Raw genomic sequence first — 56321 nt, 5'->3', positions numbered from 1 at the left:
TAGATGTTTTCGCCGTCGAAAGCAGTCCCGGCATGAGCGACCATGTCGATCGTACGGACAGGCTCGCCGCTTTTGGGATCGAGCGCATTCAGCTTGTCGCCGGTGGCGAACCACACATTCTCGCCATCGAAGGTCACACCATGAACGTCGTTCGAAAAGGGACCATACTCGCGAAGGATCTCGGCTGGAGTGGGTTTCATGGGTCTATCCTTGCTTGGGGTTGAGCCACACGCGCAATGCGGCGCAGCTGTTGTCATCGGCAAAGAGCCTAACCGCTTGGCAGAGGTCCGGGGAGTAACAAGGTTGTCGGGAAGCCCGGGACCGATGGCGTCACCCAGCGCAGCGCTCGCCCGCGCCCGAACGACTGCACCTTGCCGGCGGCCGAAAGCTGTTCCAACGCCCGCTGCACCGTACGCGGGCTGGCATCCAATGCTATGGCCAGTGCCGAACTCGACCACGCCTCCCCATCAGCCAGGAAAGCAAGTACCGCCGCATGTTCTTCCTCGACCAAGGGCGCCAGCACCACAGCATCACTCCTGCGACGCGGCTCCAGCTTGAACCCCCCGCTCGTGGCGCTGATGTCCGCAAGTCCACGCAGTTCCGCGCGCAGCCGGCCAATTTCAACCCTCAGCCGCGCCCTGTGCGATTCGTCCGCATGTTTGGCGCCGAAGGCCCGGGAGAGTAGCTTTTCCCGCGAGACGTCGCCGGGCCATGCTTCTGCCAGCGTGCGGGCAAGTGCGAGCAGCACCGGCCGTGTCGCCAGAGAAACCACCGTGTTTCCGCCCCGCACCACATTGCGACAGGCATCCACCACGAATGTCCCCGTCGTGAACAGCTCCTCGACTTCCTCGAGCAGCAGCGGGCGCGCCTTGCCTTTCATGATGAGACGCGCGGCAGGGGTGTCGATCACCAGCGCAGCACTTTCCACTTCTGTTCCCAACGCCGGGATCCCAGCTTGTTGAGCAGCCTGCCACGCCCGCATCAGCGCCCTGCGCGCTTCCTTGATGTGCAGGCGCCGGATCGCAATCCCGGCAACGGCAAGCTGAAGCGTGCTCCGCAGGGGCGGCGGCAAGAGCGTAGGAGCAAGGTCTGCGATGAAGCTTTCAGCTTCGTCGAGGCGACCGATCAGCAGGAGACGTCGAATTTGAAGCGTACGCGCATGCGCGGCGTTCGCGTGATCGCCATGCGCTTCCAGCGTCACGCGGGCACTGTCAAGCGCCTTGACCGGCCAGGTGAGATCGCGCGAGACGAGCGCGATTTCGGCTTCAGCGACAATGCAGCGAGCGCGCGCCACGGCTTCTTTCGGGCCGAACGCACGCGCTGCGCTCTTTAGAAGCGCCTTGGCGCGAACGAGGTCGCCGAGTTGCGCCATCGCGATACCGCGCAACGCGAGTGCGGCCGCATCGTCGCGCAAGGCGACCCGCTTCAGCGCGCCGAGGGGATCACCGCGCGCAAGCGCCTGTCCTGCAGCCGTGATCAGTGAGTCCATCGGAATCCCGTCACACTTGTCACTCTCGCCCTTCGGCTCCCGCCACTACGGTCTGCAATGACATCAACGCACGAGGAATACCACAATGACCAACGGCTACATCACCGCCACGATCCTGGTGGATCAGTCCACGAACGAAGCCTTCGAAGCGATCAACCGGCCACGTGACTGGTGGGGCAAGAACATCGAAGGTTCAACCGACATCCTCAACGGCGAGTGGACCTATCGCTACGGTGATATCCACTACAGCAGGCATAGAACGACGGAACTCGTCCCGGGCCGTAAGGTCGTCTGGCATGTACTCGATTCCGAGATCACGATCCTCGAGGACCAAGAGGAGTGGAAGGACACGGAGATCGTATTCGACATCTCCAGAAAAGGCGACAAGACGGAAATCCGCTTCACCCATGTCGGCCTGGTTCCGGGAGCCGAATGTTACGATCTTTGCAACGAAGCCTGGACCAGCCTCATCAACAACCATCTGCGCGAGTTGATCGAAACAGGCAAAGCGCGATCCTACACCGCTGAATAGGCACGCAGAAGTTCAAGCGCGGCTCGGCGTCTCCATTCACGCGGCCGGCTGTCCCCGCATTCCCTGTAGGAAATTTCAATGTCTACACCCGAGACACAAAATGCATATCGATGGTTCATCGTTGCAATCGGTGCACTGATGACCTGCGTGACCATCGGCGCTATGTTTTCGCTGGCCGTGTTCATGCCGCACATCTCCTCCGCAACCGGATGGTCCCGTACCGGCATTTCCAGCGCGATGACGCTCAATTTCCTGGTGATGGGGGCTTCCAGCTTCGGCTGGGGCACGCTCTCCGACCGTTTCGGTGCTCGCCCCGTGGTACTGATCGGCTCCGTCCTGCTCGGCGTCGTCCTGGTCCTAGCCAGCCGCACAACGAGCCTGCTCGCGTTCCAGCTTGCTTACGGCATCGGCGTCGGTTTGGCAGGAGGCGCCTTCTTCGCGCCTATGATGGCGGCGGTGACCGGCTGGTTCGACAAACATCGCGGTCTCGCGGTTTCCTTGGTTTCCGCGGGTGTCGGCGTAGCGCCCGCCACCATATCGCCTTTCGCGGCATGGCTGCTCTCCAACTACGATTGGCGAACCGCAATGATGACGATCGGGTTGCTCGCTAGCGTGATCCTTCTTCCTGCAGCGCTCTTTGTCAGAAATGCCAAGCCAGCACCGTCCAGCAAATCGGTCTCGGCAGGTGGCGCGTCGGTTTCTGTCGGCCTGAGTGAAAACCAGCTGTCGAAGGCCTTTCGATCACCGCAGTTCGCACTTCTGGCCGGCGCCTATTTCTTATGCTGCGCAGCGCATTCGGGCCCGATCTTCCACATCATGAGCTACGCCATTACCTGTGGAATTTCCGCGATGGCCGCCGTCAGCATCTATAGCGTCGAAGGCATCGCAGGCCTCGGCGGTCGTCTCTTGTTTGGCGTCGCGGCCGACCGTTTCGGTGCGAAACGCGCATTGGTCGTGGGCCTGCTCGTCCAGGCTCTCGTGATTGCGGCTTACCTCTCCGCCAATGCACTCACCACCTTCTATATGCTCGCCGTCATCTTCGGCGCAGCCTATGGCGGGGTGATGCCGCTCTATGCAGTTCTGGCGCGGGAATATTTCGGCCAGCAGGTCATGGGATCCGTACTAGGCGCCCTCACCATGGCTTCCAGCTTCGGCATGGCGCTCGGTCCAATGGCTGGCGGCTGGATCTTTGACCGTTTCGACGTCTATGACTGGCTCTTCATCGGCTCGTCGATCATCGGTATCGCGGCGTTCCTGATCGCACTTGCTTTCCCACCCTTCACGTCGGCACAGCGCCAACAGCCGGTGGCGACTTAGGCTGCGAATGCTTCAACGAAAAAGCGAATGCTTCAACGAAGAAAGGCCGGGGCTTGCCCCGGCCTTTCCGATTCATGGACTGACGCCGCAGCCCTAGTGCAGCCGTGTTATTGCGCCGGCGCCGTGGAATTCGGCTGTGCCGGCTTCGTGGTATCGGCCGGCGGCTGTGCCTCAGGCGTAGCCGGTTTCATCGGCTCAGAGGCTGGCGGTGTCGCTTGCGTCGTGGTGTTGTCGGTGCCTCCGGTACCCCCGCCTTTATTTTCACTGCAGGCAGCAACGCCAAGCAAAAGCAGCGCGGAAACCGAGGCCAGAACGAGTTTTTTCATCGCTATTCTCCTTCGCAACTTCACCCCCTGTGAAGGGCGGCACAAAGGAAATGCAGCAACCGGACAACAGTTTCGTCACATTGCGTGTCGGCCTGTAACAGCGTTCCGACCGCATTGAGCCGTTGCCGGCCTCGACCTTCGGCACTAACAGGAAAGACACCGCATCGAAAGGATGATCGATGAGCATGAAATGGGATTTCTGGATCGACCGCGGCGGTACCTTTACCGACATCATCGGGCGCTCTCCCGACGGCACACTGACGCCGTTGAAGCTGCTGTCCGAAAATCCGGAGGCTTATCCGGATGCCGCCATCCACGGCATCCGAACCCTGCTCGGCACCAGAGCCGGCGAACCGATCACTTCAGGTTTGGTCGGGGAAGTTCGCATGGGCACCACGGTCGCCACCAACGCGCTTTTGGAGCGCAAGGGTGACAGGGTTTTGCTGTTGATCACCAAAGGTTTCCGCGACGCGCTTCGCATCGCCTATCAGGCCCGACCCGATATCTTCGCGAAGGAAATCCTGCTGCCTGAACAGCTCTACGAGCGCGTCGTGGAAGTGCCCGAGCGCGTGCGCGCCGACGGTTGCGCAGAACGATTGCTGGACATTGCGGCCATCAAGCCGGAGATCGAACAAGCAAAAGCAGACGGCATTGACGCCGTCGCCATCGTCTTCATGCATGCATGGAAATATCCCGAACATGAAAAGGCTGTGGCAAACGTCTGCCGGAAGGCGGGCTTTTCGCAAGTCTCTGTGAGCCATGAAGTGTCGCCGCTGATCAAGCTGGTCGGCCGCGGCGACACCACCGTCGTCGACGCCTATCTCTCGCCGATCCTGTCGCGATACGTGCAACACGTGGCTGCAGAATTAGGCTCCGTTCCGCCCGATGGCGATGAGCATTTGGCCGAAGGTCCGAGACTGATGTTCATGATGTCGTCTGGTGGCCTCACGGCTGCCGACAAGTTCCAGGGCAAGGACGCGCTGCTGTCCGGCCCTGCCGGAGGCGTCGTCGGCATGGTCGAGACGGCGAAGCTGGCCGGTTTCGACAAGGTCATCGGCTTCGACATGGGCGGCACCTCGACCGACGTTGCTCACTATGACGGTGACTATGAGCGCGCCTTCGACACCGAAGTGGCCGGTGTTCGGGTACGCGCACCGATGATGCGCATCCACACCGTTGCCGCCGGCGGCGGTTCGGTGCTGCAATTCGAAGCCGGCCGTTTTCGCGTCGGCCCGGATTCGGCCGGCGCCAACCCCGGTCCTGCCTGCTATCGTCGTGGCGGTCCACTTGCCGTCACCGACGCCAATGTCATGCTTGGCAAGCTGCAGCCGGATTTCTTCCCCTCTATCTTCGGTCCGAACCACGATCAGCCGCTCGATACGGCAACGGTGCACACGAAATTCGAAGCTCTGGCTGCCGAAACCGGCGACGGTCGCTCGCCTGAGGCGGTGGCCGAAGGTTTCGTCACCATTGCCGTCGAGAACATGGCCAACGCCATCAAGAAGATCTCAGTCCAGCGCGGCTACGACGTGACAGGCTATCTGCTGAACTGCTTCGGCGGTGCCGGAGGCCAACACGCCTGCCTCGTCGCCGACGCGCTTGGCATGGAGGCAGTGCTCATCCACCCCTATTCCGGCCTGCTTTCCGCCTACGGCATTGGGCTCGCGGCAATCTTCGCGACACGACAGCAAGCCCTTCTGGAGCCTTTGGCCGATCGATCTTTGCCTGCGATCGAAGAGATTATCGCCACACTTTCCAAAGACGTGCGCGACGAATTGACGATGCAAGGCGTCGCCGAGAAGGACATCGCGACGCGCCCTGTGCTTCATGTGCGCTACGACGGCTCCGACACGACACTACCCGTTCCCTTTGACGATCATTCGGTTGCAGCCGTCAAAGCGGCTTTCGAGACCGCGCATAAATCGCAGTTCGGCTTCGTCTACGACAACAAGCAACTTGTCGTGGAAACCGTAGCGGTGGAAGGCAGCAATGAGAGCGCTGGCCGGTATGAAGAAGCCTTTGCTCCTTCCGCTCCCCCTCGCAACAGCACAGACGCACCGGAAAAGCGGCGCATCTTTTCGGAAGGGCAATGGCACGAAGCCAATGTCTGGCGTCGCGAATCGCTACATCCGTCGGACAGTGTTTCCGGGCCGGCACTCATCGTCGAGCCAAACCAGACCATCGTCATCGAAAACGGCTGGCAGGCCGAGATTACGATGCGCAACCACGTGCTCTTGCGCCGAACCGCGAAGAAGCAGCGCAAGGCAGCCCTTGGTACGGCGGCCGATCCGGTCATGCTCGAAGTGTTCAACAACCTGTTCATGTCGATTGCCGAGCAGATGGGCGTGACGCTGCAGAACACTGCCTATTCGGTCAACATCAAGGAACGGCTCGACTTTTCCTGCGCCGTTTTTGACAGCGACGGTGCGCTGGTGGCCAACGCCCCGCATATGCCGGTGCATTTGGGATCCATGGATCGCTCCGTCGAGACCGTCATCCGCCTCAACGCCGGCGATATCAGTCCCGGCGACGTCTTCGCCCTTAACGCTCCCTACAATGGCGGGACCCACCTGCCCGATATCACCGTCGTCACACCGGTGTTCGACGATGCCCAGGAGAACATCCTGTTCTGGGTCGCCTCGCGCGGTCACCATGCAGATGTTGGCGGCACGGCGCCCGGCTCGATGACGCCGCTTGCCACGACTGTGGACGAAGAAGGTGTCCTGTTCGACAATTTCCGCCTCGTCGAACGTGGTCGCTTCAGGGATGTCGAGCTTGTGCGTCTGCTGACAGACCATCCCTATCCGGCACGCAACCCGTCTCAGAACGTTGCCGACCTCAAGGCACAGATCGCCGCCAACGAAAAGGGCGTCGCCGAACTGCGCAAGATGGTAGCGCATTTCGGCCTGCCGGTTGTCGAAGCCTATATGGGACACGTCCAGGACAACGCCGCCGAAAGCGTGCGCCGCGTACTCGAGCGTTTGCCCGACACGTCGGCTTATGAATATCCGACCGACACAGGCCAGATGATCAGGGTGAAGATCAGCGTCGACCGTGCGCAGCGGGAGGCAACCGTCGATTTCACCGGCACGTCGCCGGTCATGAAGAACAACTTCAATGCACCGGAACCGGTCGCACGCGCAGCTGTGCTCTATGCCTTCCGTGTGATGGTCGAAGACAATATTCCGATGAATGCCGGTTGCCTGAGGCCCATAAACATCATCATCCCCGAAGGCTCGATGCTGAAGCCGTCCTACCCTGCTGCCGTTGTTGCCGGCAATGTTGAGACCTCGCAGCATGTGACCAATGCGCTGTTCGGCGCCATGGGCGCGATGGCCAATGCACAAGGGACGATGAACAACCTCACCTTCGGCAACGACCGTCACCAATATTACGAGACGATCTGTTCGGGCTCGCCTGCGGGGCGCATGAATGATGGGCGCGGTTTTTCCGGCACCTCGGGCGTGCATACCCATATGACCAACTCGCGCCTGACTGACCCGGAAATTCTGGAACTGCGCTTTCCAGTGCTCTTGGAGGACTTTCGCATCCGCGAAAACTCCGGCGGCAAAGGACGCTGGAACGCCGGCGACGGCACGCGCCGCTCGATCCGCTTCCTGGAAAAGATGGAATGCGCGATCCTGTCGTCTCACCGTGCCCGCCCACCGCAAGGCCTAGAGAGCGGCGGGGACGGCGAGGTGGGCAGCACCAAGGTGCGCCGCCTCGACGGCAGCGTCGATGTGCTCAAGGCTTGTGATCAGACGGTTCTGCAAGCCGGCGAAGTGGTGATTGTCACCACGCCGACGCCGGGCGGTTTCGGCAAGGCCTAGCTCCTTCATCAACCGCTGCTGTCACCGCACTGTCATGACGCTGCGCTACGCGCTTCGCCCAACGTAAACGGGGAATCGCCTTGCCATGTCGGACGTCTCTGCGGAACTGGTTTTCAGGCGCGGCAAGGAAGTGGGAAAAGCGGTCTACCAGAACCGAGCTTTCTCCAAGGCAGGCATCTCGGAACGGCTGTTCGCCCTGCTTTTTTCGGGTCTCGTCTATCCGCAGATCTGGGAAGATCCTGAGATCGACATGGAAGCGATGCAGCTGGGTGAAGATCACCGCGTCGTCACCATCGCATCCGGCGGCTGCAATATCCTCGCCTATCTCACCCGCTCTCCGGCAAGGATCGACGCTGTCGACCTCAACGCCGCCCATATCGCGCTGAACCGTATGAAACTTGCGGCCGTACGCCATCTGCCGAGCCAGGCCGATCTGTTCCGCTTCTTTGGCGCAGCCGGCGTCGAGCACAATTCAGCCGCCTACGATCGCTTCATCGCCCCCAATCTCGATCCGGTCAGCCGCCACTACTGGGAAAAGCGCAACTGGCGCGGCCGCCGTCGCATCGAGGTGTTCGATCGCAACTTCTATCGTACCGGCCTGCTTGGCCTGTTCATCGCCGCCGGGCATCGGACCGGACGCCTTTTCGGCGTCAACCCGACCGGCATCATGGCTGCCAGGGATCTCGCCGAGCAGCGGCGTTTTTTCGACGAGAAACTGGCGCCGGTGTTCGACCGCAAGCTCCTGCGTTGGGCCACGTCGCGGAAGGCTTCGCTGTTCGGGCTGGGCATCCCGCCGGCGCAATATGATTCACTGATCACCTCCGGTGACGGTTCGATGGCCAGCGTGCTGAAGGCCCGTCTTGAGAAGCTCGCCTGCGACTTTCCGTTGAAAGACAACTACTTCGCCTGGCAGGCTTTTGCGCGGCGTTACCCCAATCCGGGTGAAGCCGCCCTTCCCGCCTATCTAGAGAAAGATAACCACCCGGTCCTCAAGGCCAATGTCGATCGCGTCACCATCAACCACGCCAACATGATCGAATTCCTGGCCGGCAAGGATGCCGGCACCGTAGACCGTTTCATCCTACTCGATGCACAGGACTGGATGACCGACGATCAGTTGAACGCGCTTTGGACGGAGATCACACGCAGCGCAGCACCCGGTGCACGTGTTATTTTCCGCACCGCCGCCGAGCCGAGCTTGTTACCGGGCCGTGTCTCGCCTTCGCTGCTCGACCAGTGGCTCTACGAGAAAGACGCTTCACGCGACTATTCTGCACGCGACCGTTCGGCGATCTATGGCGGCTTCCACCTTTATGTGAAGCGCGGCTGATGAGTGCCCAGGGCCTGCCGGCAAATCATGCCGCTTTGATGGACGGCGTTTACCGCTGGCAGCGGCACGTCTACGACCTGACCCGCAAATATTACCTGCTCGGTCGCGACAAGCTGATTTCAGGCCTCGATATCCCGGCCGGCGGCTCTGTTCTGGAACTCGGCTGCGGCACCGGCCGCAATCTGGCGCTGACCGCGCGGCGCTACCCCGATGCCCGCCTCTATGGCCTCGACATCTCTGCCGAGATGCTTGTGAGCGCTCGGGCCGCGATCGCTCGCGAAGGCATTGCCGGCAGGACCAGCCTCGCCCGCGCAGACGCAACCGACTTTGACGCCCTGGCACTCTTCGGTGTCGCTCACTTCGACCGCATCTTCGTTTCCTATTCCCTTTCGATGATCCCGGGCTGGGAAAAGACTGTGGCTGCCGGCCTCGCCGCGCTGGCGCCGGGCGGCTCGCTTCATGTCGTCGACTTTGGCCAGCAAGAGCGCCTGCCGAACTGGTTCCGCTCGCTGCTGAGCGCTTGGCTGAGAAAATTCCACGTCAGTCCGCGTGAATCGTTGCGCGAAGTGCTTGAATCGGAATCCGCCAGATCCGGCGCAAGCCTCTCATTCGAAAGGCTTTATCGCGGCTACGCCTGGCTGGCCGTGGTACGCCGTTAGAGCGTTTCCGTGTTCCACGGAAACGCTCTAACTCCGGTCTCACGCAATTCCGGACGGGAACCGTTGCACAATTTCCCGGAATTGCTTTAGCTCGCCCTACTTCAATGCCTTCGCCAATGCCGCAACCAGATTCTGCGGACGATAGCCGAGTTTGAAAGGTGTCAGCCCCAGTCGCACGATAACGAGTTTCTGCGATGGGATGATAGCAACCGTCTGGCCGTCATGCCCTTCCAGCCAATAGGCGTCCGTCGGCACGCCAGCCTTGGCTGTGGCACCGGGATCGTGCTCATTGCCGGGAGCCTCGATCCAAAGTTGCCCGCGGGTATAGACGTTGTTGGACGCCGGCGCAGGCTCTCGCATCCAGGATACGAACCCTGCCGGCAGGATTTCCTGGCCGTTCCACGCTCCGTCCTGCAACAGGAACTGGCCGAAGCGGGCCCAGTCACGCGCAGTGGCATAGAGGTAGGACGAGCCGACGAAGGTGCCCTGTTCGTCGGTCTCCATTACGGCGCTGGTCATGCCGACCGGTTCGAACAGTTTCAGCCGCGGCCAGGTCAACGCCTGCTTGGGATCGGCGAAAGTGTTCTGCCAGATGCGCGACAGCATCACCGCCGTGCCGCTGGAGTAGGAGTAAGCCTTGCCGGGTTCGCCCGACAGCTGCTTTGCCGAGGCAAAGGCGGCCATATCAGGCTCCAGGTAAAGCATGCGGGTGACGTCAGTGACGTCGCCATAATCCTCGTTGAATTCCAACCCGCTCGACATCGCCATCATGTCGGCCAGCGTGATGGCCGAGCGCTTGTCGGCCTTCCAGTCCGGGAATAGCCCTTGATCGGCGATGGCAAGCTTGCCTTCCTTGACCAATGTACCGACGATCGCGGCATTGACCGATTTGGTCATCGACCAGCCGAGCAACGGCGTCTTGTCCGAGAAACCCTCGCCGTAGCGTTCGCCCACGATGCGGCCATTCTGTACCACCACCACGGCACGCATGCCGGGACCGGTCAGCAAGGCATCGTCGAGTATCTTGACGATTTCAGGATCCTGCGAGGGCTCGGCGCGGCTCCCTTCTGGCCACAGCACATCCGGCACCACAGGCGGAACGAAAAGGTCGGTCGAAATCGTCTTGGCCGCGGTCACATCGCCATCTGGCACATTTGCACAGCCGAGTCCCGGTCGCAGCACTGCCGTACCCTTGCCGAAGATGCCGAACAAACCCGCACTTACGGTACCGGCGTCCTTGTCGACATCGAGCGTCATCAGCTTCAAGATCGGATGACCTGGAGCCTGCACGTCCACTGCCAGCACCTGCTCCGCCTCTCGCCCCGCCAGGAAAACATTCGAACACACGATCTTGGCTGTGTAGTTGGCGGCAACGCGGATGAGAGCCGGCGGCGCCATCCATAGCCAGATCATGACGCCGACAACAGCGACGACGATCAGCCCCAGCAGCCATTTCAGGATTTTGCCTATGACGCGCATGCACAGCCTCCCCGCCGCACTGTCTGCGCCCAATCTGCCGCGAGTGCCGGCTCCGCTGCAACTGGATATGTTGCGGCGCCAACAGCTTACCTCGTCTTCACAGAACCGTGAGCCCGGCCCTCCGCGATTGCGTCTGCCCTTTGTATAAGCCATCACAACCTTGCGTATTCGCCCGTATCAACGGATTATCAACCATGTTGGATGATTGAGTGGGATGCGTGGCGCAGTGGGGGCACCGCAACCGGCGAACAACCGGACAGAACGACCCATCCGCGACCGGCGGTCACCGGTCTGGACTTGAATTCCGGATGCGTCGTCTCGCGATCCTGCTCTCTTTGGCTGTCCTGTCTGCCTGCTCGACCGTCGACGCCCTCTCGCCTGTCTCACCAGGCGATAGTGGTTCAGCCGTCGCCGTCCGCGCGCCACGCTTTGCCGACTCCGATCCGCATGAATGGGACAGCGGCGCGCCCTGGACATATGCCGTGCATGGCACGGATGTTTCCAAATACCAGACGTCGGTGGACTGGCAGAAGGCGAAGGCCAGCGGAGTTTCCTTCGCTTTCATCAAGGCGACCGAAGGCGGCGACCGCGTCGACGACATGTTCGCCAATCATTGGCGCGGCACCAACGCCGCAGGCATCCCGCGCGCAGCCTATCATTTCTACTATTTCTGCCGCCCCGCAGCGGAACAGGCACGCTGGTTCATCGAAAACGTGCCGAATGAGCGCTCCTCCATGCCGCCGGTGCTCGACATGGAGTGGAATCCGCAATCACCGACTTGCAAGCTCAGACCGCCGGCTGAAACAGTGCGTCGGGAAATGGCCATCTTCCTCAAGATGGTCGAAAAACATTACGGCAAGAAGCCGATCATCTACACCTCGGTCGACTTCTTCGACGACAACAACTTGTCGACCTTCCGCGGTTACCCCTATTGGCTGCGGTCGGTGGCCGGGCACCCAACGCAGAAATACGGCAGCCACCCCTTCACCTTCTGGCAATACACCGGAACCGGCGTCATTCCCGGCATGAAGGGCAACGCCGATATCAACGTCTTCAATGGCTCCGAGGCCGCGTGGAACAAGTGGCTGCGGCAGAACACCCGTTGACAGGGCGGCCCCAGCCTGCTTTTCGACACTGACTTTCGCCGGTCTTTGTACCGCGCCATGAAATCAGTCCGAAAGGAAGACCATGCGACTGCGCTCCAGCCTCATCGCGGCGCTGCTGCCGGTATTGGTGGCGACCTCTGCCATGGCGCAGCAATCCGCGCCCGCAGATCAACAACCCGCCGCTACACCGGCGCTCGATCCGACTGCTGCGCCCTGCGGCGGCGATTTCGATGCCTGGAAGCAAGGGGTCGCGGATGAAGCCAGGGCCGCCGGTGTCGGCGAAGCGGGTTTGGACGCGCTGGCGGCCGCAACCTTCGACACCCGCGTTCTGGCACGCGATCGCGCCCAGGGCGTGTTTTCGCAGACCTTCACGCAATTTTCCGGCCGCATGATCTCGGCCTATCGGCTGAAGCAAGGAACCACCATGCTCCAGAAGTATGGTTCGGTCTTCGCCCGCGCTCAGCAGGAATTCGGCGTACAGCCAGCCATCGTCACTGCTTTCTGGGCGCTCGAAACTGATTTCGGAGCCGTGCAGGGCGACTTCAACACGCTCAATGCCCTCGTTACGCTCTCGAACGACTGCCGCCGTCCCGCAGTGTTCCGTCGCCAGATCGTACCGCTGCTCAAGCTGATCGACCGCGGCGACCTGCCTGCCGACGTCAAGGGCGCTTGGGCTGGCGAGATCGGCCAGACCCAGATGCTGCCGATCGATTACCTGGAAGACAGCGTCGACGGAGACGGCGACGGCAAGGTGGACCTGCGCAACAGCGCACCCGATGTCATCATGACAACCGCAAAGAAGCTGCAGCTGAAGGGCTGGAAGCGAGATCAACCCTGGGTGCAGGAAGTCCGCTTGCCCGACACCCTGCCCTGGGAGCAGACGGCACGTACCAACAAGATGGCGATCAGCCAGTGGAACCAGTGGGGTGTCACCAACCCCGACGGCTCTCCGCTTGTCGACAACGGCCTCAAAGCCGGTCTTGCCTTGCCGATGGGACGCAAGGGCCCGGCCTTCCTGACCTATGACAATTTCGACGTCTACATCGAGTGGAATCAGTCCTTCACCTATGCGCTTACCGCAGCGGTGATGGCGACCCGTTTCGCCGGCGCTCCGACCTATGACCCGCGCAATCCGGAGCCAGGCCTCAGCATCGAGCAGATGAAGGAGCTGCAGACCAAACTGGAAGCCAGGGGCTACGACGTCGGCAAGGTCGACGGCATTCTCGGCACAAACACACGCGATGCCGTGCGCAAGGAACAGGTCCGGCTCGGCATCCCCGCCGATGGCTGGCCGACGCCGGAGTTGCTGGGGAAGTTGTAGGAAAGGATTGGAGATCAGGGCAATTGATACCTGCCCTACTGCCTTATTCCCCTACTGCCCTAATCCGCCATCGTCTCCAGGCTGGCAAAGCCCTGCGGCGCGTCACCCTCGTCGAAGGGCGTCGTCACTTCCACGAATGTATCGGGGTAGAAACCGTTGAAACGGGTCCTGAGCGAAAGCGAATAGGCGCCGATATGGCCGATCTCGATCCAATCGCCCGTATCCACGGTTTCCGGCAACCAGAACGGTCGCGACAGGATGTCGACGGAATCGCAAGTCGCCCCGCAGACCTTGAACGGCACGATGTTCTTTTCCGAGCCGTTTCGTGAACGGATGGCTGGATCGGGAATAAAACGAGCCGGCAGAGTGATCTTGCCGGTCCACGAATCGGACAACGACGCCCAGATGCCGTCATTGATGTAGAGCCGCCTGCCCTTGCGCAGAAGCACGCGCACGATCAGCGAGAGGCAGCGCGCCACGATGACACGACCAGGTTCTGCAACCAAGGGCATCTGGTCGAAACCATATTCCTTGAGATCGCCGGAGAGCCTGGACATGATCTGGCCAAGCGACGGCATTTCTACATGCTTGCGGTTGGGATCGTGCCCGTATTCGGCCGGGAAGCCGCCGCCGACATCGAGACCGGCCAGGTCGAAGGAGAGCCGGTTGCGCACCCAGTCGGCTGAGGCCAAGGCCCGCTCATAGGTATCGGGATCTTCGATCTGGCTGCCGACATGGAAACACAGCCCGACCTTGTAGCCGGTCCGCGCCAGCCGCTCCGCCAGTTCCACCGCATTGGCCGGGCCGGCGCCGAACTTCTTGGATAGCTCGTAGGCGGCATGACCCTTGGTTTGCACGCGCACGAAAACGGTGATCGCACCAGGGTCGATGTCGAGTGCGCGCACCACGCGCGTCAGCTTGGTGATCTCGTCCTCATGGTCGATGGCGACGACGCGGATGCCGTATTTTTCCAGCGCTAGCCTGATATCCGACTGCGCCTTGATCGGATGCATGTAGAGCATTTCCGCATCCGCAGAGACGGCTCGTACGGCAGCGAACTCGCCCGGCGATGCCACGTCGAAGGCCGTGACACCGGCTTCAGCCAGCGCCTTCAACACGATCTGCTCACCATTGGTCTTCACCGCATAGGCGGTCTTGCCGGGAAACATGTCCATGAATTGGCGCGCGTCAGCTTTCAGCACTTGCGGGCGGAAGCAATAGACCGGGTCGTCTGGACGGAGAGCGAGGGCTGCCTCGCGGGCATTTTCGAATCGCTGCATGAGGCGAATCCCTTTCTCGGTATGCGCACTTAAACCTCACTAGCCGGGAAAGAAAACAGGAACGTGTCCATTCGTTTCGCCCGACGAACCGACTGGCAGCTCTTTCTGAGCTTTGTGCCCCGACAGGATTCGGGTGGCGGCCTGCTCGAGAGTCGCTAGTCTCACAAAGTGGCCAAACAGCCCCTGGGGACGGGAATCGCTATGAGTATCGCTACCCAAACCGTCCAGACCGGACCGATGAGCCTCAGGGACTGGGGCCAGCTTTTATTGCTCGGCGCGATCTGGGGCGGCTCCTTCTTCTTCGCCCGCATCGCGGTTGCGGAGATGCACCCGCTGGCACTGGTACTGTTTCGCGTGGCGATCGCGGCGGCGGCCTTGCACGTCTATCTCCTGCTGCGCGGACCATCGTTCCGATTGGCGTTGCCGCATGTCGGCCTGTTCTTCCTGTTGGCGCTCACCAACAACGTCATCCCGTTTTCGCTGATTTTTGCGGGCCAGACCGAGCTCGGCGCCGGCATTGCCTCGGTGCTGAACGCAACGACGCCGTTCTGGACGCTGATCGTTGCCAACGTCATGACCGCCGACGAGAAGCTGTCCTGGAACAAACTCGCAGGCATCGGTCTCGGCATCGCCGGCACGGCCGCCATGGTCGGTCCTGGCGTTCTTGCCGGCCTCGGCGGGCCGGTATGGCCGAAATTCGCGCTGATCGGTGCTTCGCTTTCCTATGCCTTCGCGCTGATGGTTGCCCGGCAACTGAAGAGTGTGCCACCTCCAGTGCTGGCGACCGGCCAGTTGACCGCCTCGACCGTCATCATGATCCCAGTCGTCCTTTCGGCGACGGGCGCCGGCGGCCTGTTGTCAGCCAGCACGCCGGTCTGGGCAGCGGTCTTCGCGCTTGCATTGGTCTCTACGGCCTTCGCCTACATCCTCTATTTTAACCTTGTCGCTTCGGCCGGCGCGACCAACGCTTCGCTGGTGACGCTGGTCGTACCGGTCAGCGCCATTCTGCTCGGCATCGCTTTCCTCGGCGAACGCATCCAGACATTCGAGCTCTTTGGCATGCTGCTGATCGGGCTCGGCCTAGTCACCATTGATGGGCGCCTTTTCTCGCGCCGGCCAAGATTGTCCAAAAATTGACCGGAGCGAGAAGAAACACCGAGCCGGACGCACACTCGACAAACGGGTTTCGCGCTGAGGCGACTTGTCGGTTGCAATGCGGGATCGTCCGCTTCTCGGAGGGTCTCGGGACACCTTTCAGCCACAATTTATACACAGCGGGGACGTCTGCGTTTCGCCAAGGAATTCAAGGCATAGCGGCAAGATCGAGGTCGGAATTTCTAAAGGTTTGTCGCATTGCAGCACATTTTCTCCTTGTGTGTGACCGAAATGCTTCTAGACTCGGTCCATAGTTTTCCAGAGAGGAGGCTATGTCATGGGACTTACGAGGCCACTCAACGCTCTGATGATTTGTGCTGCGTTTGCTTTTATCGGCGCCCTCATTGTGGGCGTTCTTCCATAAGGCCGCCGAAGCGGGGGAAGACAGCACCATATAGTTCAAACCATTGAAAAGGCCGGGGAAACCCGGCCTTTTCCTATTCCGGACTTTTGCATTCGCCCCAGCTGCACCCTATAGTCGCCGGGGCGTTGGGGGCAGGATTACGAACGATGCGAATCGACAAATCCAGTACCCGAAGCGATGTGCAAACCCTTTCCCCAGCCAATCGCACCGAGTGGCGAGATTGGCTGGAAGCGAATGGCAGCGCGATGACTGGCGTAAAGCTAGTCATCCATCACAAAACCAGCGAAACGCCCGGTGTTCATTTCCACGAGGCGATTGAAGAGGCGCTTTGCTACGGCTGGACAGAAGACAAGGCGACGAAGCGCGACAATGACAGCTTCTATCTCATCTTCCGGCCGCGCCCTTCCGACAGCCTGTGGGATCGCATCAACCGCGAGCGGGCTGAAAAGCTGATCGATCACGGCCGCATGCGCGAAGCCGGCCTTGCCGCGATCCGGCGGGCCAGAGGCGCCGGCAAATGGGACACGCCAGGCGGCACGGCCCCAATCGCGCTGCCTTCCGATCTCCAGAAGGAATTCGACGAAAATCGTGTCGCCTACCGCAACTTCGAGCGCCTGCCGCCTCCATCGAGGACGCTGATCGTGCATTGGATCGACTACGCCATTCAGCCCGAAGTAAGGCGCCATCGCATCGAACAGGCCATTGCGCTTGCGGAGAGCAATGCGAGTGTCAGCAGAGCTCCGGCCGACCTCTGAACCGCTCCGGGCGCAGCCTTTCACCTACGCTGCTGCCGAACCCGTATTGGGCTGACTTACCGGCACTTCCGACGCCTGATGCGCGCGGATGCCGATCATATGGCAAATGGCAAAGACAAGGTCGGAACGATTCATCGTGTAGAAATGGAAATCGCCAACGCCCCGCTCCACGAGATCAAGCACCTGTTCCGCGGCAACCGCCGACGCGACCAGCATGTGCGTCTGTGGATCGTTGTCGAGCCCTTCGAAGCGCTCGGCCAGCCAGGCCGGCACATGGGCGCCGGCGCGTGAGGCGAAATTCGCCACCTGGCGGAAATTGTGCACCGGCTGGATGCCGGGCACGATCGGAATATAGATGCCGGCGCGACGTACCCGTTCGACATAGCGCTCATAAAGATCGTTGTCGAAGAAGAACTGGGTGATCGCACGCTTCGCGCCATTGTCCACCTTGCGCTTCAGCATCTCGATGTCCGTGGCAAAGTCCGGGCTCTCCGGATGCTTTTCCGGATAGGCGGCGACGGAGATATCGAAATCGGCGATCGCCTTCAGCCCACTGACCAGCTCGGCACCGTTCTGGTAACCGCCGGGATGCGGCGTGTAGGCTTGCCCGACACCTGAGGCCGGATCGCCGCGCAGCGCCACGAACCGCTTGATGCCGGTGGCGAAATAATCGCGGATGACTGCATCCACCTCTTCGCGCGTGGCACCGACGCAAGTCAGATGGGCCGCCGCCGGAATGCCGGTTTCATTGAGGATCCGGCGCACCGTGCGCGCCGTACGCTCGCGGGTCGAACCGCCAGCACCGTAAGTGACAGAAACGAAGTTCGGCTTCAACGGCTCCAGCCGCTTCACCGTCTCCCACAACCTGGCTTCCATCTCGTCGGTCTTCGGCGGGAAGAACTCGAACGAAACCCTGATCTTGTCGCCAATGTCGGGGCGGCGGGAAAAACGAAACTGGTTCATCAGGCAATTTCCCGCACGGATTGGGTTTCAGGGTTGGGATCGGCGATCAACAGGCGGCGATCTCGTCCAAGCCACAGCTTGACGGTGAGCTTGGAGTCCGAGCCGCCGCGCGGCTCGAAATCCTGGCTTTCCTCGAGATCGAGCCCGGCCTCGGCAAACCAGTCGGCGATCTGCTTGTCGGAAAAGCCGAGGCGCTGGTGCGCGTGCTCGTCGCGCAGGAATTCCAGCGTATGCGCGGCGAAGTCGACAATGATCAGCCGTCCCGAGGGTCGCAGCAGCCGCGCCGCGGCACGGATCGCCGGTGCCGGATCGTCGAGATAGTGCAGTACCTGGTGAATGGTGATCAGGTCGAAGGAATCCCGCTCGACCGGCGGCGAGAAGATGTCACCCTGGCGTACCTGCGCGTGGGCGACGCCCGCCTTGTCGAGATTGGCACGCGCCACCGCCAGCATCTCGCGCGACATGTCGATCCCGACGCCACGTCGGTAGAGCGGCGCAAAGATTTCGAGCAGACGCCCAGTGCCGGTACCGAGATCCAGCATGGACTGGAACGGCCGCTTGCCGACCAGCTTGAGGAGTGCAGCCTCGACTGCGCGTTCCGGCACGTGCAGCGAGCGTATCTCGTCCCAGCTTGCCGCGTTGGTCGAGAAGTATTCGGCCGCACGGTCCTGCCGCTTGCGTTTCACTGTCGCCAGCCTCTCGAGATCCCGCTCGATCTGCGGGTCTTCGGCGCGGATCCCGGCAATCAGCCGCAGCACGAAGTCGCGTGAATTGTCCAAATCCGAGAGACGGAAGAACGCCCATGAACCTTCCTGGTAGCGACCGATGAGCCCGGCCTCCAGGAGCAGCTTGAGATGCCGCGAAACGCGTGGCTGCGACTGGCCGAGGATTTCCGTGAGGTCGGAAACGGTCAGGTCGCCACGCGCCAGCAGCGCCAGAATGCGCAGCCGGCTGGATTCGGCAGCGGCCTTCAATGTATCTACCATCGTGTCGAGCGCGACATGCATAGCGGCATTCCTCGAAAAGATATAAACATATGTTTATGTCAAATTCAGAACCAACGCAATTGCCAATGTCGTTCGGCGGCCAGAAAATGGCGCAGCCTTTTGCGGGAAATGATCGATGTTCGAAATGCGTGGCGGCGAGGAAGTGCTGAAGCAGGATCCGGCCGGGTTGCCACCCGATGGTCCTATCGTCTTCATTGGCCGCGTCCTCTCGCCTTGGAAGGAGCGCGAGAACTGCCCCAAGAATATGCGCGCCGCACGCGAGACCGGCCAGCCGGCCTCGCTTTTGATCGATCAGCCCTACCGACCCGGTCTCGCAGGCCTTCAGCGCGTCAGCCACATCTACGTGTTGACCTGGATGCATCATGCGCCGCGGAATCTGATTGTGCAGAAACCGCGCCATGCAACGGAAGCCAAAGGAGTTTTTGCGCTACGCTCCCCTGCCCGGCCGAACCCCATCGGCCTGCATTCGGTGCGGCTGATTTCGTTCGACGTCGAAACCGGACGGATGGAGCTCGATGCCATCGATGCGCTCGACGGTACACCGGTGATCGACATCAAGCCCTACTTTCCATCGGTCGACGCTTTGGCCGATGCGCTTATGCCGGATCGGAATGACAAATGAACGCACCGACCGGCCGCCGCCGCGCCATCGCCAAGGCGCTCACCGCGCTTCTGCCGCTGGCACCCTATGCGGATATGGAACGTATTCGCGCCGATGCCGGCGCGGTGCATATGAAAACCTTGCCGCCCGGCATAGCGGTGTGGCTGGCCACCATCGCCCATGTCCGCCATCAGCATACCGATTACGAAAAGCTGCTGGCGGAGGGTTACGATCGCGACTCGGCGCGTTTCTTCGTCGTCGACCAAACCAACGAAGTGCTGACGCGCTGGCGTGCCACGCGCCTGCTCGATCCCGACGACGACGAAGACTAGCTGCTCATATCGCTGTGAAGGCGTTGTCTACGAACAGATGCGCGCCGTTGACGAAGCTCGATTCGTCGCTGGCGAGAAACAGTGCCGCCTTGGCGACCTCCTCCGGTTCGCCGATACGCCCCTGCTGGGCGGCGATTGCGGCTTCCGACACATCGACGCCGAGGTTTTGCAGCTCCGCCACCTCGCGCAGGCCGTGCGGGGTACGGACGAAACCGGGACAAACCGCATTGCATCGGATGTTCCTGTCGCGGAACTCGACGGCAATCGCCCGCGCGAACATGTGGCAGGCGCCTTTCGTGGTATCGTAAAGCACTTCCATCGGTGTTGCTGCCACGGCCGAAATCGACGAGGTACAGACGATAGAACCGCCGCCGGCCGAGATCATCCCCGGCAGCACGGCACGCGTCATCAGGAACATAGACCGCACGTTGACGGCGTGCAGCCAATCCCACTCGGTCACGGTGGTTTCCAGGAACGGCTTGATGACGATGGTGCCGGCATGGTTGAACAAGACCGTCGCAGGCCCAAAGGTTTCCGCGGCTGCCTTTACGGCAGCCTGGACTTCGGCCTCGTCGGAGACGTCAGCCACGAAATAAGTAGCCTTGCCGCCGGCTGCCTCGATCTCTGCGACCGTCGCAGCCGAAGCTTCCGCGTTGCGGTCGACGATTGCCACCCTCGCTCCCTCGGCAGCGAACAGTTTTGACGCAGCCCCGCCCATGCCGGTCGCGCCGCCCGAGACGATCGCGACCTTATCCCGCAGTCTTCCAGTCATGTTCTTGTCCTTGCTATGGCTTTGCCGGTTTTACCGGGTCTCATTCCGCTGGTTGGCCGCGCATACCGCCCGTCACGGCAAACTCCTCTTCAGGTGACAGCACCAGGCGGTGCCGGCGATAGAAGGCGAAATAGGCGAGGCCAATGGCATACCAGACAGCCGCTGCGATCGCCGCCCAGCGATAGAGCGGATCGAAGAACTGATAACCCAGCGTGATCAGGCAGATCAGGATCGTGGCGTAGGCGCCGAACCGGCCGAACGGGCTGACGAAAGGCCGCTCGATCGCGGCATAGAGTTTGCGCAGCTTCAGGAAAGCAATGCTCTGCATCACATAGGAGACCATGCCCGCAAAGACGATCATCGAGACCAGGAACCCGCCCATGAAAGCGACATTGTGCCGGCCCCCCAGGAACCAGACAAGCAGCAGCATGAACAGGGCGAGAGCCGAACCCGCGGCAAGCGCGATGTTGGGCGTCTTGGTGCGGGCATTGGTCACCGACAGCGCGGTCGGCAGATAGCCGGCACGCGACAGCGAATAGATATTGCGGCCCGAGGCAAAGGAGCCGGCAAAGAAGGAAGCGGCGAGCCCCAGAACCGCCACCGAGGCCAGAAGCTTCGCCCAGCCGTCACCGAAAATGATACGGAAGCCGTCGAGCAGCGGTTCGCCAGACGAGCCCATGGCATGGGCGCCTTGCGGAATGGAAGCGCTGAAGAACAGCACGCCGAGCGCCAGCGCCGCCAGCGTCAGGATCGACAGGATCAGCGCTCGCGGCATGTCACGCGTCGGGTTCTTCGCCTCCTCGGCGGTGAGCGGCAGTTGTTCGACGGCCAGGAACATGTAGACCGCGAAAGGCAGCGACAGCATCACGCCGGTGAAGCCGAAGGGCAGCCATTCGCCATTGCCTTCCGGCAGCAGCGTCGACCCCTGTGGGCCGGCCGCGATGTTGAGTGCGTAGCGGGTGAAGTCCAGATGCGGGATGGCGACGATGAAGAAGAATAGGAGCACGGCGATCGCCGCGACGGTCACATAAATGACGACCCGCATCGAAAGTTCGAGGCCGCGCAGCGACAGGCCCAACATGACAACGTAACCGCCGACCCACCACAGCGGCAGCGCGCTTTCCGGCGTGCCGAATATGGCTGCGAGATAAGAGCTCATGAAGAACATGTTGGCAGCAGGCGCCAGCACGAACTCGATGTTCTCGGCAAGGCCAGTGGTGAAGCCACCCCACGGACCCAGCGCCGTGCGCGAAAAGGAATAGGCACCACCCGTATGCGGCAGCGCGGCACTCATCTCACCGATGGAACAGCAAAGGCAGATATACATGAAGCCGATGATCAGCGCCGCGAGCAGCAGGCCGCCGAAACCTCCTTGTGAGAAGCCGATGTTCCAGCCCGAATATTCGCCGGCGATGACGGCGCCAACGCCCATCATCCAGAGCGAGAACAACCCAGCATGCCTTTGCAGCTGGCGTTGCTCGAAATAACTCTGGTCCACCGTCTGGTATGTGACGCCGGCGGTGCGCCCGTCCGAACTCTTGCTCATGCTTGTCCCCTCTTTCAAAGAGGGTTCTCCCCAATCACTGTCGATTGGTCCTGGCCCTCCCATGGTTATCCGGCATAGTTTCAGCGCCGCGCAGGGGGTGAAATATCCCCAAAGGGATATGGCTTAAGGGATAGGCAGACGCCGAAGTTCGCTTGAGTTGGATATCAAGCGAACCTCGGAGACGGGACGCTGGAACATGATGGCAGACGATCCGTCGGACGGGAGGTTCGATGGCAATGAATGATCAGACGGCACTTGCAACCTGGCATGCAGCGACGCCGGAGTTGGTGGCGCATCTCGGCAAGCCGGGCTTCGCCGAGCGGCTGGATGCCGCGCTGCGCACTGTCGCGCCCTTCGACCTGTCCTGCATCTTCGCTTACCCCGGTCGCGAACGCCCTTCCCTGCTCCACGACGGACTGGGCGACGTCTCTTCCCGGCAGATCATGCGCAACTATCTCGACGGCACCTATCTGCTCGATGCCGTTTATTCCGCTTGCCTGCGCCGTGCGCCGCAAGGCCTGCATCGACTGGCCGACCTGGCGCCGGATGCCTTCTTCCAAGCCGAATATTACAATTCGCCGGACGTCCATCCCTGCATCTCGATGGAAACCGGCTCGCTGAGCGAAGAGATTGTCTTCCTGACGCCGCTGCAGCCCGGTTTCTATCTTGCCTATTCATTGTTGCGAGCAAATTCCAGCGTCACGTTCTCGGCCGCCGATTTCGACCACCTGCAACAGACCGCGGCGCTGGTCACGATGCTGATCAGCCGGCATTGGGAGCATCTTGCGCCTGACGCAGCGGCCGAACCCGGCCAGCCGCACGATGCCGACGACGTCGAGCGCGCGTTCGCCACCTTTGCGCCGTCGCGGCTGACCCGACGCGAGCAGACCATCGTCAGCCTGGTATTGCGCGGTCATTCATCCATGTCGATCGGACGCATTCTCGGCATTGCCGAGGGCACGGTGAAGATCCACCGCAAGAACATCTACGCCAAGCTCGACATCTCCAGCCAGACCGAGCTGTTCAACCTTTTCATCAAACATCTGCTGAGCGAACGCTGAAGCAAGGGATGCAATGGCCACCAACATGCCCCATACGCCGTTGGATGATCTCGATCGGCGCATCCTGAACGCGTTGCAGGAGGACAACCGGCTTTCTTTTGCGGAACTGGCAGAGCGCGTCGCCTCTTCCGCCGCCTCGTGCATGCGCAGGGTGCGGCGGCTGCGGGAAGAAGGCGTCATCGTTGCCGATATCGCGTTGGTCGATCCGCAGGCGGTCGGCAAATCGCTGACGGTAGTGGTCAATATCGAACTGGAGAGCGAACGGCTCGACCTGATCGACGCCTTCAAGCGCGACATGCGCAGCGCCCCCGAAGTGACGCAGTGCTACATGGTGACCGGCGACGCCGATTTCGTGATCGTCGTCGTGGTGGAGGATGTTGCTGCATTCGAGACCTTCACCAAGGAGCGGCTCTACGCCAACCCCAATATCCGCAAGTTTCGGTCCATGATCATGCTCGACCGCGTGAAGTTCGAGGCACGTGTCAGGTTCTGACAGCTCGAGCCGTTGTCACCGCAGCTTGTTCAAGTCCCGAACGGCGCGAAGTTATGGGGTGATGCGCGGATGGCCATTTCCGTAGCGTGGCAGGCAACGTTGCAAGGAGAGCAAGCGAACACGCATCAGTCCAGCGATTAACCCATTCGTTGCCTGCGCCAACGCTCCAGCCGGCGCGTCATGCGCTGGAAGTGGTCGAGCGAGGCCAGCGCCAGATCAGGCGCGCCAGGCTCGATATCCCGAGCGTCCTGGTGGTTCTTGTCTTGATAGAGATAGCAAAGAACAGGTCGGTCTTCGGTTTCGGCGATCTGATAGCGGTAATAATAGAAATCGCTGGCCTTGGCGGGTCTAGCGGGATCACCATCCCGCAAGCGGTCGAAGCAAAGGCTGAGTTCCTGCCGACCGTTGATGAGCGAACGCTGAATCTGGCAGATGCCAAGATGAAGCCATTGGCCATATCCATAGCCGGCGGCCTCGAGTTCAGCGAGAAGCGCCTCGATTTGCTCAAGAGTTATTGTCTCACAGAGATGCCGCCAAATCTTGTCCGCTCTTTGGTAGCGTTGCAGGAATTGCGGCCAGAAGATCTCGATCTCCGTTTCGTCGGCACTCTGAAGTGCATCGGCGTCAAGCGAGCCCATGGCGGAACGGATTAGCTGCACACGCTGGTTGACCTTGCGGCCGCCGAGGCGGCCTAGCCATCCGGCCGGCTCCTCGACCAGACCAACCTGCCAGGCAAGGCCGCCCGGCTCTGCTTCGCGTCGCGCTTCGATGTTGACGGGACAAAAGGGATCGCCGTTGGCTGGCGCCAGATAGCGCGTGACGACGAAATGCCAGTCTTGCTCATCGTCCGCTGCCAGCGTGAGAGCGCCATATCCCGAATTCAACGGCACGCCATCATGAATTTTCCTCAGGGTTTCGAAGTCAGGACGCTTGGTTGCGACCGGCGTCGCCGGCGGCTCCTGCGGAATGAGCGCCTGCCTGCAGCGCTCCGCCTCGGCCGGATCACCGTGGTCCGTCCACACCCTGGCGAGAAAGCCCGCCATGTTCGGGGTCAGACGATCAGAGGTCCTGAGCCTGTGCGAGATCTCACGCAACAGATCGTCCTGCCCTTGATGCGCGGCTGCCTTTGCCGCCCGCAACACCAGCCCGATCTGGTTCTCTTCCTCGTCGAACTCGAGCCAGCTCGTCTCGAACGCCCAACACCAGTCGGAAAATTCATCATAGAGGGCGATCACGTCGCCATGGCGTCCGAGCTGCTCATAGGCATAACCGATACCATTCAGTTGTTTTTCATATCTCCAATTCCTGCCGAAAGCCCTGCGCAGAACTTCATAGGATTCGATCACACCCGCCCATTGGCCAGCATGGAGCTGGTTTTGCAGCCGGTTGCCGTATTGCTCCCAAAAGGGCGAGACTGCCCAGCCTTTGTCGTGCCAGGCTATGCCCTCCAGGTAACGCTCCTGGTCGATGCCCCACGATGAGCCGAGATTGTTGCACAGCATTGCATAGACGTGCGGATCGGTATCCTCGCTATTGCCTTCTCCCGTCTTGAAGTAATGTTCGAAACGTTCTGCGCCGAGCTTGTAGACCTCAGCCTCCACCCGACGGGCACGTGCGAAATCATCGGCACCGGCATATTGCCCCTCTTGCTGCAATTCCTCGATGAATTCCGCGACGTCGCAGCCTGCCGCATAATAATCGCGTCCGCCCGCTTCGGGGGTGCGCTTCCACACGATCTGCTCCAGGCCATGGGCCCGCCCCATATGATGGTTGAGCTGCGCGCGCCAAACCTGTGCCCTGGGGTCGCCGCCAAATTCGAGGTAACGATCGAGATCGGCGGAAGCACCGTCGAGATCACCCGCTATGGCACGCGCCCTGGCCCTGATGCGCCATGCCAGGGGCTGGTGCTGGACACGCTGGAACATGGCCTCGATGCGCTCCTGTCTTCGCGCCGGAACGGTCAAGGTCGCCCGCATGCGTGCGAGCCATACCCAATCATGGTTGTGTTCGTCGCCCAGGGCCGTCGTGGTTTCTAGAATTTCGGTGGCCAGGCCAACGTCGGCGTTGCTCCTGAACATGACATCGTACCAGAGGCGCCCCGCGGTACCGAATTCGCCATCCTCCCAAAACCATCTCGCAGCCGTCATCCAAGTCGTATGATCGGCGAAGCTGCCGATCCTGGTCACCGCTTCAAGGACCAGCCGGCGCGCCTCTTCCCTGCGGCCGATCGCGCGGCAGATCCCCGCCTGCCAAAAGAGCGCGAAACCAAGTTTTTGCCAGCGATGCGGGCTTTCGGGCTGCAGGGCAAGGATTGCGGTCTTGTATGGCTCGAATGCAACCAGGGCATCCTCACTGCGCCCTGTTTGGTCAAGCAAGCGGATGCGCCACTCCAATATGTCCGTATCGCCCGGCTCGCCGACAAGATGAGCTTCCGCGAGCCGCAATGCTTCCGCCACCCCATCCTCCTCACGTGCGAGATCGCGCAGGATCTCGCTCAACTCACGTGAGGATTTGTCGTTCTTCATGATTTGAACTTTCCGATGCTCTTCATATGCCTGATTTTAGAACGGGCCGTCAGGTTGAGATCTGACGCGAAATAAAGAGGCGGGCAATGCTTCGGTCTGATGCTTCTCTGGAAAAGCCATCGGTGACAATCTCTACGACGAAATGTCGCGAACCCGGAATCCCACTCGATCATTCATCGCCGGAAAAGGCGATCCGCAACATGTCGGGCGTGCTGCGCTCGACCTGAAGCGAGCGCGGCCCAAGCTCGAAGCGGACGCGTTCGATGCGCGGCGCAACTACCGAGGGTACCGTGAACATTTGTGGCCGTTCGATCTTGCGCGTTGAGTGACGTCAACGCTTACGGCCAGCGCGACGACTGGCTGATGCCGTTCAACCAGGTCGCCCCCGTTCACCTGTCAACTCCACCCCTCCCTCCCTCCGACACGGTTCGGTCCACCATCAATATCCCATCGAGATGATCCACCTCATGTTGCACCAGTTCGGCAAGGTCGGGTTCAAGGCGCTCGAAGACGCGGGCTTGGCCATCGAGGTCAAGGCATTGCAATGTGACGGAACGGCTGCGCATCACGGGCACTTTCCGCCCCGGAATGCTGAAACAATCATCCAGAACGGAAAAAGCCTCCTCGGAGCGCCAGGTGATGTGCGGATTGACGGCAACGAAGCTTCCCAGTCGGCATTCGAAGGCAATCAGCCGCCAGGGTGAGCCGATCTGCGGTCCGGCCAGACCACGGCCGAAACCGAGCCGCCCCTTGAGGTCGGCCAGCGTGTCGGCAAGGTCTATCGCATCCGGCCGCCAATCATGTTTGGCAAGGTCGACTGCCAAGGCGACTTGCCGCAGCCGCGGATCGCCAATCAGAACAACCTCCCTCACTGGCATCGCCTGCCTCCTCTTCAGCGATGCCAAGCATAAGACAGCCCCTGAAGACGCATGCGCCAAAGAAGGCCGGGTGGTGAAACATATGCGCTAACGCCAAGGCGGCTTTGAAACGATCGTTGCGCTGATCGTTGCGTTTCAACCGCAGTATCGTTTTGATCATCTTGCGAGCACGTGGCCTGCCATTTTGGCGAGAATGGCGCATCGTTTGCAGGCATCCTCCGTCCGAAGATGACGTTGGAACATCAAGCCGCTGCGACGGCCCGGAGGAGACGACCATGGACCAGACCGCAAGCCCTTTGCCTGTCCTTGAAAGCCGTCATGTCGACCCGCACAGCTATCCCGCCGGGGTCGCCTTCCTCGACGGGCAATACCTGCCGATGTCGGAAGCCAAGATCTCGGTGCTCGACTGGGGCTTCCTGCACTCAGACGCCACTTACGACACCGTCCATGTCTGGAACGGCCGCTTCTTTCGCCTCGACCTGCATATAGAACGCTTCTTCGGGGGCATGGAGCGGCTGCGCATGTCGATCCCATTCACGCGCGAACAGGTGACGGAAATCCTTCACAATTGTGTGGCGCTCTCCGGCCACCGCGCCTCCTATGTCGAGATGCTCACCACCCGCGGCGCCTCCCCGACATTCAGTCGCGATCCGCGCGATGCGATCAACCGCTTCATGGCTTTCGCCGTCCCCTTCGGCTCGGTCGCCAATGCCGAGCAGCGCGAGCGCGGCCTGCATGTCGCGATCAGCAACCGCATTCGCATCCCGCCTGCTTCGGTCGATCCGGAGATCAAGAACTACCACTGGCTCGATCTGGTGCGTGGCCTTTACGATGCCTATGACAGCAAGGCTGAGACCGCCCTGTTGCTCGACTTCAACGGCAACGTCGCCGAAGGCCCAGGCTTCAACGTCTTCGCCGTCAAGGAGGGCAAATTGTCAACGCCGGCAATCGGCGTTCTCGCCGGCATTACTCGGCGTACGGTTTTCGATCTCTCGGGTGAACTCGGTCTCGACTGCAACGCTGTCGATGTCAGCGTGACGGCGCTCAAAAGCGCCGACGAGGTTTTCATCACCTCCACTGCCGGTGGCATCATGCCGGTGACGAAGATCGATGGTGGCCTGATCGCCGACGGCAAAGTCGGGCCGATCACCAGGAAGCTGGAAAAACTGTACTGGGATAAACACGAAGACCCAGCCTGGTCCAAGCCGGTTAGCTATCCAAGCTAAACCGGGCTGCGCGCTCTTCCCGTACCGCAGTCGATTCTGCCGAAGACAGCTCTCTCAACTCCGATAAATCCACTGATCGGGAACGCGCACTGAAATCTCCTCGCCGGCCTCGATAACGCCGGGCTTTTCAACCCAGGCGACCAGCCCGCGCAAGCGCTTCGCCACCTTGGGAAACAGAAGAGAGCCGGCATCCTGGTCCTCCATGCGGGCGTTCCTGGCAATCGAGCGGCCGGCAAGACGGCAAGGGTTGTTCTGCGCATCGATCTTCAGTGTAACACCGCCGGCAAAGAACAGCAGCGTCGCCGAAGGCAGCATCGACAGGTTGGGCAGGCCGTCGATCACCAGATTGGCACCGATCCATTCTGGCTTTATCTCGGCAAGCCCCATGCGCTCGGCCACCACAGCCAGTTCGTCGAAGGCAACGATCGATACCTGCCGCTCGTTGCGGATTTCGGTGCCGCGCGGATACCATGGTTCCCGCCCGCCGGAGCGGCGGGTTTGACCACCATGGAAATCACCGGGGATGCCGTCGAAACCAAGCTCCAGCCGCTCCACCGCCCTTGTCTGGAAATCGTCGGACGACGCAACGTAAAGGCCGGCGACTTTAGCGCTGAGTTTCTTGCCCGGCACGATTTCAGGCTGTGTGTCGAGCATGGCTTACTTGTCCGCGGTTCAATACAGGGCGCAACCTACTGTAACGGCATGGCCGGTCCAGTCGAAAGCGCTGATGAACTGATGAAGGATATTGATACAGCCAGTCTACTGCATCTCCAAAAGCGCACCACCGATCGAATAGCCGGCGCCGAAGGCGCAAAGCAGGCCGAAATCGCCCGGCTTCATATCTGCATGGTTTTCACTGAGCGCGATGATTGCACCGGCGCCGGCCGTATTGCCCAGCCGCTCCAGCACCATCGGCGCGCGGTCATGCCCCACTTCGTGGCCGAAAGCGAGTTTCAGGATCATGGCGTTCATGCGCGCATTGGCCTGGTGCAGCCAGAACCGGCGGATGCCTTGAGGCGTCAGCCCATGCTCGGCCAGGAATTCGACAATGAACTTGTGGCCGGCGACGGTGACTTCCTTGAACACCTTGTTGCCGACTTGCTTGATCATGTTGCCCTCGAGGTCGATCATGTAAGGATCGTCCTGCGTGGTGCGGGTTAGATAGCCGAGATTGGTGCGGATGTTGGACGACATCTGCGTCCATAGCCGGGTGTCGAGTACCTCGAAACGGCCAGGCCGGGTCTCCCCTTCTTCGATCGCTTCCACCACCATCGAGACGGAAGCGTCGCCGAAGATGAAATGCGTCTGGCGGTCGCGGAAATTGAGATGGCCGGTGATGATTTCGGGCGTCGTCACCAGTACCTTCTTCTGTGCGCCCGAGCGCACCAGATTGGTCGCCACATGCAATGCCGCAGCGGCAGAGGAACACCCCAGCCCCATATCGAAGCCGGCGCCGCTGGTACCGAGCGCCTCCTGCATTTCGATGGCGATTGCGGGATAAGGACGCTGCAGGTGCGAAGACGAGACCATCACCAGGTCGATCTCGCCCGGTTCCGTTCCGGCATGAGCCAGCGCCTTGCGCGCCGAAGCTATGCCGAACTCCGCCTGCAGCGACAGCGCGTCGTCCGGGCGCGCCGGCAGCCGCGGTGCCATACGCGTCGGGTCGAGAATACCCGCGCGTTCGACGACATGGCGCTTCTTGATGCCTGACGCATGCACGATGAAATCGGCGTCGGATTTCTGCAGAGGCTCCGTACCCGTTTCGGCCCGCTTGACGTTTTCCAGCTCGACCCAGGCGTTGAAACTTTCGACCAGTTCGTCATTGGTGATCGATGCTTCGGGGATTTCGACGCCGATGCCGCTGATGATGACGCGATGCATGTCCAACTCGTTTTCCTGGCGGCGGGGGGCCGCGCTGCCACCGGCATCCTGGGAAACGATGCGGCCGGCTTTTCTATGCGGTTTACGCTACCTTCCGTTGCGAAGCGAGCCTTTCCTCATCCCGCGCCGCGCATAGCTGTTGACGCTGCGTCCGCCCTGCAGACAGCAAAACAATAGCGACGCCAGCTAAATTGTCGGCCGGCAGACTGCAATGTCAGCGGGTGGCGACCATGAACAGGCGCGGGAAGCGCAACAGCACCTTGCCATCCACTGTGGGCGAATAGGCTTGTGCGATCTTTGCCGTGTAGTGGTCGAGGAACTGGCTCTTTTCCACCTCGTCGAGCGGGTCGAGAAAGGGCTTGAGGCCGGTGGACTTCACCCATTCCACGATCGCGGCAGCATCGGCCAACGGATGGTTGTAGATCGTGTGCCAGATGTCGAGTCGCCCTGCATGCGGCTTCAGCCTGTCATAATAGAACGAAACCGATGGCAGTGGCGCGCGTGCCGCCTTTGCAAGTTTTTCGGCGAAAGGCATCGAAGACGCCGTCTCGCGCATCAGCCTGTGTGACGGCTCATCCATATTGTCGGGCATCTGGACGGCAAGCGCCCCACCGGGTGCGAGCAGGCCCAAAAGCCTTTGCAACACCGAGGGATGCTCGGGCAGCCACTGGAACACCGCATTGGCAAAGATGACATCCACCGGCTCGGCAGGGGTCCAGCTTCCCGCGTCGGCAAGCTCGAAGGAAAGCTTCGGCAGCCGCGCCTTGGCTTTTTCGATCATGTCAGGCGACGTGTCGAAGCCGATCACCTGCGCCTCTGGCCAGCGTTCGGCCAGAAGTTCGGTGGAATTTCCTGGTCCGCAACCGATATCGACCACGCGGCGTGGGGTTGCGACAGGCACCTGCGCGAGCAGGTCCCGCGCCGGCCGCGTCCGCTCGTCCTCGAATTTCAGATAGAGCGAAGCGGACCAGTCTTTCATTGTGCGAACTCCAATCTGAAGCAATTCCTGCAAAACCATGCTGCGGTTTGCGTCCGGAATTGCAGGGAAGCAGGATGAGCATTGGGGGCAGTTCTGTTTGCCCAGAACGCTCGAAATGAAAAACGCCCCGCTTTGGGCGGGGCGTCGGTATTCTTATCGCGTCAGTCTCTTGTAGGTCATCCGATGCGGATTGACGGCCTCCGGGCCGAGACGGCGGATCTTGTCCTTCTCATAGTCTTCGAAGTTGCCCTCGAACCATTCGACATGGCTGTCGCCTTCGAAGGCCAGGATGTGAGTGGCCAGGCGGTCGAGGAACATACGATCGTGGCTGATGATGACTGCGCAGCCGGCATAGCTTTCCAGCGCGTCTTCAAGCGCTGCCAGCGTTTCGGTGTCGAGGTCGTTGGTTGGTTCGTCGAGCAGCAGCACGTTGCCGCCGGTGCGCAGCATCTTGGCCAGGTGCACGCGGTTGCGCTGACCGCCGGACAGGTTGCCGACCTTCTGCTGCTGGTCTCCGCCACGGAAATTGAACGACGAACAATAGGCACGGGTGTTGGCTTCGAACTTGCCGAGCTTGACCACTTCGGCGCCGCCGGAAATCTCTTCCCACACGGTCTTGTTCGGATCGAGCGCGTCGCGGCTCTGGTCGACATAGCCGAGCTTGACCGTCTCGCCGATGCGGATGGTGCCGGCATCCGGCTTTTCCTGGCCGGTGATCATCTTGAACAGCGTGGTCTTGCCGGCGCCGTTCGGGCCGATGATGCCGACGATGCCACCGGGCGGCAGCTTGAAGGTCAGGTTTTCGATCAGCAGCTGGTCGCCGAAGCCCTTGTTGAGATCGGCAACCTCGATGACCACATTGCCGAGGCGCTCGCCGTGCGGGATGACGATCTGCGTATCGGTCGGGCGGCGGTTGTTGGCCTGTTCGAGCAGATCCTCGAAAGCCTTGATACGCGCCTTGGACTTGGTCTGGCGAGCCTTGGGGGAAGACTGGATCCACTCGCGCTCGCGGCCGATGGCGCGCTGGCGGGCGTCGTCTTCGCGGCCTTCCTGCTTGAGACGCTTGGCCTTGGCTTCCAGATAGGCGGTGTAGTTGCCTTCGTAAGGAATGCTGCGACCGCGATCGAGTTCAAGGATCCAGCCGGTCACATTGTCGAGGAAGTAGCGGTCGTGGGTGATGAGCAGCACGGCGCCCTTGTAGGCGCGCAGGTGCTTTTCAAGCCATGCCGTGGTCTCGGCATCAAGATGGTTGGTCGGTTCGTCGAGCAGCAGGAGATCAGGCTCGGAGAGCAGCAGCTTACAGAGCGCTACGCGGCGGCGTTCACCGCCCGACAGCTTGGTCACGTCGGCGTCCTTGGGCGCGCAGGCCAGCGCTTCCATCGCCATCTCGACCTGCTGTTCGAGATCCCACAGGTTGAGACGATCCATGTCATCCTGGAGCTTGGCCGATTCATCGGCAGTCTCGTCGGAATAGTTCATCATCAGCTCGTTGTAGCGCTCGATGATGGCCGTCTTCTTGGCGACACCTTCCATGATGTTTTCGAACACCGTCTTGTTCGGGTCGAGATGCGGTTCCTGCGCCAGGTAACCGACGGTCGCGCCCTCGGCCAGCCAGGCTTCGCCCGTGAACTCCTTGTCGAGCCCGGCCATGATCTTCAGGATCGTCGACTTACCGGCGCCGTTGGGACCGAGAATGCCGATCTTGGCATCGGGGTAGAAGGAGAGATGGACATTCTCCAGCACCTTCTTGGTGCCGTAGGCCTTCGAAAGGCCGGACATGTGATAAATAAACTGGCGTGCCACGCGCGCTTTCCTTGGATCGAACGGATTGGAAGCCGAATTGAACGGAGGTTGCGCGCTATGTAGGCGATGGCGACCGAAACGGCAATCGTTAAGGGCTCGAAAACGCCGACCTTCTTTCATGCCAGGTTCTGTGGTTTGCCGGACGAGTTGGAACAGCTCAGCCTGTTTTGCCGAGAAACGGAACGCTGCTCGTTCAAGGTATCAACGCGATCTATCGGTCCAATCCATCGTTCCGATTTCAAGCGCGCGACCGGTGCGCATAGCTGAGGTCCATCGATAACAGAGGACCTTTGCCCATGAACCGTCGCTCTCTCCTTGCCGCCATGGCGCTTAGCCTGCTTGTCGGCGCCGCCATGCCAGCCTTTGCCGAAAACAGCGGCACGCAAGCGTCAGCTTCCTATGCCCAGGCCGCGGACTCCTATTCTTTCCCCCTCGGCGACATCGAGATTATCGCACTGTCCGACGGCACGGTTCCACAGGACCTGCACAAACTCCTGACCCGCACGTCACCGTCGGAGGTCGATGCGCTGCTCGACCGTTCCTTCCTAGCCAATCCTGTCGAAGCGTCGATCAACGTCTATCTGCTGCGCGATGGCGAGCGACGAATCCTCGTCGACACGGGTTCGGGGTCGCTCTTCGGGCCAGGTTTTGGCGGCAAGCTGCGTGACAGCCTCGCCAGCGTCGGCGTCAAGCCAGAGGACATCACCGATATCCTGATCACCCATATCCACACCGATCATACAGGTGGGCTGGTCGACAGCGGCAAACCTGCTTTTGCCAATGCAACAGTGCATGTCGGGGCGCCGGATCTCGACTTCTTCCTCACCCCGGCCAACGCTCAACGAACCGGTTACGACCGGCGCTATTTCGATGAGGCGGAAAAAACGATCGGCGTTCTGGCCAAGGCCGGCAAGGTCAAAACCTTCGCCGAAAACGAAACCATCCTTCCCGGGATCGTGGGAAACCTCCATCCCGGACACACCCCAGGCAGCGCCTTCTTCACCGTTTCGAACAAAGGACAATCCATCGTCTTCGTCGGCGACACGATCCATGTCGAGTCGGTGCAGTTCCCGAAACCGACGATCACCATTGTCTATGACGTGGATCCTGATCAGGCGGCAGCCGTACGGGAAAAGATGTTTCCCAGCTTCGCTGATACGCGACAGTTGATAGCCGCACCGCATCTGCAGTTCCCCGGTGTCGGGCATATCCGCGCCGAGGGAAACGGCTCTTACAGCTGGCACCCGGTTGAGTACCGAAACCGGGGTGGAGCAGCCGGTCAACAGTCGGATTAACGTCGGTCAGTTCATCGAACGGCCTTGCGCCTTTGCGGTCAGGAAAACCTGCTCGCGCAACCACGTATGGGCGGGGTCGCCGCTCATACGCTGGTGCCAGAAGGCCGACAGTTGAAAGCGTGCAAGCTCCAGCGGCGGCTCGAAGAGATCGAGCGACGATGTGAAACGCTGCAGGAAGCGGCGCGGCAAAGTGCAGATGCAGTCGCTGTTCATCAGGACGAGCGTGGCGAGCGCATAGCTCTGGACTGACACGGTCACCCGTCGCTCACGCCCGTGAGCTTCGAGCGCTTCATCGACCATGCCGGTGAAGTTGCCTCCGGACGCTGAGATGAGCAGGTGATCAAGCGAGCAGAATTCGTCGAGATCAAAAGGCCGCTTTCCCCTTGGATGGCCGCGGCGCTGCGCCGTCACGAATTCCTCATCGAATAGGGTGCGGCCGACCAGACCGTTGGTGACGCATTCGGCGAGGCCGAGATAGAGATCGACTTCGCCCTCCTCGAGTGAGGCCGCGATACGCGGCTTGTCCGGGAGTACAAGCGCGATACGGATGTTCGGCGCCACCTTGCTGAGGTGCGGTATCAAGTCCGGAGCGAGGATCGCCGCCGGATTGTCGGTGGCAGCGATGCGAAATACGCGCTGGCTGGTCGACGGATCGAAAACCTGCGCCGCATTGGTGAAGTCGCGCAATCGTTCGATGAGTTTGGTCAGTTCCGGCTGCAGTGCGGCGGCATGGGATGTCGGTGTCATGCCGCGGCCGGACGTTGCCGGCGTCAGCAGCGGATCGCCGAATATCTGCCGAAGTCGCATCAGCCGCGCAGAAAGCGCCGGTTGCGTGATACCCAGCCGCGCAGCGGCGTGGGTGACGTTGCGGTCACGTAGCAAGGCGTCGAGCGTTAGGAGCAGGCCTCCATCGATTTCAAGCAGACGTTCGTGCAAAGCAATTCGCCTTTCGAAGTGGTCGGATCAACGATTGCCGGCAGTTTTCAAGCATGGCCGTCGAGGTTGTCGATCCGTCAAATAGGCACTGCGGGACGGCGATTTAAGCCTGGGCCGACGTCAGAGACGCAAAGGATCGCGGCGGCATGCGCTCGCCTCGACATCCCGTTCACCCCAATCTCGCGGCGAACCCTTGTTCTTTCGGCAATGTCACCTAGATTGGCACGGAATAGCGCCTCTCGGAGTTCTCAGACATGTAATTGATCCTCGCTGCCCTCGCCATTTCGGTCACGCAACGAGTATCCCATGTCTGCATCCATTTCGCTTACCGGCCTTGGCTGGTCCACGCCCGACGGCGTCCCGCTTTTCACCAATATCAACCTGAGCTTCGGGCCCGAACGCACGGGGCTTGTCGGGCGCAACGGCACCGGCAAGACTACTTTGCTGCGCTTGATCACGGCATCACTTCCACCGCAAGCGGGGACAATTCAGGTTCACGGCACCTTGGGATTTATGCAGCAGGAGATTCCAACGCTGTCCGGCGCAACCGTCGGCGACCTCTTCGGCGTTTCGCCCGCGCTGGCGGTCCTGGATCGCGCGGAGACTGGAGAAGCCAGCACCGAGGAACTTGCCGATGCGGACTGGACGTTGCCGATCAGGATGGAAACAGCGCTTCTCCGCTGCGGACTGGACGCGGAGGCCAAGACGCCACTCGCTGCCTTGTCGGGAGGCCAACGCACGCGTGCTAGCCTTGCCGCCTTGATTTTCCGGGAACCGGATTTCCTGCTGCTCGACGAGCCCACGAACAATCTCGACCGCGCCGGACGCCGTGCGGTGATCGATCTTCTGAGGGGCTGGCGCGCCGGTGCGATCGTTGTCAGCCATGACCGTGAATTGCTTGAAGAGATGGATGCCGTCGTCGAGCTCAATACACTCGGCGCCACGCGCTATGGTGGAAATTGCAGCGCCTATCAGCGGCGCAAGGCCGAGGAACGCCAGGCAACCGAGCGTAGATTGGCGGACGCCGAAAAGCACCTTGCCGAGACGGAGCGCAGCGCTCAGCAGGCGCTGGAGCGCAAGGCTCGCAAAGACAGCTCAGGACGCAAATCCCGTGCACGCGGGGATCAGCCGAAGATTCTGCTCGACGCCGCAAAAGGACGCTCGGAAGCATCGGGCGGCGCGAATGCACGCCTACGGGACATACGACAGGACAGGGCTCAAGATGCCGTGTCGTCGGCCAGGCAGCAGTTCGAGATCTTGCAGCCAATCCGGATGGATATCCCTTCGACGGGTCTCCCCTCCAGCCGACAGGTTCTCAAGCTCAATGCCGTAACAGGTGGCTACGACGTCGCACATCCGGTTATCCGCGACCTGTCGCTCTCCGTCACCGGGCCCGAGCGCATTGCAATCACCGGACCCAACGGTAGCGGAAAGACGACCTTGCTTTCGTTGATTGCCGGCGAGTTGAATCCGCAAGGTGGCAAAATCGATCTCAATGTTCCCTTTGCTTTCCTGGATCAACGTGTCGACATGCTCGACCCCGATCGATCGCTGAGAGACAACTTCCTCCGCCTCAACCCCGACGCAACCGAGAACGAATGCAGGGCCGCGCTGGCACGCTTCCGATTTCGGGCCGACGATGCTCTTCAGGAAGTGCGGGCACTGAGTGGGGGGCAAAGACTGTGTGCCGGCCTCGCCTGTGTACTCGGTCGGGCCATACCGCCGCAGCTGCTGCTCCTCGATGAACCTACCAATCACCTCGACCTGGATGCGACAGAGGCTTTGGAGGCAGCATTGACCGCATATGACGGAGCAATCCTGATGGTCAGCCACGACGAAGTGTTCCTCGCAAACATCGCCCTGGATGGAAGGCTGGATCTCGGGCCGAAAAGCTGACGGCTGCCTTCTGCCATCGATCTTATCGGACGGTCTTGATCTGCGGCAGGTCGTGCGAGAACGGCTGAAAGCCGACACCGTAATACATGTTGCGGGCAGCCGGGTGAGCCGGTGCGCCGAGGCATGCGACCAGCATGAGCTTCGCGCCGGCCGCTTTCGCCAATTGCAGGCCGTACGCCTGCAGCGCAGTCCCCAGGCCCTGCCGCCGGAAAGCCTGGTGTGTTCCGACGGGCTCGAATTCAGCGGTCTGTGTCGCGTCGTCCAACCAGATGATCGCGGTGGCGGCCAATGTGCCGTCCGGCGCCTCGACAAGCAGGTGAAGATCGCCGCGATATGGCCAGGTGTGCTGGACACGCTCGAAGGCAGCCTCGCTGAAACTCGACGATTGCCAGGCGTCCCGATGTGCCTTGACGGCGTGAGCCGGCGACACATCCTTCGCCATCACAAAACGGAAGCCGTCGGGCAATACCGGGTCCGGAAGGTCGGTCAGTTCGCGCCTGTTGAATTGCACCCATGAGCCGTCGTCCGCTCCGGCTTCCGCGTCGAACACATATCCATGTCCCGGAATGATGGCCTGTGCCGCCCTATCCGCTGACTGTATCGCCAGCAATTGATCGACGCCGCCGGCGGCTTCGTCGTACCAATCCAGGATTTCATGCAGCAGTTCCGGTTGATCGGGGTGCGTCTGCCAGATCAGGTTTGCGGCGCGGGCCTCGCGGAACGTCCCATCTCCGCGCGGTATGCGATGAGGAAGATGAACCCATCCCCACGCAGCCAGCTTGCCGTCGATCAACCACAACCGGTGTCGCCAAAACGGGCTGAGGGCATCGAAATCCTTGCTCCAGACCCAGGCAAGTTCACCAACAGTCGCGTCGGCGTTGAGCAATTCCGGCCGCAAGGCGGTGACCTGCTGGGCCAAACCCTGCATCAGTCGAATCTCTGGCGGTCCTGGTGCTAGCATGTGCAGCACCCTGGCAAGACAACCTTCTCGAAGCAACGCGAGTGTTCACGCCGGCTCTGCCATGAAACGCGCACGATATTCAGTCGGGCTGATGCCCATTTGCCGGCGAAAATGATGCCGCAACGTATGAGCACTGCCAAAGCCGACGGTTTCGGCAATGTCCTCCATGTTCAGGCGTTGCTGACACAGCAGTTGCTTGGCCCAAGCGACACGTTCCTCCGTCAGCCACTCGCCGGGTGATGTTCCGGTCGCCTCGGTGAAGCGGCGCAGGAAGGTTCGCATGCTCATCGAGCACTCGGCAGCCATATCCTCGACAGTCCACCGTGTTTTGAGGTTGACCCGCAACTTGTCCAGAAGCGGCGCGACATCCGAGCTCTTGCGTTGTGATACCGGGCGCTCCAGAAACTGCGCCTGCCCACCCGCGCGGTGCGCCGGCATGACCAGCCGTCGTGCGACGGAATTTGCCGCAGCGGCACCGAAGTCCCTTCTTACGATCTCGATCATGAGGTCAATGCCGGCGGCGCTGCCGGCGGAAGTGAAAATGCGGCCATGATCGCGATAAAGCGATGTGTCATCGACCTCGATTTTCGGGTAGCGGCGACGAAGCTCGCTGGCATAGCGCCAATGGGTGGTGGCCGAGCCGCCATCCAGAAGCCCGGTTGCCGCCAGGACGAAGGCGCCGGAACAGATCGATGCCAGCCGCGCGCCGCGTGCATGAGCTTCGCGAAGCCTTCGGCAAAGCGGCTCGGGAACCGGAGTTTCGGCGCCCTTCCAGCCCGGCACCACGATGATGTCGGCCTGATCGATCAGGTCCGGTGTGCCGTCTGCCACCAGGGTGAAACCGCCATGGGCCCGTAGCGGCCCATCGTCGACGGGACAACTGGCGAACCGGTACCAACCCGGACCCATTTCCGGCCGCGCGAGACCAAAAATCTCCGCGATGATCCCGAATTCGAACGTGCACAGGCCATCATAAAGCAGTGCGACGACAAGCGGACCCGATGTACTGGATGAACCATTTGGCATGATCTTTACGTATATTGGCATTCACGCCAATTGCAAGAGAACCTCCTTGGGCACGATAACGGCCGGACACAACAGGAGACCGCCATGCCAACCGCAGTAACTGCCACCAGGCCAGCAGCCAGCGACCGCGCCAGGGAACATTTTTCCGCCGAATTCGAGTTCGAGACCGACTGCTCGGATGTTCACGACGCGCTGTCGCAAGGTGCGGATTTCGTGCTGCTCGATGTGCGTAGCCCAGCGCTTTACGCGAAAGGCCATGTGCCAGGCGCAATCAACCTTCCCCATCGCAAGATCATCCGCTCCAAGATGCAGCAATGGAGTGAAGACACCATCTTCGTGACCTATTGTTCCGGTCCGCACTGCAACGGCGCCGCCCGCGGCGCGCTTCGGCTCGCGGATCTCGACAGGCCGGTCAAGATCATGAGCGGTGGGCTTGCGGGCTGGGTCCACGAAGGCTTCGAAGTGGTAACGGGTTCCTGATCGTGCACGGGGAACGGTGCTTCGTCGGCCGATTGACAGCCGCAAAACCGCCAACCGATCGTCGAAAACGTTTATAGGCGGGTCAACAGCATCGTGCGAAGATGGCTCAGCTTCACGTCAAGTGGCCGTCCCAGTCGGGCTTCGAAAGTTGCGCACCTGTTCAAGCGCCAGGCGCGCGATTGCGTGAAGCTCCGCCTCTGAGGCTCCGTCCCGTGCCTGCACGGACATCCCTTGAATGATCGCACCGATGAAACGCGCCAGGCCGGCAACGTCTGTTTCCTTTCGCAACTGACCGTCCGCAACACCACGCTCGATCCGCTTGCGCAGTGCGGTGAGCGTGGTATCCCGTTGCTGCGCGACCATCTCCGCAACAGGCTCGTTCTCGCGTGCGCAGGTCAGCACAGCGGTCGAGATCATGCAGCCCTGTGGACGACCGGGCCGGGAAAATTCCGTCGCGGTTTCCGTCAGCAAGCGCTCGAACGAGCGGATAACATCCGGCTCACGCAACGCAGCCGGGGTGAACGCACCGATCTGGGATTGATACCAGCCTAGAGCTTCACGATAGAGATCGGCCTTCGACGTAAAGGCCGCGTAGAGGCTTTGCGGGGTGATGCCCATGGCGGCAGTGAGATCCGCGATCGACGCGCCCTCATAACCATATCTCCAGAATGTCTCGCCGGCCAACGCCAGAACCTTGTCGCGATCGAAAGCCCGCGGTCGGCCACGCGAGCGGGATTTGGCTTCATCTCTATTTATCACAACGATCACTCTTGAAATGCACCAGAGGCCACGATAATAACGGATCGATCACTCCGTAAATAGGTGCCTTGCTCATGAACACCAATTTTGTTGCCAGCCTCGCCGGCGTCATGCTCACCGCAAGCGTCGCCTCGGCCTACGCATTGGACAACAAATCGCATCGCAGCCTCGATGCCGCCATCGATCGGGCCATCGCGGAAAAACGAATTGTCGGCGCAGTCGTGGCCGTGGCCCGGAACGGACAGATCGTCTATCGCCGCGCGGCAGGCTTGTCCGACCGCGAGGCTGGAACCGGGATGCGTGAGGATGCGATCTTCCGCCTGGCTTCGATCACCAAGCCGATTGTCACGGCAACGCTGATGCGGCTCGTCGAGGACGGCGTGCTGACACTCGATGACCCGGTGACGCGATGGCTGCCCGATTTTCGTCCACGGATCGAGGACGGCAGCGAACCGGCCATCACCGTCCGGCAACTGTTGACCCATACGTCGGGACTGAGCTACCGCTTCATCGAACCCGCCGACAGCGCTTATGCCCGATTGGATGTTTCCGACGGCCTCGATCAGCCGGGACTTAGCATCGATGCGAATCTGGGCCGTCTGCAACAGGTAGCTCTTCTGTTCCGGCCAGGAACGAACTGGCGTTATTCACTGGGCATCGATGTTCTGGGCGCCGTGATCGCCAAGGCGTCGAACAAAACGCTTCCGGAAGCCGTCCGCGACACTGTCCTCGCGCCTCTCGAACTAACCGACACAGATTTCAAGGTATCGGATCCCGCCCGGCTGGTAACACCTTACGCCGACGGACGTCCCGAACCGGTTCGCATGAAGGACGGCACCGAAATACCGATTGGGGAAAATGTTGCACGCTTTGCTCCAAGCCGCGCGTTAGATCCGGCCTCCTACCCCTCAGTCGGCGCTGGTATGGTCGGGACCGCGGATGACATCCTGCGCTTTCTCGAGACTGTTCGAGCAGGCGGCGCACCGATTCTGAAACAAGAGACCGTTGTTGCCATGATGAAGGACCAGGTCGGTGCGCAGGCCCAGGCGCAAGGTCCCGGCTGGGGATTCGGCTATGGCTGGGCGGTACTGGACGACCCCGAACTTGCGCACACGCCCCAAAGCCGCGGAACCATCCAGTGGGGCGGCGCTTACGGCCACAGTTGGTTCGTCGATCCTGCAAGGAAGCTGACGGTCGTCGCTCTGACCAACACCGCATTTGAAGGCATGTCAGGAGCGTTTCCGACGGACGTTAGAAACGCTGTCTATGCGGACTTTCAAGACTAGCTCGCGAGATAGCGACAGGCGGAATCCGAGCGGCGGCATAAGCGAACAAATCAGGCGCCGACCGTGTGCCTGACAGGCGAAGAGGATCGGGCAGTCCATTTGTCTGTTCCTGCCGAGCAGGACTCTGTCGTGAGGGCGATCAACCGGAAATTCTCTCGTTCCGGTACTGGCTTGCAGGAAGTGAAAGACAGCGCCTCATCAGGCTCTCAAGGCAAATCAGCCGAGAAGACACTGACAATCGTCCACTAAATCCCGTCGAGCGAGATTCCAGACGCCCTTGCAGGAAAGACTATTGACGTCGAGGCAAACTTATTTAGCGATGCCTGCTGATATTTTTCGGCGCTCGAAACTAAGAAGGCCGCTGATGGCTGACCAAGTCATGGAAAAGGCGCGCGCCCCGCGCGGCGCCGAAAGATTGCGCATCGACAAGTTCACGGCCAGACGATTGGAACTGGCCGAAGCAGCACTCGAGACGCTGGCTGAACTGGGCTATGCGCGCACTAGCCTGCGCGAGATCGCCCAGAAGTCGGACTTTACCCATGGCGTGCTGCATTATTATTTCACCGACAAAGTCGACCTGATCTCCTGCTGCGTGCGGCACTACAAGGCAAAATGCGTCACGCGCTACGATCAGGTCACCGCAATAGCTCCGACACGCGAGGCACTGCTCGAAGGCTTCCTCCTAAAACTCGCAGAGACCTTGCGGGAGGAAGCCGGCATGCACCGCCTGTGGTACGACCTGCGCGCGCAGGCCCTGTTCGAGGACGTTTTCCGTCAGGACGTTACCGAAATAGACAAAAGCCTGGAGGATATGGTCTGGCGCGTCGCTTCGCGCTACTCGGAGCTCGGCGGCAAGCAGCCCGCCGTGTCCCGCGCAGCGCTTTACGCCGCCTTTGACGGCCTGTTTCAAAAGTATCTGCTCAAATATCTGTCGAAAGACGAGCAGGCCATTCCGGACCTACTCGACGAAGTCCGCCGCCTGTTGCCGATGGTGGCTTGAGAGCCGTCTACTGCAGCCCAACCCGGTCCACTTCGCCTCTTGGACAGCCGGCATTCTCAGTCGGTGCAGAAGCCAGCATCAGATCCTTCAACGAACTGCTCGGACCGATCGGACCGGCAAGGCCCAGCGTCAGTTCGCCGATCATGCGTCGGCCGCGATCATTGAAGCACGACACGCGCACGCGATCGCCGGTTCCCTTGCCGAACGCGCTGTCGAAAGCAGCGCGGATCTGGCCGGATGTCAGCTCCTTGCCGATATTGTTCTCAAAGAGCTCCCTGACCGGCGAATCGTTGACCTGCCGCATCAGGGCCAGCGCATCGGCGAAATAGGCCTGCTGATCCTTGCCGTAGCAAGTACCGTGCTTGATCCATTCGTGCCGGTCGAGCTGCGAGGCCGTGCCCGGCATCACCTTGTCGAGTTCCAAGCGGGTCGCGCCATCGAGATCGACAGGCGGGAGGGCCTGCCAATTTCCCTTGTCATTTGCGCGATCCGCCGCGCTCACCGCGCAATAGAAATTGCCATTCGGCTGAGGCCATAGCCCGTGTAGCGTGAAATTGGTTGCTGCAAAGCTTGACCCCGTCATTGCCTGACACTCGGTCTTCTTCGACTTCGTCTCGCAGAAGGCTGGCTGCCATGAAAGCGCGAAAACATACTCCGGCTTGCCAACTGCTGCCTTCTTCTGAGGTGCTTCCGCTTCCGCCGGTCCAGCAGGAGCCGCCGGTGCGGCAGCGGTGCCGGCAACATGGCCACAATTCACTTTGACCCAGCGCCGCTCAGGGTCCGCACCCGGCACGCGGATCATGTAGTGCGTCGGCTCGTCCTTGTTGCCGGCGACGAGATCGTAGCTCTGTCCAGCTTCGGTGCTGACATTGCCGGGGTTCTTCCCGCTTTTGATCGCCTGCGTTGCCGGACAGGCAGTATCAGCCACGAAGCTGCCGCCGAGTTTCGTCTCCGCCCGGGCAATAGCCGCAGCCAAAATACCGGCGAGTGCCGCCCCAAGAACAAGCCAAGTCCGCATACGAATCCCTCTCATTGAGTTCTGCGATCTGCCCGACCGACATGTCAGAATTGCGATGCAAGAGCCACTACCCTTTCCGCTGCGGAATCTCGGCAGCCGATTGACGCTAAACGGCCCCGGGCGCAAACAAAAGGCCGACCACTTTCAGGAAGCGCGGGTTCAACTGTGCCAGGGGAGGAATTAATGCCGTTCGACGACCAGCGTACCCTCGCCTCGCCCACGGGCGCTTCTCTGAAGCTCTATTCGCGCAAGGCCGATGGCAAGGCGCGCGCCTCAATCCAGATCAGCCATGGCCTGGCCGAACACGCTGCTCGTTATGCCGGTTTTGCGGACTTCCTCGCCGCTCGCGGCTATAACACCTACGCGCACGACCATCGCGGACATGGTCATACCACCGCCCCCGATGCCCCACTCGGCAAGTTTGGCGATCCCGATGGCGGCAAGAAGGTGATTGCCGATGTACTTGCCGTACACGACCTCATTGCGACCGAACATGCCGGGATTCCGGTCATCGTTTTCGGCCATTCGATGGGCGGGCTGATCGCGCTAAACTTCGTCCAGAAACATTCAGCGCGCATACAAGGCGCTGCTATCTGGAATGCCAATTTCACCGCCGGGATCAGTGGCCGCGCAGCACTTGCAATTCTCGCCTGGGAACGCTTCAGGCTCGGATCGGACGTGCCTTCGCGCATGTTGCCCAGGCTCACCTTTCAGGCCTGGGGCAAGGCGGTGCCTGGACACCGCACCCTTTTTGACTGGCTGTCACGCGACCCGGCCGAGGTCGACAAATACATTGCCGATCCGCTTTGCGGCTGGGATGCTTCGGTCTCATTGTGGCGCGACCTGTTCGGCTTCATCTTCAACGGTGCCGACGACAGCCGCTTTGCCGACATAGCCCGGAACCTGCCGATCAATCTCGCAGGCGGTGAGAAGGATCCCGCCACGGCTGGCGGCAAGGCAGTCGACCATCTCGCCGGGCGCATGCGACGAATGGGGTTTTCGAATCTCGTTTCAAAGGTTTATGCCCAAACGCGACACGAAAGCCTGAACGAGGTGAATCGAAACATGATCATGGAAGATTTCGTCGCCTGGACAGACAAGGTCACGGCTTCGCGCTGAGTTCTGTCGATTGCTGTGCTGGTCCATCGCAAGGATCGTGACAGGACCCGTTTGGGTTGCTAGAGCCTGCGCAACCAAACAAACCTGCGGTGTTTCATGGCCAATCCTCCCCTGAAGGGCGTGCGCGTTGTCGAACTCGCCCGCATTCTCGCCGGCCCCTGGGCGGGACAGATGCTGGCAGATCTCGGCGCCGACGTCATCAAGGTCGAGAGCCCGGAAGGTGACGACACCCGCAAATGGGGACCGCCCTTCGTCAAGGGCAAGGATGGCGAAAACCTGTCTGCTGCCTATTACCACGCCTGCAACCGCGGCAAGCGTTCCATAGCCGTCGATTTCTCGACCCCGGAAGGCGCAGAAACCGTGCGCAAGCTGGTCGCCAAAGCCGACGTTCTGATCGAGAACTTCAAGCTGGGCGGTTTGAAGAAATATGGCCTCGACTATGAGAGCCTGAAGGCGATCAACCCCAAGCTGGTCTATTGCTCGATCACCGGCTTTGGCCAGTCGGGACCCTATGCTCCACGCGCGGGCTACGATTTCATCGTTCAGGGCATGTCCGGGCTGATGTCGATCACCGGCGCGCCCGATGGTGAGCCGCAAAAGGTTGGCGTCGCCGTCACCGACATCTTCACCGGTCTCTATTCTGTCATCGCCATCCAGGCCGCATTGCGCCACGCGGAAGCGACTGGCGAAGGCCAGCATGTCGACATGGCGCTGTTCGATTCACAGATCTCCGTGCTGGCCAACCAGAACCTCAATTTCCTGGTTTCCGGCACGCCGCCCCAGCGCATGGGCAATGCTCATCCCAACATCGCGCCTTACGAGGTGCTGCCGGTTTCGGACGGCCATTTCATCCTGGCCGTCGGCAACGACAGCCAGTTCGCCAAATTCTGTGCCGTGGTCGGGCTGGACAGTTTGCCCGCCGATCAGGACTTCGCCACCAACGCCGCTCGCGTCGCCAACCGCGTGAGGCTGCGTGAACACATGCTGGCGGCGGTTGCCAGCTTCACTCGCGACGATCTCCTGGCCAGGCTGGAGGCGACCGGCGTGCCGGCAAGCCCCATCAATGACATCGGCCAGATGTTTGACGATCCGCAGGCGATCGCCCGCGGCATGCGCCTTGACCTCGAGGACGGCCACGGCAACATGCTGCCTTCGGTGCGCGCGCCGATGGTGATGCCGGGCACGCCGCTGGTATACGACCGCCCATCGCCGCGCCTTGGCGAACACACCGCTGAAATTCTTGCTGAGCTGGAGTGACGAGATCGATGAAGACCGGTGGTAAGCTGATCGTCGAAGCGCTTGAGGCCAATGGCGTCGACCGCATGTTCTGCGTGCCGGGCGAGAGCTACCTCGCCGTGCTTGATGCGCTTCACGATTCCTCGATCCGCACGGTCGTCTGTCGCCAGGAAGGCGGCGCTGCAATGATGGCCGACTGCCAGGGCAGGCTGACCGGGAAACCCGGCATCTGCTTCGTCACGCGTGGACCTGGCGCCACCAACGCCTCGGCCGGCGTGCACATCGCCATGCAGGATTCCATTCCGATGATCCTGTTCATCGGTCAGATCGCCGGCCATGCCCGCGAGCGCGAAGCCTTCCAGGAGGTGAATTACAAGCGCTTCTTCGGCGACATCGCCAAATGGGTGGTCGAAATCGACCGCGCCGAACGCATCCCCGAACTGGTGACGCGTGCTTTTGCGGTCGCGACTTCAGGACGTCCCGGCCCGGTTGTCGTCTCGCTGCCGGAAGACATGCTGGTCAGCGAAGTCGAAGCGCCGGCAGCCCTGCCATATACGCCGGTTCAAACCTACCCCGGTGCGGCAGAGCTCGACGCGTTGGAAATGCTGCTTGGCAGTGCCAAGCGGCCGTTCGCCATTCTCGGCGGCACGCGCTGGGATCCGGAAGCAGTCGCCCACATGCAGACAATCGCCGAGAACTGGGCGTTGCCGGTCGGTTGCTCCTTCCGCCGCCAGATGCTGTTCGATCATCTGCATCCAAGCTATGCGGGCGATGTGGGTATCGGCATCAACCCCAAGCTCGGCAACGCGATCAAGGAGGCGGACGTCGTGCTTCTGATCGGTGGCCGCATGGGTGAAATGCCGTCTTCCGACTACACCATCCTGAAGAGCCCCTACCCGGATCAGGCGCTGGTGCATGTGCATGCCGACGCCAACGAACTCGGCCGTGTCTATCGTCCGACGCTGGCGATCAATGCCTCGCCCACGGCCTTCGTCGAAGCATTCGCCAAGCGCCGGCCCAAAGCGGCGCCTGCCTGGGCAGCCGAGACCGCAAAACTGCACGACACCTATCTTACCTGGTCGACGACGCCGAAGACCGGCCCGGGCGCCGTGCAGATGGGACCGATCATGGACTACCTGGAGAGCGTGCTCCCTGAGGACGCCATCCTGACCAACGGCGCTGGCAACTATGCCACCTGGGTGCATCGCTTCCACCGCTTCCGCCGTTTCGGCACGCAGGCCGCTCCGACCTCCGGTTCGATGGGTTACGGCTTGCCGGCGGCGGTCTCGGCAAAAAGCGTATTTCCCGACCGCGAGGTTGTCTGCTTCGCCGGCGACGGCTGCTTCATGATGCATGGGCAGGAATTTGCCACCGCCGTGCAATACGATCTGCCGATCATCACCGTAGTGGTCAATAATGGCATTTACGGAACCATCCGCATGCACCAGGAGCGTGAATATCCTGGCCGCGTCGAAGGCACCGATCTCAGGAACCCGGATTTTGCAGCGCTCGCACGCGCCTATGGCGGCCATGGCGAAACGGTGGTGAAGACTGAAGAGTTCGCTCCCGCCTTCGAACGCGCACGGGCAAGCGGCAAGCCATCCATCATCGAAGTGCAGCTCGACCCCGAGGCAATCACCCCGACCCGTACCCTGACCGATATCCGCGAACAGCGGTGAGGGCGGCATCGGCGGTTAGGTCGAGCTTTCACCGGTTTGCAGACAGGCTGCGTTGCATACCAACAAAAAGGGGCGGTCACCCGCCCCTTTGCGCATCAAAATCGGTCAAACCTTATTTGATCGCCTTGTCGGTGATCGCAGTGGTGTAGGCACCTTCCGGCTGCTTGGTGATGATCTTCTGGTCGAGCAGCGCCTTTGCGGTACGCTCATAGGCTTCCGGGATCAGCTTGCCGTCGGCATTATCGATGAGCTTTGCCACTTCGCTCATCATGCGCTTCTGATGGTTCTCATCCTGGCCACCGTTTTCCATGACGATCTCGGCAGCCTCGTCATTGTTCTCGGTGGCGTACTTCCAGCCTTTCATCGACGCGCGCACAAACCGCACCATCTTGTCTTCGAAGGCAGGGTCCTTGAGCTTCTCCTGCAGCGTATAAAGGCCATCCTCCAGCAGGTCGTTTCCCATGGCTGAGTAGTTGAACACGGTCAGATCTTCCGGCTTGTAGCCGGCATCGATCAGCTGCCAGTACTCGTTGTAGGTCATCACCGAAATGCAGTCAGCCTGCTTCTGGATCAGCGGCTGCACGTCGAAGCTCTGCTTCAGCACCGTGACCCCGTCCGGCCCGCCTTCCGTTTTCAAGCCCAGCTTGTTCATCCAGGCATAGAATGGATATTCGTTACCGAAGAACCAGACGCCCAACGTACGCCCCTTGAAATCGGCTTCGGTCTTGATCGGCCCGTTTTTCGGGCAGGCCAATTCCATGCCGGCTTTCTTGAACGGTTGGGCGATATTGACCAGTGCCACGCCCTTGTCGCGCGCGGCCAACGCGCCGGCCATCCAGTCGACGATGACGTCGGCACCACCGCCGGCGATCACCTGCTCCGGCGCGATATCCGGACCACCTGGCTTGATTTCGACGTCGAGCCCCTCTTCCTTGTAGAAGCCCTTGTCCTTGGCGACATAGTAGCCGGCGAACTGCGCCTGCGTGACCCACTTGAGCTGCAGCGTCACCTTGTCTTCGGCCATTGCCTGGAAGGCAATCAGCGACACACCTGCCGCCAGTATCGAAACAATCATTCTTTTCATGCTCTTACCCTCTGAAGTTGAACCCAAACCCTTCTTATTCTTCTCCGCCGACTTTTTGTGCCATGATCTTCATTCGAAAAGTCCGCATTGTTTTGCCTCGCTGACCTTCGGTTCGGGATCATGCTCTAGCCTCCCCGGACAGACGGATGCCAGAACGTGGCCGCTCTTTCGATGAGCGCGACCACGCCATAGAAAACCGAACCCGCGAGTGCCGCAACCGCGATTTCGGCCCAGACCATGTCGACATTCATTCTGCCGACCTCGGTTGATATCCTGAAGCCCATGCCCACCACCGGCGTGCCGAAGAACTCGGCAACGATGGCGCCGATCAGCGCCAGCGTGGAATTGATCTTGAGCGCGTTGAAGATGAAAGGCGCAGCCGCCGGCAGCCTGAGCTTGGCCAGCGTCTGCCAGTAATTCGACGCGTAGGTGCGCATCAGATCGCGTTCCATATGCCCCGAGGCTGCGAGCCCGGCCACCGTGTTCACCAGCATCGGGAAGAACGTCATGATGACGACGACGGCCGCCTTGGAGTGCCAGTCGAACCCGAACCACATCACCATGATCGGCGCTACGCCGATGATCGGCAGCGCTGAGACCATGTTGCCGATCGGGATAAGCCCGCGCCGCAGGAAAACGAAGCGGTCGGCCAGGATGGCTGCAAGGAAACCGCTTGCGCAGCCAAGAGCGTAACCGATCAGCACCGAGCGGAAAATCGTCTGGTTGATGTCTGCCCACAACACCGGCAGTGTGTTGGCTATGCGTACGCCGACCGCACTCGGCGGCGGCAGCAGGATGAACGGAATGCCGGCACCACGCGTGATCGCTTCCCACAGAAAGAGTATCCAGGCGCCGAACAGCGCCGGAATGACGAGCCTCAGCAGGGTCGATATCCACCGTTGTGACGGCTTGATCGAGGACAGCACGGCAACGCAGCGCCAACCGAGCAGCCAGGCTGCGATCAAAAGCAGGAAATACGGCGCAAGCGCCGTGCCTTCGAAGCCGGTGATGCCGCTTACCAGCATCAATGCCACCGCGGTCGAGCCGACGCACAACACCAGCGCCTCAAGTGCCGGTGCAAGCGCCAACATCGACAAGAGGGCTGCGACGACGGCAAGCCCATACATGAGGCCCTTGATGCCCAGGTAAGGATAGGCGGTCGGCGAGCTGGGTTGCGCCGAGGCTGCCATTTCGGTCGTGCTCATGGCGCCCAGCGCCAGGGCGATCAGGCAAAGCAAGACCGCGAGTACAGCCTGCCATGACGGTTTCAGAGCCCTCATGCCGGCCTCCCGCCCATGGCGCGGTCGACTAAGCGCCCTGCCAGCCCAACCAGTGCGACCAGAAGAGCGGCCACGACCGAACCTGCCACCAATGCCGACCAGATTTCGATAGTCTGACTGTAATAGGCGCCGGCGAGCAGTTTAGCGCCTATGCCGGCAACCGCGCCGGTTGGCAATTCGCCGACGATGGCGCCGACGAGGCTAGCGGCCACCGCCACCTTCATCGAGGCAAACAGAAATGGGACCGAGGCCGGCACACGCAGCTTCCAGAAAATCTGGGAGCGGCTGGCATTGTAGGTGTGCATAAGGTCGAGATGCATGAGTTCCGGCGAACGCAGCCCCTTCACCATACCGACAGCAACCGGAAAGAAGGAAAGATAGGTCGAGATCAGCGCTTTCGGAATCAGGCCGGTTATGCCGATCGCAGCCAGGACCACGATCACCATGGGTGCAATGGCCAGGATAGGAATGGTTTGGGAGGCGATGATCCACGGCATCAGGCTGCGGTCCAGTGTCGTTACATGTACGATGCCGATAGCAATCACGATCCCTAGAGCCGTGCCAAAGGCAAAACCGAGCAGGGTGGAGGAAAGAGTCACCCAGGCATGATAGACTAGGCTGCGATTGCTGGTGATCTTCCGTTCGAACGTGTTCTCGAAGAAGTTCTGCGCCACCTGATGCGGCGCCGGTAGCGTCGGCTTGGCCTGCGACAGTGTCTTGCCGATGAACTCCATCGTGCTCGGCGTGGCGTTGTTGCGGCTGTCCATGTCGCGCTGGAACGGCGCATTCATCGCCATCGCGCCGACATACCAGATGGCTACGATGACCAAAAGGATGGTGGTGACCGGGATGATTTTCGAACGAAGCGAGTCCATCAAGTGCGTCCTGATTCCCCTCCCCCTTGAGGGGAGGGGTTAGGGGTGGGGGTAGCTTCGCTCAAACCCAATTCTCTGAGTATCTCTTCGACGCACCCGGCAAAACTGTCATGGAGTTCACCCGTATTGAAGCGCAGTACTTTGTAGCCGCGGGTCCAAAGCCAGTGATCCCGCTCTCGATCCAAAGCAGCACGCTCCGGTTCGAAGTGATGTTCACCATCGACTTCAATAATGACGCGATGGGAATGTATCGCAAAGTCAGCCACATAAGCACCAATCGGCACCTGCCGGCGAACGTGAATACCGTACCAACGGCGAAATTCGCGCAGCTCGGACCAAAGCTTCTTTTCGCCATCCGTCATATCGCGCCGTAATTGTCGCGCACGAGAAATCGCAGCCGATTTGACCACAGTCGGCATCAGAACCCCCACCCCTAACCCCTCCCCTCAAGGGGGAGGGGAACACCGTTCCGCCGGCCCTCAATCCTCATAGCTATGCCCTGCCCTCAACCCGTCCCGGACCCGCGCCGCGATGGCCAGAAACTCCGGCGTCTCGCGAATATCGAGCGGGCGCTCGCGAGGCAGCGTCGACTCGATCACATCGGTAACGCGGCCAGGGCGCGGCGACATCACCACGATGCGCGTCGATAGATAGACGGCCTCCGGAATAGAGTGGGTGACGAAACAGATCGTCTTGTTGGTAGCTGCCCACAACTGCAGAAGCTGCTCGTTGAGGTGGTCGCGCACGATCTCGTCCAGCGCGCCGAATGGTTCGTCCATCAAGAGAAGGTCGGCGTCGAAGGCGAGTGCGCGAGCAATCGAGGCACGCTGCTGCATGCCCCCGGACAGCTGCCACGGATACTTCTTCTCGAACCCGGCCAGATTGACGAGTTCCATCGTGCGCCTGATACGCTCGGTCTGTTCGGCCTTGGGCAGACCGATGATTTCCAGCGGCAGTGCCACATTGCGCTCGATGGTGCGCCAGGGAAACAGCGCCGCGGCCTGGAAGACATAACCATAGGCTCGCTTCTCGCGGGCCTGTTCAGGGGTCATGCCGTTGACGGTGATCGAACCGGAGGTCGGCTTTTCAAGGTCGGCGATGACGCGCAGGAATGTCGTCTTGCCGCAGCCCGAGGGCCCGATGAAGGAAACGAATTCGCCCTTGCCGATGGAAAGATCGACATTGGAAAGCGCCTGAACCGGTCCATCATTGGTCTGGAAGGTAAGGCCGAGTTTGCTTGCCGCGACGACGGCTGGCTTTACGGCGGTCATTTGCACTGCGACACTTCCCCCATGACGAAGCCGCTATCGTTGGTCACGATGAGCTTCTTTTTGTTCTTCGGGCTTGGTTTGAGAACGAAATCCGCTGGCGCCTTGCCCTCTTCGCCTTCGGTCTCGCATTCGGTTTTCAGACGCACGGAGCCATCGCTGTTCTGCTTGGTCTCCTTGATAGTGCAGGCGCTGACCGCCGTCACCAGATCGGTCTTGGTGACGAGCAGCATATCCTCAGCATAGACCTGCTGCCCGTTCCTGTTGATGCAGCCCGATTTGTTGCCATAGGGCTTGGTGAGATCGATACCGGCCCCGAGAGCGGGTGCCGCCGCTACGACAACGGCTGCGACAAGGAGATGCCGCTGCAAACTCAAACCCCCGTCGCCGGAATGCCGGTGCGCTCCACCTTGCGCGGCGACGTGATCTCCTTCCAGGTCGACAATGCCCGGTTGACGGCACCGTTAGGATCGCGCGCCACGAATTCGCCATGCCCGGCTTTGGTCTTCATTTCGGCTTCCTGTATGGTGAGTTCGCCGCGCGAGAAGACAAAACGCGGCAGGCCTGTCACCTCGTAACCCTCGAAGACATTGTAATCGATCACCGACTGCTGGTTCTTGGACGAAATCGTCTTCTTGCGCTTCGGATCCCAAACCACGATGTCGGCATCGGCACCTTCGACGATGGCCCCCTTCCTTGGGTACATGTTGAGGATTTTGGCGATGTTGGTGGATGTGACCGCCACGAATTCGTTCATGGTCAATCGCCCGGTGTTCACGCCAGCCGTCCACAGCACCGGCATGCGGTCTTCCAGCCCGCCGGTGCCGTTCGGGATCTTGGTGAAGTCACCGACGCCGAAACGCTTCTGCTGGCTCGTGAACGAGCAGTGGTCAGTGGCGACCACCTGCAGCGACCCGGCCTGCAGGCCGGCCCACAGCGAATCCTGGTGCAGCTTGTTACGGAAGGGCGGGCTCATTACGCGGCGCGCGGCATGATCCCAGTCCTTGTTGAAATATTCGCTCTCGTCGAGCACGAGATGCTGGATCAACGGTTCTCCGTAGACGCGCATGCCTTTCTGGCGCGCGCGCCGGATCGCTTCATGTGCCTGCTCGCAGGACGTGTGCACGACATAGAGCGGCACGCCGGCCATGTCGGCGATCATGATGGCGCGATTGGTGGCCTCGCCCTCCACCTCGGGTGGGCGCGAGTAGGCATGTGCCTCCGGTCCATTGTTGCCGGCGGCCAGCAGCTTCTGCGAAAGTGCTGCGACCACATCGCCATTCTCGGCATGCACCAGTGGCAGCGCACCGAGTTCCGCACAGCGCTGGAACGACGCATACATTTCGTCGTCGTCCACCATCAAGGCACCCTTGTAAGCCATGAAGTGCTTGAACGAGGTGATGCCTTTGTCGACGACGGTCTTCATCTCGTTGAAGACCTGCTCGCCCCACCAGGTGACCGCCATGTGAAAGGAGAAATCACAGGCGGCCTTGGAGGTCTTATTGTCCCACATCTGCAACGCTTCGAGCAGCGACTGCTGCGGCGCCGGCAGACAGAAATCGACCACCATGGTCGTGCCGCCCGACAAAGCGGCGCGCGTGCCACTCTCGAAATCGTCAGCCGAATAGGTGCCCATGAAAGGCATTTCGAGGTGAGTGTGCGGGTCGATACCGCCCGGCATGACATAGCAGCCGGTGGCGTCGAACTCATGGTCACCATGCAGGTTCTGGCCGATCGCAACGATCTTGCCGTGCTGGATCAGCACATCGGCTTTCCATGTCCGGTCGGCCGTGACGACGGTGCCGTTCCTGATCACTCTGGTCATTGTTCCACTCCTGAAGCTAGGCTTTTGTCGTTCTGCGTTTGAGTTTGCGCACATCCGCCAGGAAGGCATCGAGCGTGCCGTAAACCGGCACCACGACTTCCAGCGAGACGTGCGGCAACTGCCGTTCCGACGCGCAGATTCCGATCAGCTTTTCTTGATATTCGGGTGTCACCCAGACACGCGAGAATTCGATTATTTCCCCGACCACATCCCGGTAGAGCCTCGTCACGCGCACATGATGAGTGCGGTAGATGGAGAAGCCAGAAACCAGGGAGAGCAAAATCGAGAAGCCCAGGATCAGCAGCAGCAGATTCATGCTTCCGCTGTAACCGGCGATCCCGGCATAGATCAGCGCTCCGACAGAGAAGAGCACGAAGGTCTTGGCGATGCGGAAGGTCGAATAGGTCCCCTCCAACCGTTCGCGATATTTCTCCTTGCTCTCCCAATCCATCTCGCGAAGCTTTCGCTTGAACTCATAAAGCCGCTGGTTCTCTTCTTCCGTGTGCTCTTCGCCGCGGGCCTGGCGCAGCACCTCGAAGGCCTTCAAGGTCAGGTCGTCGAGTGCCAGCCAGCCGGAAACCGGGACGATCGCAGGAGGCAGATATTTTCCGATCGCCTCGAACGCGACGTAGACGATGTGGATCGTCGTCAGGAAGACGAACAGGATCAACAGCAACGCAAAATCCGAAACGCCGAGAATGTCGAAGATACGCTGGTAGTTCTCCACCACATTGTTCACCAGGTCGACATTGGGCAAGAAACCCTCCGAAACGCTACCGACAGTGAGGAAGCCTGAAAGCACGTAGAAAACCACTCCCGCCACGACCAGGCGTGACGTCATGAAGTTCGAGAGCCGAATGACCCCATTGAGGAGTGTATCGACGTCCATGCCCCCGGTTTTGCCCTCCTAGATTATGATCTCAGCAGTCTCCGCCACCGCGTGGAACAGCACGTCGCAACCAGCGGCGGCCCACTCCTTGGAAATGTCCTCGGCCTCATTGTGCGACAGCCCGTCGACACAGGGGCACATCACCATCGTGGAGGGTGCGACCCTCGCCGTCCAGCAGGCATCGTGCCCGGCGCCAGAAATGATGTTCATGTGCGAATAGCCAAGCTTTTCTGCCGCCGCGCGCACTCTGGCGACCAGCGTCGGATCGAAGGTGACAGGATCGAAATGGCCGACCGCTTCGACGGAACAGCCGACGCCCAATTCTTTGGCGATCCTGGCTGCCTCGGTCTCGATCGCAGCGCGCATCCGGTCGAGCTTCGCCTGTTCCGGCGAACGGATGTCGACGGTGAAGACGACGGTGCCCGGCAGCACGTTGCGCGAGTTCGGCGAGAACTTCACCTGGCCTACGCCGCCCACGGCGCCCGGCTGGTTTTCCATCGCCACCTTCTGCACCATCTCGAAAATGCGTGCCATGGCCAGCCCGGCATTGACGCGCATGTTCATCGGCGTCGAACCGGTATGTGCTTCCTTGCCCGTCAGCGTGAACTCGAGCCACCACAGGCCCTGGCCGTGCGTGACGACACCGATCTGCTTGTTTTCGGCCTCGAGGATCGGCCCTTGCTCGATGTGGTACTCGAAATAGGCGTGCATCTTGCGCGCGCCGACCTCTTCGTCACCCAGCCAGCCGATGCGTTTCAGCTCGTCGCCAAAACTCTTGCCGTCCGGATCCTTGCGCGAATAGGCATAGTCCAGCGTGTGCACCCCGGCGAAGACGCCTGACGCCAGCATGGCAGGAGCGAAACGAGCACCCTCCTCGTTCGTCCAGTTGGTGACGACGATCGGGTGCTTGGTCTTGAGCCCGAGGTCGTTGAGCGTGCGGATGACTTCCAGTCCGCCGAGCACGCCAAGCACGCCATCATACTTGCCACCGGTCGGCTGGGTATCGAGATGCGAGCCGACATAGACCGGCAAGGCATCCGGATCGGTGCCATCGCGACGGGCAAACATCGTGCCCATCTTGTCGATGCCGGTTTCCAAACCTGCCGCATCGCACCAGCGTTTGAAAAGATGCCGCCCTTCCCCGTCCGCATCGGTCAAAGTCTGGCGATTGTTACCGCCGGCGACACCGGGGCCGATCTTCGCCATCTCCATCAACGAATCCCATAGGCGATCGGGATTGATGCGCAGATTCTCGCCGGGTGCGGCCATTATGGTCCTCTCATTAACTGTCGACGTTGCGGCCGGCGGGGGGCCCCCCCCCCCCCCCCACGTTTTGTTTGGCCGAAAAAAAAACCACCCAAACAAACCCCCCAAGGGGGAGAAATATGTGTTGTGTGGG

The 56321-nt window shown here is 60.9% G+C and carries 52 protein-coding genes (1 of these 52 running past the window's edge); 22 read left to right on the top strand and 30 right to left on the bottom strand.

Features of this window, described 5'->3' with window-relative positions; genetic code table 11:
• Window positions 1-200, bottom strand: the start of a protein-coding gene (locus L4923_RS21040) for a Vgb family protein (protein WP_239368758.1). The gene continues 451 nt to the left of window position 1, outside the view; only the first 200 of its 651 coding nucleotides appear in the window; it begins with the start codon at window positions 198-200; its stop codon lies off the left edge, out of view.
• Between the two features lie 68 nt (window positions 201-268).
• Entirely contained in the window at window positions 269-1489 is a 1221-nt protein-coding gene (locus L4923_RS21035; RefSeq protein WP_239368756.1) for a helix-turn-helix domain-containing protein, read from the bottom strand.
• Window positions 1490-1574: 85 nt separating this feature from the next.
• Here L4923_RS21035 and L4923_RS21030 point away from each other — a divergent pair, with 85 nt between their 5' ends.
• Together L4923_RS21030 and L4923_RS21025 are read left to right on the top strand one after the other, a co-directional pair.
• Window positions 1575-2021: an SRPBCC family protein gene (locus L4923_RS21030; protein WP_239368754.1), complete on the top strand. Its 447-nt coding sequence runs from the start codon at window positions 1575-1577 to the stop codon at window positions 2019-2021.
• Window positions 2022-2099: 78 nt separating this feature from the next.
• Entirely contained in the window at window positions 2100-3338 is a 1239-nt protein-coding gene (locus L4923_RS21025) for an MFS transporter (RefSeq protein ID WP_239368753.1), read from the top strand.
• A gap of 107 nt (window positions 3339-3445) precedes the next feature.
• Here L4923_RS21025 and L4923_RS21020 read toward each other — a convergent pair whose 3' ends face one another.
• Window positions 3446-3664 carry a hypothetical protein gene (locus L4923_RS21020; protein ID WP_054308256.1) on the bottom strand — a complete coding sequence of 73 codons (219 nt, stop codon included), beginning with the start codon at window positions 3662-3664 and terminating at the stop codon, window positions 3446-3448.
• Between the two features lie 179 nt (window positions 3665-3843).
• Between L4923_RS21020 and L4923_RS21015 the strand changes: the two genes are divergently transcribed.
• From L4923_RS21015 to L4923_RS21005, 3 genes are all read left to right on the top strand, one after another.
• The gene (locus L4923_RS21015) at window positions 3844-7494 is read left to right on the top strand and encodes a hydantoinase B/oxoprolinase family protein (protein WP_239368751.1); all 3651 of its coding nucleotides are present in this window, start codon (window positions 3844-3846) and stop codon (window positions 7492-7494) included.
• Between the two features lie 85 nt (window positions 7495-7579).
• A complete protein-coding gene (locus tag L4923_RS21010) occupies window positions 7580-8824 on the top strand; it encodes a BtaA family protein (RefSeq protein WP_239368749.1) in 1245 nt (414 codons plus the stop codon).
• Window positions 8824-9483, top strand: coding sequence for a class I SAM-dependent methyltransferase (locus L4923_RS21005; protein ID WP_239368747.1), 660 nt, complete (start codon window positions 8824-8826; stop codon window positions 9481-9483). The genes L4923_RS21010 and L4923_RS21005 overlap by 1 nt, the downstream gene beginning before the upstream one ends.
• Window positions 9484-9579: 96 nt before the next feature.
• On the opposite strand, the gene L4923_RS21000 is transcribed toward L4923_RS21005, so the two are convergent.
• Window positions 9580-10962: a serine hydrolase domain-containing protein gene (locus L4923_RS21000; protein WP_239368745.1), complete on the bottom strand. Its 1383-nt coding sequence runs from the start codon at window positions 10960-10962 to the stop codon at window positions 9580-9582.
• Between the two features lie 308 nt (window positions 10963-11270).
• On the opposite strand from L4923_RS21000, the gene L4923_RS20995 reads away from it, so the two are divergent.
• Together L4923_RS20995 and L4923_RS20990 are read left to right on the top strand one after the other, a co-directional pair.
• Entirely contained in the window at window positions 11271-12068 is a 798-nt protein-coding gene (locus L4923_RS20995) for a glycoside hydrolase family 25 protein (protein ID WP_239368743.1), read from the top strand.
• An 82-nt stretch (window positions 12069-12150) separates the two neighbouring features.
• Window positions 12151-13389 carry a lytic murein transglycosylase gene (locus L4923_RS20990; RefSeq protein WP_239368742.1) on the top strand — a complete coding sequence of 413 codons (1239 nt, stop codon included), beginning with the start codon at window positions 12151-12153 and terminating at the stop codon, window positions 13387-13389.
• A 59-nt stretch (window positions 13390-13448) separates the two neighbouring features.
• On the opposite strand, the gene L4923_RS20985 is transcribed toward L4923_RS20990, so the two are convergent.
• On the bottom strand, window positions 13449-14669 hold the full coding sequence (locus L4923_RS20985) for an alanine racemase (RefSeq protein WP_239368740.1): 1221 nt from the start codon (window positions 14667-14669) through the stop codon (window positions 13449-13451).
• A gap of 201 nt (window positions 14670-14870) precedes the next feature.
• Between L4923_RS20985 and L4923_RS20980 the strand changes: the two genes are divergently transcribed.
• Complete coding sequence (locus L4923_RS20980; RefSeq protein ID WP_239368738.1) at window positions 14871-15806, top strand: DMT family transporter; 936 nt, start codon at window positions 14871-14873, stop codon at window positions 15804-15806.
• Window positions 15807-16433: 627 nt separating this feature from the next.
• Window positions 16434-16943, top strand: coding sequence for a YdeI/OmpD-associated family protein (locus tag L4923_RS20975; protein ID WP_239368736.1), 510 nt, complete (start codon window positions 16434-16436; stop codon window positions 16941-16943).
• A 24-nt stretch (window positions 16944-16967) separates the two neighbouring features.
• Here the strand turns inward: L4923_RS20975 and metF are convergent, their stop codons facing one another.
• Window positions 16968-17906 (bottom strand): methylenetetrahydrofolate reductase [NAD(P)H], encoded by a 939-nt coding sequence (gene metF, locus L4923_RS20970; protein WP_239368734.1) that lies wholly within the window; start codon window positions 17904-17906, stop codon window positions 16968-16970.
• Window positions 17906-18913 carry an ArsR/SmtB family transcription factor gene (locus tag L4923_RS20965; protein WP_239368732.1) on the bottom strand — a complete coding sequence of 336 codons (1008 nt, stop codon included), beginning with the start codon at window positions 18911-18913 and terminating at the stop codon, window positions 17906-17908. Before L4923_RS20965 ends, metF begins: the two co-directional genes overlap by 1 nt.
• Window positions 18914-19028: 115 nt before the next feature.
• Between L4923_RS20965 and tsaA the strand changes: the two genes are divergently transcribed.
• Together tsaA and L4923_RS20955 are read left to right on the top strand one after the other, a co-directional pair.
• The gene (gene tsaA, locus L4923_RS20960; RefSeq protein ID WP_239368730.1) at window positions 19029-19535 is read left to right on the top strand and encodes a tRNA (N6-threonylcarbamoyladenosine(37)-N6)-methyltransferase TrmO; all 507 of its coding nucleotides are present in this window, start codon (window positions 19029-19031) and stop codon (window positions 19533-19535) included.
• Window positions 19532-19846, top strand: a complete 315-nt coding sequence (locus L4923_RS20955; protein WP_239368727.1) for a DUF2293 domain-containing protein — start codon at window positions 19532-19534, stop codon at window positions 19844-19846. Before tsaA ends, L4923_RS20955 begins: the two co-directional genes overlap by 4 nt.
• Before the next feature lie 4 nt (window positions 19847-19850).
• Here the strand turns inward: L4923_RS20955 and L4923_RS20950 are convergent, their stop codons facing one another.
• Together L4923_RS20950 and L4923_RS20945 are read right to left on the bottom strand one after the other, a co-directional pair.
• Window positions 19851-20618 carry an SDR family NAD(P)-dependent oxidoreductase gene (locus tag L4923_RS20950; protein WP_239368725.1) on the bottom strand — a complete coding sequence of 256 codons (768 nt, stop codon included), beginning with the start codon at window positions 20616-20618 and terminating at the stop codon, window positions 19851-19853.
• A gap of 40 nt (window positions 20619-20658) precedes the next feature.
• A complete protein-coding gene (locus L4923_RS20945; protein WP_239368723.1) occupies window positions 20659-22164 on the bottom strand; it encodes an amino acid permease in 1506 nt (501 codons plus the stop codon).
• Window positions 22165-22394: 230 nt separating this feature from the next.
• Between L4923_RS20945 and L4923_RS20940 the strand changes: the two genes are divergently transcribed.
• Both L4923_RS20940 and L4923_RS20935 read left to right on the top strand, forming a co-directional pair.
• Window positions 22395-23225: a helix-turn-helix transcriptional regulator gene (locus L4923_RS20940; RefSeq protein ID WP_239368721.1), complete on the top strand. Its 831-nt coding sequence runs from the start codon at window positions 22395-22397 to the stop codon at window positions 23223-23225.
• A gap of 13 nt (window positions 23226-23238) precedes the next feature.
• A complete protein-coding gene (locus L4923_RS20935) occupies window positions 23239-23718 on the top strand; it encodes an Lrp/AsnC family transcriptional regulator (RefSeq protein WP_239368719.1) in 480 nt (159 codons plus the stop codon).
• A gap of 137 nt (window positions 23719-23855) precedes the next feature.
• On the opposite strand, the gene L4923_RS20930 is transcribed toward L4923_RS20935, so the two are convergent.
• From L4923_RS20930 to L4923_RS20925, 3 genes are all read right to left on the bottom strand, one after another.
• Window positions 23856-26243, bottom strand: a complete 2388-nt coding sequence (locus L4923_RS20930; protein ID WP_239368717.1) for a tetratricopeptide repeat protein — start codon at window positions 26241-26243, stop codon at window positions 23856-23858.
• A gap of 169 nt (window positions 26244-26412) precedes the next feature.
• Entirely contained in the window at window positions 26413-26541 is a 129-nt protein-coding gene (locus tag L4923_RS30970) for a hypothetical protein (protein ID WP_275448507.1), read from the bottom strand.
• 91 nt (window positions 26542-26632) lie between these two features.
• On the bottom strand, window positions 26633-27121 hold the full coding sequence (locus tag L4923_RS20925) for a peptide deformylase (protein WP_239368715.1): 489 nt from the start codon (window positions 27119-27121) through the stop codon (window positions 26633-26635).
• A 275-nt stretch (window positions 27122-27396) separates the two neighbouring features.
• Here L4923_RS20925 and L4923_RS20920 point away from each other — a divergent pair, with 275 nt between their 5' ends.
• On the top strand, window positions 27397-28347 hold the full coding sequence (locus L4923_RS20920) for an aminotransferase class IV (RefSeq protein ID WP_239368713.1): 951 nt from the start codon (window positions 27397-27399) through the stop codon (window positions 28345-28347).
• Between the two features lie 54 nt (window positions 28348-28401).
• On the opposite strand, the gene L4923_RS20915 is transcribed toward L4923_RS20920, so the two are convergent.
• The 4 genes from L4923_RS20915 to ettA all read right to left on the bottom strand — a co-directional run bounded on the left by L4923_RS20915 (window position 28402) and on the right by ettA (window position 33010).
• Complete coding sequence (locus tag L4923_RS20915; protein ID WP_239368711.1) at window positions 28402-29001, bottom strand: MOSC domain-containing protein; 600 nt, start codon at window positions 28999-29001, stop codon at window positions 28402-28404.
• A 105-nt stretch (window positions 29002-29106) separates the two neighbouring features.
• Entirely contained in the window at window positions 29107-30228 is a 1122-nt protein-coding gene (locus tag L4923_RS20910; RefSeq protein WP_239368806.1) for a beta-ketoacyl-ACP synthase III, read from the bottom strand.
• A gap of 214 nt (window positions 30229-30442) precedes the next feature.
• Entirely contained in the window at window positions 30443-31207 is a 765-nt protein-coding gene (gene tam, locus L4923_RS20905) for a trans-aconitate 2-methyltransferase (RefSeq protein ID WP_239368709.1), read from the bottom strand.
• A 153-nt stretch (window positions 31208-31360) separates the two neighbouring features.
• Window positions 31361-33010: an energy-dependent translational throttle protein EttA gene (gene ettA, locus L4923_RS20900; protein ID WP_239368707.1), complete on the bottom strand. Its 1650-nt coding sequence runs from the start codon at window positions 33008-33010 to the stop codon at window positions 31361-31363.
• 296 nt (window positions 33011-33306) lie between these two features.
• On the opposite strand from ettA, the gene L4923_RS20895 reads away from it, so the two are divergent.
• A complete protein-coding gene (locus tag L4923_RS20895) occupies window positions 33307-34305 on the top strand; it encodes an MBL fold metallo-hydrolase (protein WP_239368705.1) in 999 nt (332 codons plus the stop codon).
• A gap of 6 nt (window positions 34306-34311) precedes the next feature.
• Here the strand turns inward: L4923_RS20895 and L4923_RS20890 are convergent, their stop codons facing one another.
• Window positions 34312-35241: a LysR family transcriptional regulator gene (locus L4923_RS20890; RefSeq protein ID WP_239368703.1), complete on the bottom strand. Its 930-nt coding sequence runs from the start codon at window positions 35239-35241 to the stop codon at window positions 34312-34314.
• 306 nt (window positions 35242-35547) lie between these two features.
• Here L4923_RS20890 and L4923_RS20885 point away from each other — a divergent pair, with 306 nt between their 5' ends.
• Window positions 35548-37137, top strand: coding sequence for an ABC-F family ATP-binding cassette domain-containing protein (locus L4923_RS20885; protein ID WP_239368701.1), 1590 nt, complete (start codon window positions 35548-35550; stop codon window positions 37135-37137).
• A 22-nt stretch (window positions 37138-37159) separates the two neighbouring features.
• Here the strand turns inward: L4923_RS20885 and L4923_RS20880 are convergent, their stop codons facing one another.
• Window positions 37160-38065 carry a GNAT family N-acetyltransferase gene (locus L4923_RS20880; protein ID WP_239368699.1) on the bottom strand — a complete coding sequence of 302 codons (906 nt, stop codon included), beginning with the start codon at window positions 38063-38065 and terminating at the stop codon, window positions 37160-37162.
• Between the two features lie 78 nt (window positions 38066-38143).
• Entirely contained in the window at window positions 38144-39124 is a 981-nt protein-coding gene (gene ftrA, locus L4923_RS20875) for a transcriptional regulator FtrA (RefSeq protein ID WP_239368697.1), read from the bottom strand.
• A gap of 84 nt (window positions 39125-39208) precedes the next feature.
• Between ftrA and L4923_RS20870 the strand changes: the two genes are divergently transcribed.
• Window positions 39209-39604, top strand: coding sequence for a rhodanese-like domain-containing protein (locus tag L4923_RS20870; protein ID WP_239368695.1), 396 nt, complete (start codon window positions 39209-39211; stop codon window positions 39602-39604).
• Window positions 39605-39721: 117 nt separating this feature from the next.
• Here the strand turns inward: L4923_RS20870 and L4923_RS20865 are convergent, their stop codons facing one another.
• Window positions 39722-40372, bottom strand: coding sequence for a TetR/AcrR family transcriptional regulator (locus tag L4923_RS20865; protein ID WP_239368693.1), 651 nt, complete (start codon window positions 40370-40372; stop codon window positions 39722-39724).
• A 101-nt stretch (window positions 40373-40473) separates the two neighbouring features.
• Here L4923_RS20865 and L4923_RS20860 point away from each other — a divergent pair, with 101 nt between their 5' ends.
• Window positions 40474-41649, top strand: a complete 1176-nt coding sequence (locus tag L4923_RS20860) for a serine hydrolase domain-containing protein (RefSeq protein WP_239368804.1) — start codon at window positions 40474-40476, stop codon at window positions 41647-41649.
• A gap of 364 nt (window positions 41650-42013) precedes the next feature.
• The gene (locus L4923_RS20855; RefSeq protein WP_239368691.1) at window positions 42014-42649 is read left to right on the top strand and encodes a TetR/AcrR family transcriptional regulator; all 636 of its coding nucleotides are present in this window, start codon (window positions 42014-42016) and stop codon (window positions 42647-42649) included.
• Between the two features lie 7 nt (window positions 42650-42656).
• Here L4923_RS20855 and L4923_RS20850 read toward each other — a convergent pair whose 3' ends face one another.
• Entirely contained in the window at window positions 42657-43667 is a 1011-nt protein-coding gene (locus tag L4923_RS20850; protein ID WP_239368689.1) for a ribonuclease T2 family protein, read from the bottom strand.
• Window positions 43668-43850: 183 nt separating this feature from the next.
• Between L4923_RS20850 and L4923_RS20845 the strand changes: the two genes are divergently transcribed.
• The 3 genes from L4923_RS20845 to L4923_RS20835 all read left to right on the top strand — a co-directional run bounded on the left by L4923_RS20845 (window position 43851) and on the right by L4923_RS20835 (window position 47701).
• Window positions 43851-44786 (top strand): alpha/beta fold hydrolase, encoded by a 936-nt coding sequence (locus L4923_RS20845; protein ID WP_239368687.1) that lies wholly within the window; start codon window positions 43851-43853, stop codon window positions 44784-44786.
• Window positions 44787-44882: 96 nt separating this feature from the next.
• Entirely contained in the window at window positions 44883-46043 is a 1161-nt protein-coding gene (locus L4923_RS20840) for a CaiB/BaiF CoA transferase family protein (RefSeq protein WP_239368685.1), read from the top strand.
• Window positions 46044-46051: 8 nt separating this feature from the next.
• Window positions 46052-47701, top strand: a complete 1650-nt coding sequence (locus L4923_RS20835) for a thiamine pyrophosphate-binding protein (RefSeq protein ID WP_239368683.1) — start codon at window positions 46052-46054, stop codon at window positions 47699-47701.
• A gap of 112 nt (window positions 47702-47813) precedes the next feature.
• On the opposite strand, the gene L4923_RS20830 is transcribed toward L4923_RS20835, so the two are convergent.
• From L4923_RS20830 to L4923_RS20790, 9 genes are all read right to left on the bottom strand, one after another.
• A complete protein-coding gene (locus tag L4923_RS20830; protein WP_239368681.1) occupies window positions 47814-48785 on the bottom strand; it encodes an ABC transporter substrate-binding protein in 972 nt (323 codons plus the stop codon).
• Window positions 48786-48910: 125 nt separating this feature from the next.
• A complete protein-coding gene (locus L4923_RS20825; protein WP_239368679.1) occupies window positions 48911-50065 on the bottom strand; it encodes an ABC transporter permease in 1155 nt (384 codons plus the stop codon).
• Window positions 50062-50940 carry an ABC transporter permease gene (locus L4923_RS20820; protein ID WP_239368677.1) on the bottom strand — a complete coding sequence of 293 codons (879 nt, stop codon included), beginning with the start codon at window positions 50938-50940 and terminating at the stop codon, window positions 50062-50064. Before L4923_RS20820 ends, L4923_RS20825 begins: the two co-directional genes overlap by 4 nt.
• Window positions 50940-51359: an endonuclease domain-containing protein gene (locus L4923_RS20815; protein ID WP_239368675.1), complete on the bottom strand. Its 420-nt coding sequence runs from the start codon at window positions 51357-51359 to the stop codon at window positions 50940-50942. Before L4923_RS20815 ends, L4923_RS20820 begins: the two co-directional genes overlap by 1 nt.
• Window positions 51360-51419: 60 nt before the next feature.
• Window positions 51420-52211, bottom strand: coding sequence for an ABC transporter ATP-binding protein (locus L4923_RS20810; RefSeq protein ID WP_239368673.1), 792 nt, complete (start codon window positions 52209-52211; stop codon window positions 51420-51422).
• Window positions 52208-52579, bottom strand: coding sequence for a hypothetical protein (locus tag L4923_RS20805; RefSeq protein ID WP_239368671.1), 372 nt, complete (start codon window positions 52577-52579; stop codon window positions 52208-52210). The genes L4923_RS20810 and L4923_RS20805 overlap by 4 nt, the downstream gene beginning before the upstream one ends.
• A 2-nt stretch (window positions 52580-52581) precedes the next feature.
• The gene (gene hydA / locus L4923_RS20800) at window positions 52582-54033 is read right to left on the bottom strand and encodes a dihydropyrimidinase (RefSeq protein WP_239368669.1); all 1452 of its coding nucleotides are present in this window, start codon (window positions 54031-54033) and stop codon (window positions 52582-52584) included.
• A 16-nt stretch (window positions 54034-54049) separates the two neighbouring features.
• Complete coding sequence (locus L4923_RS20795; protein ID WP_239368667.1) at window positions 54050-54922, bottom strand: hypothetical protein; 873 nt, start codon at window positions 54920-54922, stop codon at window positions 54050-54052.
• 18 nt (window positions 54923-54940) lie between these two features.
• Entirely contained in the window at window positions 54941-56191 is a 1251-nt protein-coding gene (locus L4923_RS20790; RefSeq protein WP_239368665.1) for a Zn-dependent hydrolase, read from the bottom strand.
• Window positions 56192-56321: the final 130 nt, after the last annotated feature.

Origin of the sequence: Terribium retamae, from assembly GCF_022347545.1 — a bacterium.
GTDB lineage: Bacteria > Pseudomonadota > Alphaproteobacteria > Rhizobiales > Rhizobiaceae > Mesorhizobium > Mesorhizobium retamae.
The sequence above is the reverse complement of the archived record's forward strand: the minus strand, read 5'-3'. Positions and strand labels throughout refer to the sequence as shown.

What these genes read in the sequence shown, in the direction of transcription:
- L4923_RS20885 (WP_239368701.1), top strand. Translation starts at nt 35,548, where the DNA reads ATGTCTGCATCCATTTCGCTTACCGGCCTTGGCTGGTCCACGCCCGAC.
- L4923_RS21015 (WP_239368751.1), top strand. Translation starts at nt 3,844, where the DNA reads ATGAGCATGAAATGGGATTTCTGGATCGACCGCGGCGGTACCTTTACC.
- L4923_RS20980 (WP_239368738.1), top strand. Translation starts at nt 14,871, where the DNA reads ATGAGTATCGCTACCCAAACCGTCCAGACCGGACCGATGAGCCTCAGG.
- L4923_RS20975 (WP_239368736.1), top strand. Translation starts at nt 16,434, where the DNA reads ATGACTGGCGTAAAGCTAGTCATCCATCACAAAACCAGCGAAACGCCC.
- L4923_RS20825 (WP_239368679.1), bottom strand. Translation starts at nt 50,065, where the DNA reads ATGAGGGCTCTGAAACCGTCATGGCAGGCTGTACTCGCGGTCTTGCTT.
- metF (WP_239368734.1), bottom strand. Translation starts at nt 17,906, where the DNA reads ATGAACCAGTTTCGTTTTTCCCGCCGCCCCGACATTGGCGACAAGATC.
- hydA (WP_239368669.1), bottom strand. Translation starts at nt 54,033, where the DNA reads ATGACCAGAGTGATCAGGAACGGCACCGTCGTCACGGCCGACCGGACA.
- L4923_RS20870 (WP_239368695.1), top strand. Translation starts at nt 39,209, where the DNA reads ATGCCAACCGCAGTAACTGCCACCAGGCCAGCAGCCAGCGACCGCGCC.
- L4923_RS20915 (WP_239368711.1), bottom strand. Translation starts at nt 29,001, where the DNA reads ATGCTCGACACACAGCCTGAAATCGTGCCGGGCAAGAAACTCAGCGCT.
- L4923_RS21035 (WP_239368756.1), bottom strand. Translation starts at nt 1,489, where the DNA reads ATGGACTCACTGATCACGGCTGCAGGACAGGCGCTTGCGCGCGGTGAT.
- L4923_RS21025 (WP_239368753.1), top strand. Translation starts at nt 2,100, where the DNA reads ATGTCTACACCCGAGACACAAAATGCATATCGATGGTTCATCGTTGCA.
- L4923_RS20820 (WP_239368677.1), bottom strand. Translation starts at nt 50,940, where the DNA reads ATGGACTCGCTTCGTTCGAAAATCATCCCGGTCACCACCATCCTTTTG.
- L4923_RS21030 (WP_239368754.1), top strand. Translation starts at nt 1,575, where the DNA reads ATGACCAACGGCTACATCACCGCCACGATCCTGGTGGATCAGTCCACG.
- L4923_RS20790 (WP_239368665.1), bottom strand. Translation starts at nt 56,191, where the DNA reads ATGGCCGCACCCGGCGAGAATCTGCGCATCAATCCCGATCGCCTATGG.
- L4923_RS20955 (WP_239368727.1), top strand. Translation starts at nt 19,532, where the DNA reads ATGAACGCACCGACCGGCCGCCGCCGCGCCATCGCCAAGGCGCTCACC.
- L4923_RS20795 (WP_239368667.1), bottom strand. Translation starts at nt 54,922, where the DNA reads ATGGACGTCGATACACTCCTCAATGGGGTCATTCGGCTCTCGAACTTC.
- L4923_RS21005 (WP_239368747.1), top strand. Translation starts at nt 8,824, where the DNA reads ATGAGTGCCCAGGGCCTGCCGGCAAATCATGCCGCTTTGATGGACGGC.
- L4923_RS30970 (WP_275448507.1), bottom strand. Translation starts at nt 26,541, where the DNA reads ATGTTCACGGTACCCTCGGTAGTTGCGCCGCGCATCGAACGCGTCCGC.
- L4923_RS20985 (WP_239368740.1), bottom strand. Translation starts at nt 14,669, where the DNA reads ATGCAGCGATTCGAAAATGCCCGCGAGGCAGCCCTCGCTCTCCGTCCA.
- L4923_RS20940 (WP_239368721.1), top strand. Translation starts at nt 22,395, where the DNA reads ATGGCAATGAATGATCAGACGGCACTTGCAACCTGGCATGCAGCGACG.
- L4923_RS20990 (WP_239368742.1), top strand. Translation starts at nt 12,151, where the DNA reads ATGCGACTGCGCTCCAGCCTCATCGCGGCGCTGCTGCCGGTATTGGTG.
- L4923_RS20925 (WP_239368715.1), bottom strand. Translation starts at nt 27,121, where the DNA reads ATGCCAGTGAGGGAGGTTGTTCTGATTGGCGATCCGCGGCTGCGGCAA.
- L4923_RS20880 (WP_239368699.1), bottom strand. Translation starts at nt 38,065, where the DNA reads ATGCAGGGTTTGGCCCAGCAGGTCACCGCCTTGCGGCCGGAATTGCTC.
- L4923_RS20855 (WP_239368691.1), top strand. Translation starts at nt 42,014, where the DNA reads ATGGCTGACCAAGTCATGGAAAAGGCGCGCGCCCCGCGCGGCGCCGAA.
- L4923_RS20810 (WP_239368673.1), bottom strand. Translation starts at nt 52,211, where the DNA reads ATGACCGCCGTAAAGCCAGCCGTCGTCGCGGCAAGCAAACTCGGCCTT.
- L4923_RS20835 (WP_239368683.1), top strand. Translation starts at nt 46,052, where the DNA reads ATGAAGACCGGTGGTAAGCTGATCGTCGAAGCGCTTGAGGCCAATGGC.
- L4923_RS20840 (WP_239368685.1), top strand. Translation starts at nt 44,883, where the DNA reads ATGGCCAATCCTCCCCTGAAGGGCGTGCGCGTTGTCGAACTCGCCCGC.
- L4923_RS20945 (WP_239368723.1), bottom strand. Translation starts at nt 22,164, where the DNA reads ATGAGCAAGAGTTCGGACGGGCGCACCGCCGGCGTCACATACCAGACG.
- L4923_RS20845 (WP_239368687.1), top strand. Translation starts at nt 43,851, where the DNA reads ATGCCGTTCGACGACCAGCGTACCCTCGCCTCGCCCACGGGCGCTTCT.
- tam (WP_239368709.1), bottom strand. Translation starts at nt 31,207, where the DNA reads ATGAAAGACTGGTCCGCTTCGCTCTATCTGAAATTCGAGGACGAGCGG.
- L4923_RS20860 (WP_239368804.1), top strand. Translation starts at nt 40,474, where the DNA reads ATGCTCACCGCAAGCGTCGCCTCGGCCTACGCATTGGACAACAAATCG.
- ftrA (WP_239368697.1), bottom strand. Translation starts at nt 39,124, where the DNA reads ATGCCAAATGGTTCATCCAGTACATCGGGTCCGCTTGTCGTCGCACTG.
- L4923_RS20950 (WP_239368725.1), bottom strand. Translation starts at nt 20,618, where the DNA reads ATGACTGGAAGACTGCGGGATAAGGTCGCGATCGTCTCGGGCGGCGCG.
- L4923_RS20850 (WP_239368689.1), bottom strand. Translation starts at nt 43,667, where the DNA reads ATGCGGACTTGGCTTGTTCTTGGGGCGGCACTCGCCGGTATTTTGGCT.
- L4923_RS20895 (WP_239368705.1), top strand. Translation starts at nt 33,307, where the DNA reads ATGAACCGTCGCTCTCTCCTTGCCGCCATGGCGCTTAGCCTGCTTGTC.
- L4923_RS21020 (WP_054308256.1), bottom strand. Translation starts at nt 3,664, where the DNA reads ATGAAAAAACTCGTTCTGGCCTCGGTTTCCGCGCTGCTTTTGCTTGGC.
- L4923_RS20965 (WP_239368732.1), bottom strand. Translation starts at nt 18,913, where the DNA reads ATGCATGTCGCGCTCGACACGATGGTAGATACATTGAAGGCCGCTGCC.
- L4923_RS20935 (WP_239368719.1), top strand. Translation starts at nt 23,239, where the DNA reads ATGGCCACCAACATGCCCCATACGCCGTTGGATGATCTCGATCGGCGC.
- L4923_RS20910 (WP_239368806.1), bottom strand. Translation starts at nt 30,228, where the DNA reads ATGCATCGCGTCATCATCAGCGGCATCGGCGTCGAAATCCCCGAAGCA.
- tsaA (WP_239368730.1), top strand. Translation starts at nt 19,029, where the DNA reads ATGTTCGAAATGCGTGGCGGCGAGGAAGTGCTGAAGCAGGATCCGGCC.
- L4923_RS20930 (WP_239368717.1), bottom strand. Translation starts at nt 26,243, where the DNA reads ATGAAGAACGACAAATCCTCACGTGAGTTGAGCGAGATCCTGCGCGAT.
- L4923_RS21000 (WP_239368745.1), bottom strand. Translation starts at nt 10,962, where the DNA reads ATGCGCGTCATAGGCAAAATCCTGAAATGGCTGCTGGGGCTGATCGTC.
- L4923_RS20815 (WP_239368675.1), bottom strand. Translation starts at nt 51,359, where the DNA reads ATGCCGACTGTGGTCAAATCGGCTGCGATTTCTCGTGCGCGACAATTA.
- L4923_RS20995 (WP_239368743.1), top strand. Translation starts at nt 11,271, where the DNA reads ATGCGTCGTCTCGCGATCCTGCTCTCTTTGGCTGTCCTGTCTGCCTGC.
- L4923_RS20830 (WP_239368681.1), bottom strand. Translation starts at nt 48,785, where the DNA reads ATGAAAAGAATGATTGTTTCGATACTGGCGGCAGGTGTGTCGCTGATT.
- L4923_RS21010 (WP_239368749.1), top strand. Translation starts at nt 7,580, where the DNA reads ATGTCGGACGTCTCTGCGGAACTGGTTTTCAGGCGCGGCAAGGAAGTG.
- L4923_RS20920 (WP_239368713.1), top strand. Translation starts at nt 27,397, where the DNA reads ATGGACCAGACCGCAAGCCCTTTGCCTGTCCTTGAAAGCCGTCATGTC.